The sequence below is a fragment of the Paraburkholderia bannensis NBRC 103871 genome, from assembly GCF_000685015.1.
GTDB lineage: Bacteria > Pseudomonadota > Gammaproteobacteria > Burkholderiales > Burkholderiaceae > Paraburkholderia > Paraburkholderia bannensis.
In genome coordinates this window covers 1-49,258 of the sequence record NZ_BAYA01000044.1, presented here as the reverse complement: position 1 = coordinate 49,258, position 49,258 = coordinate 1, and the positions used below count along the sequence as shown (strand labels likewise).

The 49,258-nt window shown below is 61.2% G+C and carries 40 protein-coding genes; 21 read left to right on the top strand and 19 right to left on the bottom strand.

All coding sequences use genetic code 11. The annotated features are described in order from the left end of the window. Nucleotides 1-916: LysR family transcriptional regulator (locus BBA01S_RS35955; protein ID WP_042298457.1), on the top strand; the 916-nt coding region annotated here is incomplete at its 5' end. A 40-nt stretch (nucleotides 917-956) separates the two neighbouring features. Here BBA01S_RS35955 and BBA01S_RS35950 read toward each other — a convergent pair. Beyond that, on the bottom strand, nucleotides 957-1,475 hold the full coding sequence (locus tag BBA01S_RS35950; protein WP_042298452.1) for a winged helix-turn-helix transcriptional regulator: 519 nt from the start codon (nucleotides 1,473-1,475) through the stop codon (nucleotides 957-959). Between the two features lie 275 nt (nucleotides 1,476-1,750). Between BBA01S_RS35950 and BBA01S_RS35945 the strand changes: the two genes are divergently transcribed. From BBA01S_RS35945 to BBA01S_RS35930, 4 genes are all read left to right on the top strand, one after another. Next, entirely contained in the window at nucleotides 1,751-3,001 is a 1,251-nt protein-coding gene (locus BBA01S_RS35945) for an efflux RND transporter periplasmic adaptor subunit (protein WP_027820651.1), read from the top strand. Next, nucleotides 2,998-6,186 carry an efflux RND transporter permease subunit gene (locus BBA01S_RS35940; protein WP_027820650.1) on the top strand — a complete coding sequence of 1,063 codons (3,189 nt, stop codon included), beginning with the start codon at nucleotides 2,998-3,000 and terminating at the stop codon, nucleotides 6,184-6,186. Before BBA01S_RS35945 ends, BBA01S_RS35940 begins: the two co-directional genes overlap by 4 nt. Beyond that, nucleotides 6,183-7,661, top strand: a complete 1,479-nt coding sequence (locus BBA01S_RS35935) for an efflux transporter outer membrane subunit (protein ID WP_042298451.1) — start codon at nucleotides 6,183-6,185, stop codon at nucleotides 7,659-7,661. Before BBA01S_RS35940 ends, BBA01S_RS35935 begins: the two co-directional genes overlap by 4 nt. A 126-nt stretch (nucleotides 7,662-7,787) precedes the next feature. Beyond that, the gene (locus BBA01S_RS35930) at nucleotides 7,788-8,963 is read left to right on the top strand and encodes an MFS transporter (RefSeq protein WP_027820648.1); all 1,176 of its coding nucleotides are present in this window, start codon (nucleotides 7,788-7,790) and stop codon (nucleotides 8,961-8,963) included. A gap of 112 nt (nucleotides 8,964-9,075) precedes the next feature. Here BBA01S_RS35930 and BBA01S_RS35925 read toward each other — a convergent pair whose 3' ends face one another. Continuing rightward, nucleotides 9,076-9,471, bottom strand: a complete 396-nt coding sequence (locus BBA01S_RS35925) for a hypothetical protein (RefSeq protein WP_027820647.1) — start codon at nucleotides 9,469-9,471, stop codon at nucleotides 9,076-9,078. Between the two features lie 196 nt (nucleotides 9,472-9,667). Further along, complete coding sequence (locus BBA01S_RS35920; protein ID WP_027820646.1) at nucleotides 9,668-10,627, bottom strand: DMT family transporter; 960 nt, start codon at nucleotides 10,625-10,627, stop codon at nucleotides 9,668-9,670. Nucleotides 10,628-10,994: 367 nt separating this feature from the next. Between BBA01S_RS35920 and BBA01S_RS35915 the strand changes: the two genes are divergently transcribed. Continuing rightward, nucleotides 10,995-11,939 carry a cupin domain-containing protein gene (locus tag BBA01S_RS35915; protein WP_027820645.1) on the top strand — a complete coding sequence of 315 codons (945 nt, stop codon included), beginning with the start codon at nucleotides 10,995-10,997 and terminating at the stop codon, nucleotides 11,937-11,939. An 8-nt stretch (nucleotides 11,940-11,947) separates the two neighbouring features. On the opposite strand, the gene BBA01S_RS35910 is transcribed toward BBA01S_RS35915, so the two are convergent. Both BBA01S_RS35910 and BBA01S_RS35905 read right to left on the bottom strand, forming a co-directional pair. Then, a complete protein-coding gene (locus BBA01S_RS35910; protein WP_027820644.1) occupies nucleotides 11,948-12,898 on the bottom strand; it encodes a LysR family transcriptional regulator in 951 nt (316 codons plus the stop codon). Between the two features lie 204 nt (nucleotides 12,899-13,102). Then, the gene (locus tag BBA01S_RS35905; protein WP_027820643.1) at nucleotides 13,103-13,816 is read right to left on the bottom strand and encodes a DUF1223 domain-containing protein; all 714 of its coding nucleotides are present in this window, start codon (nucleotides 13,814-13,816) and stop codon (nucleotides 13,103-13,105) included. A gap of 260 nt (nucleotides 13,817-14,076) precedes the next feature. On the opposite strand from BBA01S_RS35905, the gene BBA01S_RS35900 reads away from it, so the two are divergent. Continuing rightward, a complete protein-coding gene (locus tag BBA01S_RS35900; protein ID WP_027820642.1) occupies nucleotides 14,077-14,340 on the top strand; it encodes a pentapeptide MXKDX repeat protein in 264 nt (87 codons plus the stop codon). 197 nt (nucleotides 14,341-14,537) lie between these two features. Here the strand turns inward: BBA01S_RS35900 and BBA01S_RS35895 are convergent, their stop codons facing one another. From BBA01S_RS35895 to BBA01S_RS47265, 3 genes are all read right to left on the bottom strand, one after another. After that, the gene (locus BBA01S_RS35895; protein ID WP_156966203.1) at nucleotides 14,538-15,170 is read right to left on the bottom strand and encodes a hypothetical protein; all 633 of its coding nucleotides are present in this window, start codon (nucleotides 15,168-15,170) and stop codon (nucleotides 14,538-14,540) included. Between the two features lie 50 nt (nucleotides 15,171-15,220). Further along, nucleotides 15,221-15,913, bottom strand: coding sequence for a globin family protein (locus tag BBA01S_RS47270; protein WP_042298449.1), 693 nt, complete (start codon nucleotides 15,911-15,913; stop codon nucleotides 15,221-15,223). Nucleotides 15,914-16,037: 124 nt separating this feature from the next. Beyond that, nucleotides 16,038-16,292 (bottom strand): hypothetical protein, encoded by a 255-nt coding sequence (locus BBA01S_RS47265; RefSeq protein WP_156966202.1) that lies wholly within the window; start codon nucleotides 16,290-16,292, stop codon nucleotides 16,038-16,040. 318 nt (nucleotides 16,293-16,610) lie between these two features. Here BBA01S_RS47265 and BBA01S_RS35885 point away from each other — a divergent pair, with 318 nt between their 5' ends. Continuing rightward, nucleotides 16,611-17,027: a universal stress protein gene (locus BBA01S_RS35885; protein WP_027820640.1), complete on the top strand. Its 417-nt coding sequence runs from the start codon at nucleotides 16,611-16,613 to the stop codon at nucleotides 17,025-17,027. 64 nt (nucleotides 17,028-17,091) lie between these two features. Here the strand turns inward: BBA01S_RS35885 and BBA01S_RS35880 are convergent, their stop codons facing one another. The 4 genes from BBA01S_RS35880 to BBA01S_RS35865 form a co-directional block, all read right to left on the bottom strand. Further along, the gene (locus BBA01S_RS35880) at nucleotides 17,092-17,487 is read right to left on the bottom strand and encodes a hypothetical protein (protein WP_027820639.1); all 396 of its coding nucleotides are present in this window, start codon (nucleotides 17,485-17,487) and stop codon (nucleotides 17,092-17,094) included. Between the two features lie 20 nt (nucleotides 17,488-17,507). Further along, on the bottom strand, nucleotides 17,508-17,879 hold the full coding sequence (locus BBA01S_RS35875; protein WP_027820638.1) for a VOC family protein: 372 nt from the start codon (nucleotides 17,877-17,879) through the stop codon (nucleotides 17,508-17,510). Between the two features lie 161 nt (nucleotides 17,880-18,040). Next, entirely contained in the window at nucleotides 18,041-19,255 is a 1,215-nt protein-coding gene (locus tag BBA01S_RS44305) for an ATP-binding protein (protein ID WP_052392046.1), read from the bottom strand. Between the two features lie 156 nt (nucleotides 19,256-19,411). After that, the gene (locus BBA01S_RS35865; RefSeq protein ID WP_027820637.1) at nucleotides 19,412-20,320 is read right to left on the bottom strand and encodes a LysR family transcriptional regulator; all 909 of its coding nucleotides are present in this window, start codon (nucleotides 20,318-20,320) and stop codon (nucleotides 19,412-19,414) included. Nucleotides 20,321-20,669: 349 nt separating this feature from the next. Between BBA01S_RS35865 and BBA01S_RS35860 the strand changes: the two genes are divergently transcribed. Together BBA01S_RS35860 and BBA01S_RS35855 are read left to right on the top strand one after the other, a co-directional pair. After that, complete coding sequence (locus tag BBA01S_RS35860) at nucleotides 20,670-21,653, top strand: DUF1852 domain-containing protein (RefSeq protein WP_027820636.1); 984 nt, start codon at nucleotides 20,670-20,672, stop codon at nucleotides 21,651-21,653. A 27-nt stretch (nucleotides 21,654-21,680) separates the two neighbouring features. Then, complete coding sequence (locus tag BBA01S_RS35855) at nucleotides 21,681-22,709, top strand: methionine synthase (RefSeq protein WP_027820635.1); 1,029 nt, start codon at nucleotides 21,681-21,683, stop codon at nucleotides 22,707-22,709. 91 nt (nucleotides 22,710-22,800) lie between these two features. On the opposite strand, the gene BBA01S_RS46330 is transcribed toward BBA01S_RS35855, so the two are convergent. Both BBA01S_RS46330 and BBA01S_RS35845 read right to left on the bottom strand, forming a co-directional pair. Next, a complete protein-coding gene (locus tag BBA01S_RS46330) occupies nucleotides 22,801-23,349 on the bottom strand; it encodes a GNAT family N-acetyltransferase (protein WP_156966201.1) in 549 nt (182 codons plus the stop codon). Beyond that, the gene (locus tag BBA01S_RS35845) at nucleotides 23,349-23,900 is read right to left on the bottom strand and encodes a hypothetical protein (protein ID WP_042298447.1); all 552 of its coding nucleotides are present in this window, start codon (nucleotides 23,898-23,900) and stop codon (nucleotides 23,349-23,351) included. The genes BBA01S_RS46330 and BBA01S_RS35845 overlap by 1 nt, the downstream gene beginning before the upstream one ends. A gap of 530 nt (nucleotides 23,901-24,430) precedes the next feature. On the opposite strand from BBA01S_RS35845, the gene BBA01S_RS35840 reads away from it, so the two are divergent. The 3 genes from BBA01S_RS35840 to BBA01S_RS44295 are packed head-to-tail and all read left to right on the top strand — an operon-like array spanning nucleotide 24,431 to nucleotide 34,619. After that, entirely contained in the window at nucleotides 24,431-27,748 is a 3,318-nt protein-coding gene (locus tag BBA01S_RS35840; protein WP_156966200.1) for a hypothetical protein, read from the top strand. A 28-nt stretch (nucleotides 27,749-27,776) separates the two neighbouring features. Continuing rightward, complete coding sequence (locus BBA01S_RS45405) at nucleotides 27,777-32,594, top strand: GMC oxidoreductase (RefSeq protein ID WP_052392045.1); 4,818 nt, start codon at nucleotides 27,777-27,779, stop codon at nucleotides 32,592-32,594. 12 nt (nucleotides 32,595-32,606) lie between these two features. Continuing rightward, entirely contained in the window at nucleotides 32,607-34,619 is a 2,013-nt protein-coding gene (locus BBA01S_RS44295; RefSeq protein ID WP_052392044.1) for a hybrid sensor histidine kinase/response regulator, read from the top strand. On the opposite strand, the gene BBA01S_RS35825 is transcribed toward BBA01S_RS44295, so the two are convergent. Then, a complete protein-coding gene (locus tag BBA01S_RS35825; protein WP_027820631.1) occupies nucleotides 34,616-35,311 on the bottom strand; it encodes a response regulator transcription factor in 696 nt (231 codons plus the stop codon). The two genes, BBA01S_RS44295 and BBA01S_RS35825, sit on opposite strands and share 4 nt — an antisense overlap. Before the next feature lie 200 nt (nucleotides 35,312-35,511). On the opposite strand from BBA01S_RS35825, the gene BBA01S_RS47825 reads away from it, so the two are divergent. The 7 genes from BBA01S_RS47825 (at nucleotide 35,512) to BBA01S_RS35790 (ending at nucleotide 45,196) form a co-directional block, all read left to right on the top strand. After that, on the top strand, nucleotides 35,512-35,913 hold the full coding sequence (locus BBA01S_RS47825) for a hypothetical protein (protein WP_174479199.1): 402 nt from the start codon (nucleotides 35,512-35,514) through the stop codon (nucleotides 35,911-35,913). A gap of 653 nt (nucleotides 35,914-36,566) precedes the next feature. After that, the gene (locus BBA01S_RS35815; protein WP_042298446.1) at nucleotides 36,567-37,193 is read left to right on the top strand and encodes a TetR/AcrR family transcriptional regulator; all 627 of its coding nucleotides are present in this window, start codon (nucleotides 36,567-36,569) and stop codon (nucleotides 37,191-37,193) included. Between the two features lie 66 nt (nucleotides 37,194-37,259). Beyond that, the gene (locus BBA01S_RS35810) at nucleotides 37,260-39,443 is read left to right on the top strand and encodes a TonB-dependent siderophore receptor (protein ID WP_042298445.1); all 2,184 of its coding nucleotides are present in this window, start codon (nucleotides 37,260-37,262) and stop codon (nucleotides 39,441-39,443) included. Beyond that, the gene (locus tag BBA01S_RS35805; RefSeq protein ID WP_245641695.1) at nucleotides 39,440-41,320 is read left to right on the top strand and encodes an extracellular solute-binding protein; all 1,881 of its coding nucleotides are present in this window, start codon (nucleotides 39,440-39,442) and stop codon (nucleotides 41,318-41,320) included. Before BBA01S_RS35810 ends, BBA01S_RS35805 begins: the two co-directional genes overlap by 4 nt. 5 nt (nucleotides 41,321-41,325) lie before the next feature. Next, nucleotides 41,326-42,393, top strand: coding sequence for an ABC transporter permease subunit (locus tag BBA01S_RS35800; RefSeq protein ID WP_027820627.1), 1,068 nt, complete (start codon nucleotides 41,326-41,328; stop codon nucleotides 42,391-42,393). Nucleotides 42,394-42,407: 14 nt separating this feature from the next. Further along, nucleotides 42,408-43,601 (top strand): ABC transporter permease, encoded by a 1,194-nt coding sequence (locus tag BBA01S_RS44285; RefSeq protein WP_084162746.1) that lies wholly within the window; start codon nucleotides 42,408-42,410, stop codon nucleotides 43,599-43,601. Next, complete coding sequence (locus BBA01S_RS35790; RefSeq protein WP_027820626.1) at nucleotides 43,598-45,196, top strand: ABC transporter ATP-binding protein; 1,599 nt, start codon at nucleotides 43,598-43,600, stop codon at nucleotides 45,194-45,196. Before BBA01S_RS44285 ends, BBA01S_RS35790 begins: the two co-directional genes overlap by 4 nt. A 154-nt stretch (nucleotides 45,197-45,350) precedes the next feature. Here BBA01S_RS35790 and BBA01S_RS35785 read toward each other — a convergent pair whose 3' ends face one another. Continuing rightward, nucleotides 45,351-45,893: a DMT family transporter gene (locus BBA01S_RS35785; protein WP_245641694.1), complete on the bottom strand. Its 543-nt coding sequence runs from the start codon at nucleotides 45,891-45,893 to the stop codon at nucleotides 45,351-45,353. 38 nt (nucleotides 45,894-45,931) lie between these two features. Between BBA01S_RS35785 and punR the strand changes: the two genes are divergently transcribed. Continuing rightward, a complete protein-coding gene (punR, locus tag BBA01S_RS35780) occupies nucleotides 45,932-46,825 on the top strand; it encodes a DNA-binding transcriptional activator PunR (protein WP_245641693.1) in 894 nt (297 codons plus the stop codon). Nucleotides 46,826-46,963: 138 nt separating this feature from the next. Here the strand turns inward: punR and BBA01S_RS46325 are convergent, their stop codons facing one another. From BBA01S_RS46325 to BBA01S_RS35765, 3 genes are all read right to left on the bottom strand, one after another. Next, nucleotides 46,964-47,533, bottom strand: a complete 570-nt coding sequence (locus BBA01S_RS46325) for a GNAT family N-acetyltransferase (RefSeq protein ID WP_084162745.1) — start codon at nucleotides 47,531-47,533, stop codon at nucleotides 46,964-46,966. Nucleotides 47,534-47,643: 110 nt separating this feature from the next. Continuing rightward, a complete protein-coding gene (locus tag BBA01S_RS35770; protein ID WP_027820623.1) occupies nucleotides 47,644-47,976 on the bottom strand; it encodes a barstar family protein in 333 nt (110 codons plus the stop codon). A gap of 322 nt (nucleotides 47,977-48,298) precedes the next feature. Further along, a partial coding sequence (locus tag BBA01S_RS35765; protein ID WP_027820622.1) for a tetratricopeptide repeat protein occupies nucleotides 48,299-49,258 on the bottom strand: 960 nt, incomplete at its 5' end.

The following is a 49,258-nucleotide window of genomic DNA, read 5'->3' as shown; positions in this document are numbered from 1 at the left end:
CCTTCTAGAAGCCATGGAAATGCTGTTGAGCGCGGTGGACAGGGGAAGCCTGTCTGCGGCCGCTCGCGAAATGAAAATTCCGGTCAGCACACTCACTCGCAAGGTCGCCGATCTTGAGGAGATGCTGGGCACCCGCTTGCTGATACGCACCACGCGCAAGCTCACGTTGACCGATGCCGGTCTCTCGTACGTCGCCGCGGCGCGACGCATCCTCGATCTCGTGCGCGATCAGGAGCACGAGGCGACGGGCGAGTTTGCCACGGCAAAGGGCGAACTGGTCGTGACTGCCCCCGTACAGGGTGGCCGCCTGTATGTGCTGCCGGTCATCAATCAATTTCTCGCGCAATATCCGGACATCAATGTTCGGCTTCTGCTCTCCGACCGCAACATCGACCTGATCGATTCACACGCCGATCTCGCCGTGCGGGTCGGAGAACTCGCGGACAGCAACATGATCGCCACGCGTATCGGCTCATTGCGCTCGATCGTCTGCGCAAGCCCGGCGCTCATCGCTCAACACGCAGCCCCGCGCGAACCCGCCGATCTCCTGAAGTATCCGTGCGTCGTCTTCAATAGCCCGTATCTGTCGCCGTGGCGCTTCCGCCTTCCCGGCACCAACAAGGTGTCCCTGCTGGAAGTGAAGCCCCGGCTGGAGGTCACCTCACCCGACGCCGCGGTCAGCGCGGCGGTGGACGGCGCGGGCGTCACCTTCGTGTTCGAGCACGACGCCGACGAAGCGCTTCGAAACGGACAACTCGATATACTCCTGCCTAAATTCGAGGTCGAGCCTGTGCCCGTGCACCTGGTTCATGTGTCCAGAAACCTCATGGCCGTGAAACTGCGGCATTTCATCGACTTTGCGGCGCCCAGGTTGAGGGAGTCGATGGCCCGGTTCGGCAAGCAAAAGCGCGCCTGAACTAGCCTGCTTCTGCGGCCGCGCTCGCGGCTTTCTACGTTCATGACTCGTCGCCCGGGTCGCCGAGTACCCGGTCATTGCGCTCGTCGATGACCGCCTGCGTCTTCCGGGTCGCGCCGGGGCCAGGGGCGAACCGGACGTCTCTATACGTCAGCGCCTGCCCACTCGGCGCGCGTACCTCCACGGCTTCCACAGGGCTTCCGCTCGCATCCTCGACCAGCGTGATGTGCGGCTTTCCGTTTGGCGCAAGCCATTTGTCCCCCCATTGCATGAGCGCGACCAGCACCGGGTAAAGATCCGTCCCTTTGGCGGTCAACCGGTAACCAAAGGTGTTGGCGCGCTCCGCGAGCGGGAACCGTTCCAGGATGTCCAGCTCGATCAAGCGTTCGAGCCGTGCCGTGAGGACATTGCGGGCAATGCCCAGCCCGCTCTGAAATTCGTCGAAGCGCCTGCTGCCTTGCGTGCACTCGCGAACGATCAGAAGCGTCCACCACTCGCCGACCTCGTCGAGGGCGCGAGCGATCGAGCAGTCCATTGCGTCGAAGCGTTTTCTATACATGATGGAACGTATCCTGGCACAAGTTTCGTCACGCAACTTAACCAGATTCCGGGGAACAGCTTCCTGGTTTGGCCCCGTAGCGTGACGCAACGGTGTCTCCTATAGTTGCGTCACGAAACTTAGCTGGCGGCGACTTCGGGAGAGTGGGCCCGCATCGCCGCCACGCTCTGGATCATTCCGCTGTTTTCATGACCGGTAGCACAGATAGATCACCTGACGGGCGGACTGGGGCACATCTCTACGTCGCGCAGCCAGTTTAAACACTTAGGAATGCCATGAATAATGAAATTGACCAGGCCGAGGTGGCCGTCACGGCGCCACCGCGCGAGGCGAGACCCGTCGCCGTTCGATGGGTCGGCAAGGGCGTGGCCGCCGTTGTGGTCGTTGCCGTGGCGGCGACGGCGTTGCACCTGCACGGATCGGGCGCTGCGCCCGCAGTCGCGCCGCCGCCCCCGTCAGTGAGCATCAGTGCGCCCTTGCAGCGCGATATCGAGGGGCGGCTTGGATTCCTCGGCCAGTTCTCGGCGGTGAACCGGGTGGAGTTGCGTGCCCAGGTCGGCGGCACGCTCACGCGGATCAACTTCAAGGACGGCGACATCGTCCACCAAGGCGACCTGCTGTTCGAGATCGATCCGGAGCCCTACCAGATCAAGCTGAGCGAAGCGACGGCGGCAGTCGAAGCCGCGAATGCCCGGCTGGCGCTCGCCACGCGAGAGCTTGCCCGTGCGCAGGAACTGCAGCAGTCGGAGGCGGGAACGGTCGAGAACGTCGACCAGAAAGTCGCCGAGCAGCGCGCGGCTCAAGCGGCCCTCGACAACGCGAACGCACTCGTTCGCGACGCCCGGTTCGACCTGGATCGCTGCAGGATCACGGCGCCGTTTACCGGACGCATTGGCACGCACCTGGTGTCGACGGGCAACCTGGTGTCGGGCAGCCGTGCCGGCACCGGCCCGACGACGCTGCTCGCGACCATCGTTTCGCTGGATCCCATCTACCTGGATTTCGACATCAGCGAGAGCGACTACGCGGCTTTCCAGCGCTCACGCGAGCACCGCAGCGGGCCGCTTGCCGACACCGTGACGATTTCGCCGACCGGCGACAGCGGCTATTCACGTACCGGCACGCTTAACTTTATCGACAACACGCTCGACCGTGCGAGCGGCACGATCCATGCGCGCGCAACGATTCCCAACGGCGACCTAGCCTTGACACCGGGTGGCTTCGCGCGTCTGCGTCTCGCCACGACCGCGCCGCAACCGGCGCTGCTCGTTCCCGATGCCGCCGTGCTCCAGGATCAAACGGATCACATGGTGTACGTCGTGGGAGACGACAACGTGGCGACGGCCAGGAAAGTGGAGATTGGCGACTTGCGCGGCGGCCTGCGTGTGATTCGTGCGGGCCTTGCGCCGACCGACCGCATCGTGATTGACGGCATTCCGGCCGTGCGTCCCGGATCGAAGATTGCCCCGCATGCAGGAAAGATCCAGTTCTCGGCAGAGCAGGGCGACGACGGAGCGAAATCATGAAGCTGACTCACTTCTTTATCGAGCATCCGCGCTTTGCCGCCGTGCTCAACATATTCGCGGTGCTCATTGGCCTGGCGACGATGGTGAAACTGCCCGTGGCCCAGTATCCGAACATCGTTCCCACGACCATCCAGATCACGACGTCCTATCCAGGTGCGTCGGCCGATACGATTGCGCGCACGGTTGCCACGCCGCTCGAACAGTCCGTCAATGGCGTCGAGAACATGGACTACATTTCGAGCCAGTCGACCAGCAACGGTCAATTGACGATCACCGTGATCTTCAAGGTCGGCACGGATCCCAATACGGCGCTTTTGCTCACGCGCAGCCGCGTGGAAGACACACTCTCGCGCTTGCCCGTGGAAGTGCAGTTGCAGGGCGTCCAGGTGAAAAAGACCATCCAGGCACTGCTGCTGGGCGTGCATGTCTATTCGCCCGATGGTTCCCGCAGTCCCGAATACCTGTCGAACTACATGCTCAAGGTGCGCGACCAGATCGCGCGCCTGCCGGGCGTGTCGGACTTCCAGCTGTTCGGCGAGCGGCAGTACGCGATGCGAATCTGGATCGATCCGGACAAGGCCGCTTCGTACAACATCAGCGCCAGCGAAGTACTTGCAGCGCTTCGTGCACAGAATGCCGCCGTGTCCGCGGGCGTGCTCAATCAGCCGCCGGTGTCGAACCACGGCACGGGCGCGTATCAGATCAACATTGACGCGCTGGGCCGCCTCACGACCCCCGAGCAGTTTGGCGATGTCGTCGTGAAGTCCGATGCGCAGGGACGCGTCACGCGCATTCGCGATATCGGCCGTGTCGAACTCGGCTCGGTGGACTATGGCTCGAAGGCTTATGCCGACCGGTACGCAGCGACGCCGTGGTTCGTCATTGCCACGCCCGATGCGAACGTGGTGCAGGTCGAACATGACGTATGGGCCAAAATGGCCGAGCTGAAAAAGAGCTTCCCGTCCGGCGTCGACTACATCAAGATCTACGACCCGACCACCTTTGTTTCCCAGTCGATCCACGAGGTCGCTATAACCATCGCTATTGCCATTCTGCTGGTGGTCGGCGTGGTGTATCTGTTCCTGCAGAACTGGCGCGCCACGATCATCCCGGTGGTGGCGATTCCGGTTTCGCTGGTCGGCACGTTCACGATCCTGTCGCTGTTCGGTGCGTCGATCAATAACCTTTCGCTGTTCGGACTGGTGCTTGCTGTCGGGATCGTCGTGGACGACGCCATCGTGGTGGTCGAGAACGTCGAACGGAACATGGCGCTCGGCATGTCGCCGAAAGAAGCCGCGCATCGCACGATGAACGAGGTCTCGACTGCGATCATCGCCATCGCGCTCACGTTGTGTGCGGTGTTCGGGCCCACTGCGTTGATGTCGGGCATCTCGGGCCTGTTCTTCAAGCAGTTCGCGATTACGATTGCCGCCTCCACCGTGATCTCGTGTTTCGTCTCGCTGACGCTGAGCCCTGCATTGTGTGCGGTACTGCTCAAGCCGCATGAGATGGAAAAGACCCACGGCGGATCGACGGCGCTCGGTCGCCTTCATCATGCGGTGTTCGGCCGGTTCAATGCTTCGTTCGACTGGTTGTCTTCGCGCTACGGGAAGATGACGAGCCGCTTCGTTCGTGCCACCACGGTCATGCTGATCGTCTATGCGGGCCTGATTGGCGCGACGGCCTTGCAGATGTCGAGAATGCCTACCGGCTTCATTCCCGAGCAGGACATCGGCTATCAGGCTGTGATCGCGTTCCTGCCTCCGGGCGCGAGTCTCGAACGCACCGACAAGGTGATCCGCGAGATCAACGACATCGTGCTCGAAACGCCAGGACTCAAGGGCGTGACGCATACGTCGCCCGTATCGGGCTTCGACGTCACGACGGGCACGATTGCGCCCAACGTGGGGACGTTGTTCTACGGCCTGCCTTCGCTGTATGGCAAGCACGTTCCCGGTGTGAACGCGGCGTCGACGCTGGTTGCGTTGCGCAAGCGGGTCGCGGGTGTCAAGGACGCGGTGGTGGTGGTGGTCAATCCGCCGCCCGTGCAGGGGCTGGGCGCTGCGGGCGGCTTCAAGCTGATGCTGGAAGATCGTGGCGGATTGGGGCCGCAGGCACTCGCCGACGCAGCGAACGCGCTCGTGGCCGCGGCCAACAAGGACAAGGTGTTCGGTGGCGTATTCACGCTTTACAACGCGGGCGCGCCGTCCGTCTATGCGGACATCGACCGCCTCAAGGCAGAGAAAGTCGGCCTCACGCCAACTGACGTGTTTTCGACCATGGATCTCTACCTGGGCTCGCAGTACGTGAACGACTTCAACTTCATGGGCCGCACGTATCAGGTGCGGGTGCAGGGCGACGAAGCATTCCGTCGTACACCTGAGGATATTGGCAGGCTCAAGGTGCGCAACGCCACGGGAGACATGGTGCCGATCAGCAGCGTGGCGACCTTCAGGAACACCACCGAGCCGTATCGCGTGCCGCGCTACAACATGTATCCCGCCGCGGAAATCATGGGTGCAGCCGCTCCCGGATTCTCGTCGGGCGAGGCTATCGAACATATGGAACAGCTCGCCGGACAGGTTTTGCCGAACGGCATCACGTACGAATGGACGGATCTCGCTCACCAGCAAAAAGAGCAGACGATGTCGCCGCTCGTGATCTTTGCGGCTTCGGCGCTGTTCGTGTTCCTGGTGCTTGCTGCGCAGTATGAAAGCTGGAAGACGCCGCTCGCGATCGTGCTGATCGTGCCGATGTGCCTGCTTGCAGCCGCGATCGGACTGAACATGCGGGGCATGCCCATCGACATTCTGGCGCAGATCGGCTTCGTAGTGCTCGTTGGACTGGCCGCCAAGAACGCCATTCTTATCGTCGAGTTCGCGAGACAGCGGCAGGAAGAGGACGGTGTCGATGCAGAGGACGCCGCCACCCATGCGGCCCATGTGCGGCTGCGCCCGATCCTGATGACGTCGTTTGCCTTTATTGCGGGCGTGGCGCCGCTTGCGATCGCCAGCGGCGCGGGATCGGAAATGCGGCAGTCGCTCGGCACGACGGTGTTCTTCGGCATGCTCGGCGTGACGATCTTCGGGCTGGCCTTTACCCCAGCGTTTTACGCCTTCGTTCGCAAGCTCGGCGTGAAAGGTTCGGCTGCCTTGCGGCAACTTCGCAGTGGAGAAGTGAAATGAACGGCTTCGTATCCAGGACTTCGAAAGCGCTCGTGGGCAGCCTGATCGTCAGCGCGTTTCTTGCAGGCTGTGCCGTCGGGCCGAATTATGTTGCGCCCACAACGGACATGGCGCCGTTTCACAATGCGAAGGTCGTCGCCGACCGGCGAGCCACGTTGCCTGCGCCGAGCCTCGACAGCTGGTGGACGGGGTTCAACGATCCCGAACTGGTCAAGGTGGTGCAACGCGCGCTCGCACAAAACCTCGATATTCAGGCTTCGATCGCACGCGTTGCGCAGGCGCGCGCCGCGGCCCAGGCAGCGGGTGCCCAGTTGTTGCCGACGGTCGATGCCAATGCGTCGTACACGGCGCTGCACCAGAGCGTGCAGAGTCCGCTTGGCACTATCGCGAGCGCGTTTCCCAATTACAGCCGCGACCAGAAGGAGTACATCGCGGGGGCGTCGGCAAGCTGGGAAATCGATCTCGCCGGTGGCCTGCGGCGCGCGCACGCGGCAGCCACCGATGAAGAGCAGGCGGCCGAAGCCTCGCAGATGGGAACGCGCGTGACGGTTGCCGCGGACGCCGCCGATGCCTACCTGCAGATCCGGGGACTGCAGGCGCAGCTGGCCGTCACCCAGGACCAGGTGGATACCTACGCGCACCTGCTGGAACTCGTGAAAGCGCGCAAGCACGCTGGCGCCGCCGACGAACGCGAGGTGGCGCAGGCCGAAGCGTTGCTGCGCGGTGCCCGCGCCGCGGTGCCGACCTTGCGTGTGTCGCTTGAGGCGCAACTGAACCGGCTCGATGTGCTGATGGGTGCGCAGCCGGGCACCTACGCGGCCGAACTCGGTGCGAACGCGGGCGCGATTCCCGACGTGCCCGCCATCGGCAGCGCCGACCAGCCCGTCGATGTGCTGCGACGCCGCCCCGACATCATTGCTGCGGAACGCCACCTGGCAGCGTCCAACGAAGCCATTGGCGTGGCGATTGCCGACTACTACCCGAAGATTTCGCTCTCCGGTGCACTGGGATTCGACAGCATTTCGGCCAGCCACTTTCTCAGTGCGAAGTCGTTTCAGCCCATCGGAACAGGTGCGCTGCAATGGCGTCTGTTCGATTTCGGCAAGGTGGACGCCGAAGTCAAGAATGCGCGTGGGTCGTACGCTCAGGCGCTGGCGCAGTATCGCGAGGCCGCGCTCAAGGCGACCGAAGACGTCGAAGACGCCTTCATGACGCTCTCGCAAACGGAGCTGCGCGCGCAGGAAATCCAGCAGGAGGTCGAAGCATTGACGAAGGCGCGAGACCTGTCCGAGAAAGCGTATCGCGCGGGTTCGATCACGCTGACCGATGTGCTCGACGCCGACCGCCAACTGCTCGATGCACGCGACGATCTCGATGCAACGAAGGCGGACGCCGCGCGCGCCGCAGTAAGAACGTTCCGCTCGCTGGGCGGGGGATGGAATGCGCCACAGCAGCAGGTCGCCCAGAGCCAATAACGCGCCAATACCACTTAACCGGTTTATGGGGAACAGCTTCCTGCATGCGGCCCGTAGTGCGATGCAGGCGGCTTTTCTATAGTTTCGTCACGAGACCTCGCTCGTAGTTTTTCTGGAGGGGCCGACATGGATCGCCGTCTTCTAACACTCTCGCTCGGTATGTTCGCACTGGGTACCGATAGCTTTGTTTTTGCGGGCATCCTGCCTGAAAGCGCCCATTCGTTTGGCGTCAGCATCGGCGCTGCCGGGCAGTTGATCAGCGTATATGCGCTGAGCTATGCCTTGCTCGGCCCGACGATCGCGGCGCTTGCGGCGAACGTCCCACGCAAGCGCCTGCTGCTCAGCGGCATCGGCCTGTTCGTCATCGCGAATCTCGGCACCATCGTTGCGCCGAATCTCGGCATCGCCCTGGCCACGCGGGCTTTCGCTGGGCTGGGCGCCGCGATGTTCTCGCCGACTGCCAGCGGCACCGGCGCATCGCTCGTGCCGCCGGAGCGTCGGGGCTATGCACTGTCCATCATCGTGGCGGGGCTGACGACCGCTACTGCGCTGGGCTCGCCCATTGGCGCGGTGATTGGCGGGCTGGCAAGCTGGCACTGGACGCTTGTTCTCGTCGCTGCACTGGGTGCGGCCGCGTTCGCTGGCATCCTGGCGTTCCTGCCCGAAGTCCCATTGCCGCCGGCCATCTCGCTCAGCCAGCGCCTGTCTCCGCTCGCCGATTCCCGCGTCGGGCTCACGCTCGCGACGACGGTGCTTGCCCAGATCGGTACGTTCATCATCTTCAGCTACTTCTCCGTCGTGTTCGATCGCGCCACTGGCCACAGCGCCACGGTGCTGGGCGGGCTGCTGGTGCTTTGGGGCCTGGCGGGAACGTTCTCGAACCTGCTGACGGGGCGAATCCTCGACAAGATCGGCTCGCACAAGGTCGTCATGATCAAGCTGGCCATCGTCGCCATCGTCATCCTCACCATGCCGGTCACGGGCGCACATCTCTGGAGCGCAGCGATTGCGGTCACGATCTGGGGCGCGTGTGCATGGGGCGTGCTGGTGCCGCAGCAGTTCCGTCTCGCGAGCCTGAACCCGCCTATGACGGCTGTGCTGGTCGGCCTCAATACTTCCGCAACTTATGTGGGGGTGTCGATTGCCGGCGCACTCGGCGCCGCCGTGATTCCGGTCATCGGCAGCCACAACCTGGGCTATCTCTCCAGCATTCCCGTGGTGATGGCGATTCTCGTATCCGGGCTCGCGACGCGCCGCATCGCCTCATTTGCGAACCCCGAAAAGCGCGCCGTGGCGGCTTGAATTTCAGTCGCGATGCAAGTAACAGCGCCATGTCTAATGCAAACAGCGACGATCCCATGTCCTGTTCATAGAGGCAGCGGTGCTGGAGCCTGCGCGCTAGAGCAGGCGCGGGCTATTCGGGTGCTGCGTCGACGATCAGCTTGCTGGCGATCGACCGGATGCGCCGATCGACGAAGTAGCCGCCGCCCTCCGTGTAGCGCAGGAACAGGCGGTTGCAGGAGGTGCATTTCCAGACATCGCTGCGGTTGTAGGGGTAAAAGCGCGGGGCGATGGGGGCGTCGGGCGCCCAGTAACTCGAACCGGCAGGCAGGAATTCGCGGAACGTGGGTTCTGGATCCTCTGCGTCCACGAGGGTTCCGACCTGTACGAGCAGGGACTCGTCCAGTGAGAGCGGTTGGGATTGCCAGCCGTCCAGAGGTGACTTGCAGCAGGTGCAGGTGGCGAAACCTGCTTGCTCGGCGTCCTGTGCCAGTTGCAGAAGCGCGGCGGCGTCAAACGTTTGAGTCATGGATGAGTCGCGTTGGGGAGAGGCGTTCCTTGCGAAACGGACGTTCGGTGCAAGGATATTGACACCGGGGATCACGTTTGGGCAAGAAAATCGATCATTCACGCGCGCGATGCCGCTGTGACGTGCGCGACGGCGCATGTGCCTACACCCTGCGTATAAACGCTTGATATGACGTGTCGAAACCGGAGCGGTTGTTCTAGCTGGTGATCTTGTGAGGTTCGACGGCCGACGAGTGCAAAACCTTCAAGGCGATGACGACGCCACAGACAATGGCTCCGATGCCTGCCGCCTCGTTGGCGGTCGGCCATCGATGGCTCGCCACCAGACCGAACGACGTGGCAAAAACCGTTTCCGTGACAATGAGCTGGCCCGCGAGTCCGATCGGCAGTCGCTTTGACGCGATCGTCCATGCCCACGAACCGGCAATCGATCCCACCGCGGCAAGCACCAGAGAACTTGCGAGAATCAACCCGAAGGACGGCCATTGCAGGCCAAGGCTGATGAGGTTCAGCAGTGCCAGATGGGCTGCAACCGGGACGAACAGGGCGATTTCGACTGCGCCGCCGATCATCATCATCGCCGTCCATTTGCGCGGATCCATCATCGGACGCTTTTTCAACGCGTTCCGGTTTGACAATGCAAACGCCGTCCACAGCGATACCGCGCCAAACGAGATTGCAATTCCGGCGACAACGCCGAGCGACAGGCCGTTGAACGCCGCGACCAGCCCTGTCCAGTTCACCATCAGCAGTCCCAACAAGATGAAGCCGAGCGGGAGACTCAAGACTCTCCACGATGTAGCCTGCGCTCCCTGGTTGCCAGCGATGGCCAGCACGACGGGCACCGTTGCAACGATGGCAGGCGGGATAATCGGCCCGGCGAACCGCACAGCGGCCATGATGGTCACAAAATAGCCAACGTAGCCGACGAAGCCAAGCCACGCGGCGACCATCCAGTCGCGTGTGGTCGTGCGCGCGCCACGGTCTCTCACCGCAAAGAACAGAACCAGGCCCAGGACGCCGGAAATCAGAAAGCGCGTGACGGCCAGGTCGTAAATGGAATAGGGCCCAACGACATATGGCGCGACGAAATTCAATGACCAGGAGAACGCGGCAAAAACGGCGGCCATTACGCCAATCAGAAGTTGCGCTTGCATGCGGGTTCTCCGGGGTCACCTGTTACGAGGGTATCGAATGCAGGGCGTGCGGCTTTCCAGAAAGAGTCAGGCATCTATCCGTGAGCGACAAGAGGTTCAGCCCGGCGGAGGCAAAAGACATTCCATGAGCGGTCGCTGAAGCGACGGGAGGCACATGTCACCCGTGGCGGTCAGTCGGCGGCTTCGATTCAGCAAGCCCCGTTTCGAAACGGGTACACGATGTCCCTTTTGCGCAAAGGTGATTTCGATGTCCGGCACTTCTGGAGCCGTGGCGCCGCGTCTAGAGTCAGGTCAGCCTTTGAATGCGGATCCCCACTCCACGAACGGATTCGCACGAAGCCCTCTGAAAACCCTTAAGGAGCACACCATGCTGACCGTGACATCGCCCGAGCTTTCCAGCGAACTTAATGTCGTGACCGAAGACGCGCAATATTTCGAATACACCTCGTCCGCCAATCCGATTGGTGCGAAGCTTATTTCGCGCGTGCCGTTCCACAGCTTCCCGCCTTCGCTGTATGCGGACGGTGCGACGCGAGTCGTGCCGCTCGACCTGTCTGCAGAGCTGGGCTGCCCAGGCCCCGCGACCGGCCCCGGACTGAGCGCCAATTTCCTGCGCATCAATGCCGGCGATGCGTTGACACTCGATCCGAATGCGACTTCGCAGGTCTGCTACGTGATCAGCGGCGCGGGCAGCGTGGAGCAGGCTGGAACGCGCTTCCCTTTTGCCATGGGCGACTTCTTCACGCTCCCGGGCGGCCATGTTGCCACGCTGGCCGCCGATGCAACGGCCACGCTCTACTACGTCAACGACGCCCCTCTGCTTGCCTATCTTGGCACGACGGGGGTGCAGGCGCGATTTGCGCCCACACGCTATCCGGCCGCCAGCGCGCAGGCGGCATTGCGTGATGTCGCGGAACAAGCCAACGCGGGCCGTCGCAACCGTATCAGCGTGCTGATGGGCAACGCCAATTTTCCGCAGACGCGCACGGTCACGCATGTGTTGTGGGCGATGTTCGGGATCGTGCCGCCCAACTCCATGCAGAAGCCGCATCGGCATCAATCGATTGCACTCGACTTCATCGCAGGCGGCAAGCCAGGTGTCTATACGCTGGTCGGGACGGAACTGGACAGCGAAGGAAATATCGTGAATCCGACCCGCGTCGATTGGGAAGCGGGAATGGCCTTTGTCACTCCGCCTGGATACTGGCATGCGCATTTCAATGAAACGAACGAAAACGCCTACGTAATTCCTATCCAGGATGCGGGCTTGCAGACTTACCTGCGCACGCTGGACATCCGCTTCGCCCGTTAAGGCCGACGCTAGCGTGCGAGCCCCTCGTCCCAGTACGGTGGCTCGCCAAACGTGTCGGCATAGAAGTCCACAAAGGCGCGCACCTTCGACGAGACGATTTTCTTCGGCGGGTAGGCAGCCCAGACCGCAGGTTCGGCTCGTCCGGTGCGCGCCTCCCATTCCGGGAGTACATGCTTCAGGTGTCCTTCGCGCAGCGCCGTAGACGCAAGCCACGTTGGGATGAGCGCCACGCCGCAGCCGGCCACGGCGAGCGCGAGCACGGCTTGCGCGTCGTCGGCGCGCAAACGCCCCTGTAGTTGCACCAGCACGTGTTCCTGTTGTGGTGACGCTGGCGTACCAGTGGCGGCTCGCGTGAAAGACCATCTGTCGTCCGGCACCAGGGGCAGGCGAAGTGCATCGTGCGCGCCAAGGTCGTCAGGGACACGGGGCGTGCCGTGACGCTCGAAATACGCAGGACTGCCGCAGACGATACGACGATGCGGCGCAAGGCGCCTCGCCATCAATGAAGAATCGGGCAGCACGCCAGTGCGTATCGCCACATCAATGCCGGCGTCGATCATGTTGAGCGTTTGATCCGTCGAGACGATGTCGAGGTCGATGTCGGGGTAGCGGGCCATGAAGGCTGGCAGATGCGGCACGATATGCAGGCGACCGAAGGCGGGGGGCATTGTCACGCGCAGCGCGCCTTGCGGGGTGCGATTGAGCGACGATGTCACTTCGCGCGCGTCATCGAGTGCCTGCAACGCCAGCACAGCGTGTTCACGAAACAGCCGGCCGCCTTCCGTGAGGACGAGTCCGCGTGTCGAGCGGTTGAACAGGGCGATGCCCAGGTCGCTTTCCAGCTCGCTCACATAGCGCGATATCGTCGATGTCTTGACGGCGAGTTCATTGGCCGTCTTGCTGAAGCTCTTCAGCTCCGCTGCGCGAACAAAGGCTCGTACTGCAGCGAAATAGTCCATGAAATGTCTGCCGCGAATCAGGGGGGGGGTGCTTTTGCTCAGGCCGGTAGTGTACTGCCCTTTCGGCAGGAGAGCCTTTCGGGTTGTGGACGATGCGCGCAGTGATCAGTGCCGGCCGCTTTAGCGTTGATAGTGAAGTCGGGTGCAAGGCCGTGCGGAGGCAGGAGGGATTGTCGAGAGAAGGGGGCGCCATGACCCAATCCATCAACGCGCGGCCCCTGCAGGCACATCCGCCACACGCGCGGCGCCTACAATCGCGCCGTCGTCCGCTTCGAGCAGCACTGCCAGATGCTCACCCGTGACGCTGGCTGCGTTCAGCGTCTGCGCCGCTCCTGTCCACTCGCCGATCGGCGTGAACTCACGCACGATGTTCGACTCGGTGAGCGTGCGCCCGGCATTTTCTCCTCGTCCGACCGGGGTGACGCGTCGCGTGTCATAGCCCACCAGCACGACGCGCGCACGCCCATTGCCTGCTCCGATGGTCACCGAAACGCGTCCGCCTTCGCGCTTTGCGCTCACCGCCGCGGCTGACTCGACGTTGCGCGTCGCCTGATCAATCGCCGATCTGGCCGCTGAGCGATTGGAGCCCACGACGTCGACCTTGCCGTCTATGACCATCTCCGGCGTGTATTCAAAGTCGCGAAATTGTTGCGCGTACCGGGCCTGACGCGCATCCGCATTTTTGAACGAGAAGGGGTCGTTCCAGCCGAGTTGGTTCCAGTACGTGACATGGAACGCCAGCGGCAGAACGTCCTCGCGCGTGTCGCTCAGTTCAGACAGAAAGCGATCCGCGGGCGGGCATGATGAGCAGCCCTGCGACGTGAACAACTCGACGACAACGGGGCGCGGGGCGGCGGCGAACGCTTGCGACACGAGGACGGCTGCAGCGCAGAGCGCAATGAAAGAGCGGGCCAACATCGACTGACTCCGGAAAACGTCGGTATAGCTAATTCGCTCCTCGGGCTGAATGGGTTACACCCAGTGCCCCGCGTTACGCCGCATAAAAAATTTTCGACGCGCTGTAACCGCTGCGCTTTCCAGAGCGAACTTAGGTCTGTCCGATCGTCATGGTGATCGATTTGGAAACGGCGAAGGCAGATCTCGCTGCGACGCACAAAACCCTTGGGCGCACGCCCCGGTGGCACGGATACCAACTTTTTTTGCTAAGGAGATCAGAAATGAAGCGAATCATGACGGCAGTACTCGGAGCGGCACTGGCAATGGGCGCATCGGCAGCATTTGCGCAGGCAAGCGGTGCGATGTCAAATGACGCGATGTCGAACGGCGCGATGTCAAACGGCGCGATGGGCAAGGATGCCATGTCGCACGACACGATGAGCAAGAAGAGCATGTCGCACGATTCGATGAAAAAAAGCAGCAAGATGAAGAAGCACGATGCGATGGGTATGGCCCACTCTGCGTCGGGCTCGATGCCGCAGTAACCAGCGCACACAATGGGAGCGGGCGGGGCCGACAGGCCGCGCACGGTTTCCGCCCCCGTGCACCAACGGGTTGCAAGCGACGGAGCTGGCGAGGCGTCCGTCGCTTCCTTGCGCATGCCCACGAAAATCAGCTGCGAAGGATGGCCTGCACCGGCTGCCCGCAGGCTTGATCGGCGCGGCAGATTCCAGCATGTATTTTATTCTGCAGTCCTTGCCGACATATACTGCTCACGCACTGCCATCCCGCCATAGGGCATATGAGACGCTGTCACTATCGCAACGTAGTCTGAGTAAGCATAGTTCACCCTCGCGACTGCAACGGGTTTCTCCGCGAACGACGCCAGGGTTGTGTCGCCAGACGTCGAGGTTGGAAATCCGAGATCATGTCGGAGGTTCTCCACGGCGATCTTCCAGCTCTGCCGGGCCTCGGGTTCGGTCATGTCGCGGCGGTACAGATTGATGGCCATGAGTGTGTGCGCCGGACTAAAGCTAAACCATATTTCGCTCACGGGCGGGCCATGTGTGCCCAGCATCTGCGCGGGTACGCTACGGCATCGCAGGTAGAGCAGTCCGCGTGAAAGTTCGTCGCAATGCACGTTTTCACGGGCCATTCTTTCGGCGACCTGGGCCTCGGTACTCCGGTCGAGCAGCAATCCCAATGCCGGCCTGGCGGGCGCCGCCGTTAAACCTCTTTCACGCGAAATGGCGTTCTGCTGAATCGCGAGCACAACATGGGGATCGATGCTATTGACTGGGCATCCGATACCAAGCTTCGCGAGCACCTCCCGGCCCTGTGACGTGTGCATCCAGCCAATCGCCGCGACGCTCATGCACGTCGCTGCAGCGATTCCGGTAATGAGGCGCGGCGTCCGCGCAGCGCTTAGCTGGAACATGATGTTGCAACCGTCGGAGGCAGATAGAGCGGGCCGCCCGGTGTTGCATTGGTGATGGTGCTGCGCAGGTTGAACAACGTCGGCACTGCGCTGTACTGGAATAGCGTGCCCACCGGGATGCCGGCAGAATTCTTCGCGGTGAGCGCGTACGTTCCATTCGTCGTCGAAGTCAACGCAGCAAAATCTGCGGCGGGCAGCTTGCTTTGCAGCGTTGCGACCAGGTCCACCATGAACTGATCGAAGACGCAGCCAGGCACGCCAACATCGTTATGCGCGGTCGTCATGTCCTGACACATTTCCGGTTGGGCGTCGATATCCCCACTCACCTTGACTGGCCCGGGGTAGGTATAAGGGCCGCCGAGAAGCGATTCGAACTGCAGCGTGAGACAGGCCTCAAGCCGGGCGGGGGTGTCATGGGCCGCGCTGCTGTGAGTGGTGTTGCCCGTGACTGCCGCAAAATACGGGGCCTCGACCGGATCCGCAAGGAGACCGGTGGCTGCGGCGCTGACAATGCCCGCTACGGCCGCTGGCGCCGCCGAATCACCACCGAGCGCAGACCAGATTGCCTGGTTCTCCGGGTGCTGTACGACCCGCGTTGAAGCAATGTCATTCCCGCCTCCGCAGGCACTGAGTGAAGCCAGCGTTGCCGCAGCCAGCGCGATGCCAATAGTTCGATTCATGAATCGTCTCCTCAGGTCGCCATCGCGACGCCGCTTCCCGACTCGGGGCACTATCACACTAGCGGGATGGCAAACGCTTATACGTTTGGCGAGAGCATGCGGATGCAGTTGAGGGCGCGTGCACTCACTGACTGTTCCCGGCGGGCACCGTATGAATCATCGGAGGATTGGCCGGCGTAGCAGGCGCCTGGGTTTTTTCTGCGGGCTGTGCTTGCTGCGCCTGCGGCAGCGGGCTGGTCGGCCCGGATACCGGGTCACCGTGCCAGGTCATGCCTGCCGTTGCTGCACTATGTGCATTGCCCGCAGCGTATGCAGTAGGGGGCAGCGCGCCGCCTGCAATCGCCACGAAGGCTGCAAGGGTGGTCATCAGTGTTTTCATCGCCGGGCTCCTGGTGATGTCCTGCCAGGACGGCAGGGCAATACCCGGAACTACGTTCGAAACCGTTTGCCGGATGCATGCATTCGGGGCTATTGGCGCGACTGGATGACCGCGCCGGGTTTGCCGCTTGCCGGGGAGTCGTTGTCTGTTCAATAGGACGCCGTGGTATCGCGTCAGGCTTCTGATGAAACGTGGCCGCTCGCAGCACCATTCATCTTGATGGCATTTTTATGCAGGGCAGCCTGAGTTTTACTTCTTGCTGATCGTCGCCGTGCTTCAATTGGGGTGAAGACAACGGATGTGGGGCGGGAGGTCGTGGTGCTGAAATTGCTGATTCCTGTGCTGGGTGCGAAAGAGGCCACCGAGGCCGCGCGACATGGCGCATTTCTGTTCGCTGAGCAATGCGTGTCAGAGGTCGAGGTCATTGAAGTGCTAAGCGACGCCTCGCAGGGACGCGCCGTTGCATTTCATTCGCCAGCAACGCTGCGCAGGCGGGAGAAGGATGAGGCGCGCGATGCGCTGATGCAGACGCGGGCCATTCTTGACGATGCCGGCGTCCCGTACACCTGGAAGCGCGTGTTCGGGCCCACGGCGCGAACGATCGCGCAGCATGCCGCGCAGGCCCATGCCGACATCGTCCTGCTTGACGCGAGCCAGCTGGGATTTTTTCACCGTTGGATCGTTCTCGCGAGGCTATGGCAGCTGTCATCGACGCCGGTGACGATGCTTCACTGACCTTGACTTCAGGTCGATGACCGCAGCCACGACGCCACGCTGCGCGCGAATGTGACGAATCGATTCAATCGTCGGCACGCTTGACCATGCGCGCGACGTTGGGATCGAAGTGATCACGAAACCAGTCGATCATGCCTTTGATTGCGTCGGTGCTGGACGACTGCGCTCCTGCACCGACGAGCTCAGCGCAAGCGGCGGTTACGGCCATCATGATGCGGGCTGTTTCGGGGGTATACGGTAGATCCATCGCATCATCGTGCCGCTGACGGATAATCGCGTAGCGAAGGTTTTCGGGCATCGTCCAGCCGCTAACCAGAAAGTCCTGCAAGCTGACCGATATGCCATTGATCTCGACCGTCTGGTTTCGGTGTCCTTCCTGATATCCTGCTAGCTCCAACGCCTCGCAACTATCGATTGCCGTGTTGAGGGCGTCGCGGATCAACTTCCAGTTCGTGTGCATAAGCCTTCCAGTAAGTCTTTTTAATCGGGCTGGCAAAGCTGGAAGACATTGCCTTCCGGGTCGCATCCGTCGCACATCAAATAGGGGAAACCGTCATAGCGTTTCATCTCCCGCATGCGAACATTTGCGTCGATCAGCTTTGCGCGTAAATCGGGAAGTCCGGCAGGTACGTGGAACACGAGCTTCGCATTGGACTGACTGGCTGCGCCCGCATGGCCACGAAACGGTTCTCCGACACGATGGAGAGCAAGTTCAAGCGCTCCGGCTTTTAGCACAGCCCATTCGCCAGGGATGCGCTCGATCACATCGAGTCCAAAGTGACTCTGATAGAAGGCTTCAAGAAGCGCAACATCGCGGACGTAAAGGATCAAACGGGTAATTGATAGCTTCATCGCGCTTATGGATCGGTGCAATCAGGTTTGTTGTTATCCAATCATAGGCATTTTGCGAACCGAAAGCTTAAGCCCGACGACTCCGTAGGGTCATGCAACGATAGTGTCAACGCTCATCGAGATTGATCGCGGTTAGCGGACAGCGCGTGCTGTTGAATGTCTTACGCGGACGTCTCATTGATCGCCACCACCATGCGCACGCACAGACCACCCTCAGGGTGATCGCCGATCTTGAGCGTTGCGTTGCAGCGCTGGGCAAGGCGTCCGACGATCGACAGGCCGATGCCCCAATGTGCGCCCATGTCCCGGCTCGCAGCCGGCGAGGCGCGTAACGCCGACATCCGCGCGCGCTCCTGGAGCCGCTCCGCTCCGCCTGCACCGTGATCGCGCACGCTCAGTATCCAGTTGCGCGTCGTGCGTGCAGTGCCGATTTCGACCGGCGGCGCCCCATGTGCGAGCGCATTGCCAACCAGATTATCGATCAGCCGGACGAGGGCGGCGCGTGGCAGCTCGAAGGCTTCGCCAGCCTGTAGACGCAGCACTATGCGGCTATCGTCTGCGTTCACGCCGTAGAGGAAACGATCCTTGAGATACGCATCCACGCTCACGGGTGTTGTGTCATCTTCACGCTGGCCGGCCGCATTGCCGAATTGCCGCGCGACGTCCTGAAAAATGTCGATGTCCTCGATGAGCGTCACGCGCAGATTCCAGCCTGTGATGTTGGTCGCGATCGATCGCAGGCGTGCCGCACGCGCTTCGATGAGCTTGAGGAACGCTGTGAAGGTGCGCGACTCGTCTTCGGCGGCACCGTTGCGTCGGCACCAAAGATCGCCTAGCGTGCGCGCCAGGTCGTGCAATTCGCGCCGACGGCCTGGCGTAAATTCAGGCGCGTCGCCGATAGCCGCGCTCGATTTGCGCAGCATGGCGCTCATCTGCTGCAGATCGTCGCGCACCTCGCGCCGCCACCAGCTTCGCAACGCGAATAAAAGGCCTGCCAGCAGCGCGTACGCGGCGGCGAATGGCGCCAGCACGCGAGCGCCGATCCAGTGCGTGTCGCTATCGTGCGCAAACGAGGGGTTCCAGTGCGTTGCAACGTCCGGCGCCCAGATGGCGTCGCGCAGATGCGGCGCGACTGCGTCGCCCAGATCGGCGAAGCGTGGATGAATCGACAGGCGCGGCGCGATGCCGTGGGGACGCGTATCGTCCGCCGACAAGCCGATATCGTCATCGTCTTGCCACGCGGATAAGGCCGTTGACGCGGAGTCGAGTGAGAGCTTGCTGGAAAGGCCGGCCGAACCGGCTGAGTCGAAATATGGGAAGCTAATCTGCGCGAGCATCAACGATGCAATGGATAGCAGCACGATCCTTGCAAACAAGGCGGTCACCTTTCTATTATATTTCGATGTATTGCCTGCGCCCGCAGACGCACCCCTGAGACAGCCGAGTTCCCGGCTTTTACCGCTATTGTCCGCGAAGCAAACGTTTTTCTATCGGGGGAACAACGGGGGAAATTGGGCCGTTTTGTCGTTTGCTCATCGCCGTGGGCGCGCCGCCTGCCAGTTCGATTCCCGCGCGAATTCGACGAACGAAGCCAGATAGTCGATCGCGCTATCGGTTTCGCGTATGCCTAGAAAGATCTGCTTGGCGATGCCTTCCTTGCCAAGCTTCACGCCGACGAGCGGCATGCGGTCGGCGTATTCCTCAGCGAGCCACTTCGGCAGCGCGGCCACGCCACGGTTGCTGGCCACCATCTGCATCATGATGTCGGTGGTCTCGATCGTCTTGTGCTGGCGCGGCACGACGCCGGCCGGGCGCAGAAAATAGTTGTAGATGTCGAGCCGGTCGGTGTCCACGGGATAGGTGATGAGCGTTTCCTCGACAAGCTGCTCAGGCTTCACATAGCGCACCCTGGCAAGCCGGTGCTTTTCGGAGACTACGAGTACCTGCTCGTAATCGAACACCGGTTCGAAGCGCAAGCCCGGACGGTTCAGCGGATCGGGCGTGACAAGCACGTCGATGTCGTAACCGATCAACGCACCGATGCCGCCGAACTGGAAACGCTGCTTCACATCGACATCGACATCCGGCCAGCGCGTGAGATAGGGCGACACGACCTTGAGCAGCCATTGATAACAGGGCGCGCACTCCATGCCGATGCGCAGCGTGCCGCGCTCGCCGGCTGCATATTGCTTCATGCGCTCTTCGGCCAGTTCGAACTGGGGCAAAAGGCGTTCTGCGAGGGCAAGCAGATATTGACCCGCCTGGGTGAGGCGCAGGCTGCGGCCCTCCCGATCCCAGATCGCCGTGCCCAGTTGCTGCTCGATCTTCTTGACCGTGTGGCTCAACGCTGACTGTGTGAGAAAGAGCGACGCCGCAGCCGCGGTGAGCGAGCCCTGGCGGGCGACTTCACGCACGATGACTAGATGAACGCGTTCGAGCACGACGAAAGCCCTCTGGTAAGTCGATGAAAAAATCTAATGGATAGATGAAATAATGCCATTTTTCTTCATTGACGAAAAGCTCTATGATCGCAGTGACTCTGGATGGCTTCAGCAGTTCTCATTCAGGCAGCAACGAATAGAGGCGCCACGCACACTTGCGGTTCTGCGCACAACTGCGCTAGACACGCACTGAGCAAGCCAGGCGCGCTACATCATGAAATAAGACTGGTTTGGTATATCGACACGATAAAGCCTGCCGGGTAGAAATTCAGGAAGACGACTACTGAACCGGCGATAAAGCAGGAAGCGACTGCGGGCTTTATCACCGAAATTATGGCGCCATATCAAAATGAATAAAGACTTTACATTTGCGATAAAAAGCATTTGTTTCGATGAAGACTATTATCCTTCTGATAATACGCGCATCACGACCAATTTTGCTAACCTGGCGAGAGGAGCGAGCCGCCAGGAGAACTTGCGCAACACTTTCAAAATGATCGACAATCGTTTCAATGCCCTGGCGCATTGGGATAATCCTAGAGGCGATCGCTATAGCGTCAAGCACGAAATCATCACTGTCGAGATGAATGTTGACGGTGGCGGCAGCCACAATGCCTTGCCTTTGATTGAAATATTGAAAACGAATATTCTTGATCGGAAAACCAGTGAGCGCATCGAGGGCATTGTCGGAAATAATTTCTCGTCTTACGTGCGAGACTACGACTTCAGTGTCCTCTTGCTGGAGCACAACAAGAACCAGCCCGGATTCAGCACGCCAGATGATTTCGGGGCGTTGCATGGGAAGCTGTTCAAGTCTTTTGTAAATTCGAACGCTTACCGTGAAAACTTCGCCAAGCAGCCTGTTATCTGCCTGAGCGTGTCGAGCAGCAAGACCTATCATCGGACGGCGAACCAGCATCCTGTATTGGGTTTTGAATACCTGCAGGATGAATATTCACTCACTGACGAATATTTCAGGAAGATGGGGTTGAAGGTTCGCTACTTCATGCCGCCGAATAGCGTCGCACCGTTGGCCTTTTATTTTGCTGGCGACTTGATCGCTGATTACAGCAATCTTGAGCTAATCGGCACGATCAGCACGATGGATACATTCCAGAAGATATACCGGCCGGAAATCTACAACGCAAATTCTGCGGCGGGGGAATGTTATCAGCCCAGTTTGAAGCACGAGGATTTTTCGTTGACCCGGATTGTTTATGACCGGGAAGAGCGTAGTCGTCTGGCGATTGAGCAGGGAAAGTATGCCGAGGCAAATTTCATCAAACCCTACCAGGCGGTTCTTCAGCAGTGGTCTGCTAGTTACGCTCTCTGATTTATCAAAAACGCAAGGTCATATACCGTGAAAAAATTGTTGCCCACTTCGACTGCTGGTAGCCTCCCGAAACCCTCATGGCTTGCAGAACCCGAGAAACTTTGGTCTCCGTGGAAGTTGCAGGACGAGGAACTGGTTGAGGGCAAGCAGGATGCCTTGCGTTTGTCGCTGCAGGAACAGCAACATGCAGGTATCGACATCGTCAGCGATGGCGAACAGACGCGCCAGCATTTTGTGACCACGTTTATCGAGCACCTGGACGGCGTCGATTTCGAGACCCGCAAGACCGTCAGAATTCGTGACCGCTATGATGCAAGCGTACCGACGGTGGTGGGTGCTGTCGCTCGCAAAAAGCCGGTGTTTGTTGAAGACGCCAAATTCCTGCGTCAGCAAACGAATCAACCCATTAAATGGGCACTCCCCGGCCCGATGACGATGATCGATACGCTCTATGACGATCACTATAAAAGCCGCGAAAAACTGGCTTGGGAATTCGCCACGATCCTGAATCAGGAAGCCAGGGAACTGGAAGCGGCCGGGGTCGATATCATTCAGTTCGATGAACCCGCATTCAATGTGTTCTTCGACGAGGTGAACGAGTGGGGCGTTGCCACGCTGGAACGCGCCATTGAAGGCCTTAAGTGCGAAACGGCTGTCCATATTTGCTATGGCTATGGCATCAAGGCCAATACGGACTGGAAGAAGACGCTGGGTTCGGAGTGGCGGCAGTATGAAGAGGCTTTCCCCAGGCTGCAAAAGTCCAGTATCGGCATGGTCTCGCTGGAATGCCACAACTCTCACGTTCCGATGGAGCTCATCGAGCTGATTCGCGGCAAGAAGGTGATGGTGGGGGCCATTGACGTGGCTAGCGACACAATTGAGACGCCCGAGGAAGTCGCCAATACCCTGCGAAAGGCACTCCAGTTTGTCGATGCCGACAAGCTCTATCCTTGCACCAACTGCGGTATGGCGCCCTTGTCACGTGCCATAGCGAAAGGCAAGCTGGAAGCCTTGAGTGCAGGCGCAGCGATCGTACGCGGAGAACTTTCGGTCTAATTCCGGGGCGGAAATGGCCGTCGTGAGTTGCTCGCGACGGCCATGCTCGGAGAATTGATTGCGTGATTGGGTCGTTCTTGACCGACGGCTTTCACCGGTCATCGCGTTTCGGTTGGCGCGGTATTTGATAAATGACGGACATATATTTCGGAGTCTGGCGGCGTTCCGCTACGACACCACCGAGAGATTCGGCAATGCGCCGGCTGGCGTGGTTCTCTTCAGCAACAGGATAGGCAAAGCGATCGATACCGAGTTCGCGGCCTGCCCACGTTGCCACGAGACTGACCGCTTCACGGCCAAAGCCTTCGCGGTGGCGATCCTCTCGAATCCAGATTCCCAGTTCTGCACCAGGACGCTTGATGTGGTGGAGCCCTGCCAATCCAAGGAATTCTCCACATTCGCGTCGACGGACTGCGAATACAAAGTCCGTACCTTCGGCTATCGCAGGCAGCCATGCCTGCCAGACGAGATCAAAGCTTGCCCTGTCAGGAGGTGGCTCCCATGCCATCAGGCGAGTTAGCGAAGGCGTGATGCACGAATACGTCGCATCGGCGTCACGGGATGAAAACGGTTGGATCGACAGTCGACTCGATTCGATACGGATTTCGCTTGAGTGCAGCGCCAAGGTTGCCCCCTGCATTACGCTTGAAAAGCGATCGAAAGTCCCGGTACGCGCAGGCGCAGTGTCTCAACCAGCGTTGTTACGACAGCCGTGTCGATTGGCTCGGCGGTTTGAAACTCGATGACCGTACCGGTCATGTCCGTCTGTCCGAGCAATTCGGCCGGGCCCAACGGTTTCCCGTGGACATAACGCTGCGACCAGATCTCGCGATCCCTCATGCTGGTGAACTTGAATGTCTGGCAGGCGACGTTGGCGACTGAGGGGCCCGGTGAGCCCTGATCGCCCCAGACCAGTTCCCGAAGTACGCTGTCCAGTTGCGAACTGGAAGGCGTACATGGGTAGAAGCTGGTCAGTGCTCGCTCGGCGTGTGAGAGCGTGTCACCCAAGTCCGGAGTCAAGCGCATTCCCCGACCCGTATCGGCGAGCCTTCCGTTCGCCCCATCAATTTCAAGGGCAACCGTCAAGCTCGGGCTATAGCTGAATTCGACGACGGACAGGGCTAGCAAGTGTGCGCAGACCTCTGCCGGTGAAAGCCGTTTTGAAAGCCAAAAGAATTCATCACGATTCATGGTTTTCTCGCGCCTGCGAAGACATCGCCTATTGTCGCCGATTCTGCGGGTCGAGTCGATTCGTCGCGTTACTTTTTCTGGTCTTCGGGAAGAGGGGATGCGATGGCTTTCACGAATTCGATGACGTTGAAGTACGCATGCTGCGGGTTGCCACGGCTTCGTTGTCGAGACCGGGTTTGGCCCTTCTATTCTGTGATGTTGCCTTTCAATCGATCAATGTATTAACTCGTCAATGGTTTTATTAATGTCGTTGGTTTTTGTTATGTTTCTAGAAACATCAAGAGGATTGCAAACCGGTACAGGAAAATTGACATTCTTCGGCTGTCGCCTATATTGTCCTGACCGTTGAATGGCTTGTGTAAATGAAGCCAATACACGAACCTGTACGATCGCAAACTATCGAGCCGCGTTAAAGAACGTTTGAGAATGCCGCCAGGCGATGCTGGCTGCGCGCAATAGCACCTCGCATTGCGAGTGCTACGTGGTCGCCATTGCACTTTGGGTTTCGCACCTTCGGTGGAGGGGTGATCGTGCATTCACTGCTCATTCCAGGAAGCGAAAGGCCTGTGCCGGTGTGGCGCCATAGGTCTTCGCATTCACTGATCGCCAGCGTGTTGATGGTCGCGTTCTGCCTGTTGATGGGGAGAGCCGCCCATGCCGCGGATGCGTGCACGCCCGCGTCATCAACTGCCAGCGCGACGTGCGACAGCAATGAAACCGAGCTGGCGAATGCGATCAAACGCTATCCGGCGGCAGCAATCGCACCGACGCTCTCGAAGGACGTCCCGCCTCCCGGCGAGGTCGAAAAGAACGCGCCCCCCGATGAAGCGGCGGCCACGCAAACCGCAGGGGGTGTGCGCCTGTACCCCCGTAACGAACAGTGTTTTCCGACCGAGCCACGCAACATTTTCAGCGAGGTCGACAAGGTCACTGTGGGCGGCGATTCGATGCTGCGCCCCATGGACTGGTTCGACGGTCACACCGTTCCGAAGACCGCCCGTTCCGCCATCATGGGGCAGAATACCTGGATGCTGTGGGGCGAGGGCAATGAAGCGTTCTGGGGCTGGGTGCAGGAGAACGGCTACGGCATCGCCGACTTTCTCGTCTTGCTGGACTCGAAGAAACGGGCGCATCGTTTCAGGGACGGTGGCTTGATCAATCAGCCCGGCATGGTTGAGCGCGACACGCCATTGACCGGGCTGGGTCTCTACATCGACGGCCCGGACGGCGACAAGATCAAGATGCGCGCGCCAGGCAATGATGTCGATGCAGACGGAAAGCCCGTGGTGCGCCCGAACATGCCAAAGGGCGCGGCGCACGATCACACGACGTTCTTCGAAATTGGCGACCAGGCGCTCTATGACCAGGCCATCGCGCAACTCGGTGACGATGGCGTCGACCCGCTAATCTATGGTTACCCCTCCGGCGTTGTCGGCTTGCGGCTCTTTCCGAATCCGGATTTCTTTGGCAAGTCGGCGGCCGCGGCGAAAGCACGCGAACACTGGAACGAGCAGGTAGTCAGCGACCAGGGCAAAAGATACTATTCGACCGATCCTCGGGATGCTGAATTTCACGCCGATCCCTTACTTGTGCGGCCATTTCGCGTCAGCATGGCATGCGCGTTCTGTCATGTCGGCCCGCATCCACTCGCCCCGCCAAAGGATGCAGAGCATCCCGAGTGGGGCGATATGTCGAGCATGATCGGTAACCAGTACTGGCTGCCATCGAACGCTTTTACGAACCTGAAAACGCCGGATAGCTTTCTCTGGCAATTCGTGGCGAGCCAGCAACCCGGGACGATCGACACGTCGCTTGTGGCAACAGACCACATCAATAACCCCAACACGATCAACGCCATTTTTGAAGTGAATGCGCGCCTTGCCCGCGCCGCCGTCAATCCGCCGGAGGCGCAAAGCAGGAGCAACCTGATGATGCGCGGCATCGAGGACAAGCCGCTTTTCACGCTCGACCCGCGCCACACGCCGCGCGTCTTGCTCGATGGCGCGGACAGCATCGGCATTGAAGGCGCGCTATTGCGGGTTTATTTGAACATCGGCGCTTATTCGGAACAATGGCGCAGGGTGCAGAACACGATCATTGGCTTTGCGCCGCAGCGGCCATTCGATCTTTCGACGATCAAGGCGCGGTCGGTCTACTGGAACGCGACCGAGCACTTCCGGGTGGAGGAGCTGGAGAACTTCTTCACCTACGTCACGCAATCCGGCGCGACGGTTGCCCAGCCAATGAAGCTCGCCTCGACCGCCGAAGGTCTCGCGCGAATCAACGCCAACAAGGTCGATAGCGACAAGGGCCGCGAGGTGTTCATTCGCAATTGCGCGATTTGCCATTCGAGCAAGCAGCCTCCCAATTTGCCCATCACGTTTTCGCGCAACTGGCGTACTGCAAACGCGAGCGCCCAGGGCGGTATCACGCTGCCGATGGATTTCGCCGATTGGGATGCATTCAAGTTGAGCGGGCCCTGGCTAGCCTATGTGGATCGGCTTGAAAAATATATAGCGGCACAGCCGGATGGCGGGCAGGACTTTTTCGAAAAGAATAACTATCTTTCGACAGACGTACGCATACCGATCACCCTTGTCGGCAGCAATTCGCAGCGTGCGGTGGGCACCAACGCGATGCGTGGCCAGGTCTGGGGCAATTTCTCGTCGCAGACGTACAAGTCGCTGCCGGCGGTTGGACTGGTTCACTTCTTCAATCCCTTCAAGGATACGGGCGCCGTCGACAGGTGGGGCAACAACGACGAATATGCGCCGCCGGGCGGTGGGCCGGGTTACTACCGGCCAGCGTCGCTTGTCAGCGTATGGGCGACGGCGCCCTTGCTGCACAACAATTCGCTCGGTCTTTATAACCGTGATCCGTCGGTGGACGGACGGCTCAAGGCGTACGACGACGCAATCGACAAGCTGCTCGACAATAGCAAACGTGCTGTTATCGGCGTGCTGGCGCAGGGCGCCGCGCGGCAGGTGAATGTTTATCCCGCGGAAAAAGAGGCGTTCTGTCACGAGAATCCCACCGACCCAAGCATGGAATGCAGTGCGTTGCGCGGCGATTTCCGGCAATCGTTCGCGGCTGCAGGCGTGGCCGATCGACGTGGATTCAGGGACGTCGGTTTTATCTACAGGACGACGAAGGATTCGTATATCGACTTTGCGCCACGCTTTATCAAGCCGCTGATCACCGGCGTGCTGGGTGAGCGCTGGACGTCGTTCCTGTTCCTCTACGTCTGGCTGTTGCTCGCGCTGATTGCCGTGATCCTGATTTTCGTGGGGCAGCCGCGCCTCGCAGGCGGCTTGCTCGCTCTGCTCGTGGCGTTGCTGGCGACGCTGCTGCGCGTGTCGGGCGTGGACACGATCTACCCGTGGCTATGGCTCATTCCTCTCGTCTTGCTCGGCCTCGTGGTGGCGTTCTTCCGTTTTCCCAATGCGTTGCGTTGCGCGCGCGTGTTTTTCGCTGCAAGCGCGGTGGTGTTCGTCGTCATGGGCGGCGTGGGCAAGGCGTTCCTCGACGGCCGTCTTGCTGGGATCAATATCGGCCCTATCCCGCGCGGCACACCGGTCAATCTCCTCATGAACATCAATCCGGATGCGCCCACCGTGGATCTCATCAATGCGGTGACGGCGCTTACGCGCGGGGTATTGCTGGTGCGTCGCGACGACCCGAAGGACGGCAGTTTCAAGGCGCTCGACGAGTTCCAGCAGGAAGCCGGGCCGGCGCTGCTCAAGGCGAGCAAGTGCCCCGACTTCGTGCTGGATCGCGGCCACTGGTTCGGCGAGTCGCTGAGCGATAGTGAAAAGCGACAGTTGAAGGCCTTCCTCGAAACGCTCTGACCTGTCACCTTCGTCCACCGGAGCCGCGATGAATCCCGATGACCCGCTGTGGCAAGCCAGAGATCCGGACACGACGCCCTTCGACTACGTGATTGTGGGTTCGGGTGCGGGTGGAGGGCCGCTCGCCGCGCGGCTGGCGCTAAACGGGTGCCGCGTCCTGTTGATCGAGGCCGGCAACGATCCCGCCGTAGCGCAGCACGGCGCACAGGCGCAGCCGATGACGCGCGGTGCGCCCGACCTCGCGCAGCAGCCCATGCGCCAGGTCTACGCGGTGCCCGCGTTTCATGCACGGGCGACTGAAGACCCGGACATGAGCTGGGAATTCTCGGTGCGCCACTATACGAATACCGCGCGCCAACAGGAGGATTCGAAATACAACGGTGCGATGGATCCTTCGGTGACAGAAGGGGGGCAACAGGGCGGTATTTTTTATCCGCGCGCGGCAGCCATTGGCGGCTGCACGTCGCATCACGCCATGATCATCATTCGCCCGAATGACGCCGACTGGGATCATATTGCGCAATTCACTGGCGATGATTCCTGGCGGTCGCAGAACATGCAGGGCTATTTCGCCAAGATCGAGAATTGCCTTTACTACGCGGCCTATCGCAGCTTCGCGGGCAAGACGCTGGGACTGCTGTTCCGCTTTCTGGCGTGGTCGGCACGCGCGCTCGATCCGCGTGGCCAGCTCGATCCCGGCGGCCACGGGAGCGCAGGCTGGCAGAAAACAAGTTTCATCGACCCGTTCGTGATTGCCGCCATCGCGCGAGGCGACAAGACGTTCCTCAGCGTGATCAAGGACGTGCTGTTTGCGTCGCTGGCGAATCGCAACGCGGCGTCGATGTTCGTCCCGGCGCTGGCGCGCTTTCAGATCCTTCAGTTCCTCGACCCCAATGTCCGCTCGCCGGATATTCAGAGCCGCGCCCATGTTTCGCTGATTTCGATTGGCACCGACGGCAAGCGCCGCTGCGGTCTGCGCGACCATCTGCTCAATGTCAGGGACGAATTCCCGGATCGGCTCGTGATCCTGAACCCGGCGCATGTTATGCGGATTGTGTTCGAGAAGCGCGGCAGCGACGTGCCGCGAGCGATCGGCGTGGAGGTGCGCATCGGCCCCTGGCTTTACGCGGCGAGCCCGAAGTGCGCCGACAACAATGCTGCGTCCGACACCCAACAGGTATTCGCCCGCCGCGAGGTGATCGTCTGCGGCGGCGCGTTCAACACACCGCAATTGCTGATGCTCAGCGGCATTGGCGATGCGGCGAAGCTGGGCGCCATCGTCAAGGGGCCGTGCGGCCGCGACGGAGCGCCGGTTGCGCCTGTCGTCCACTTGCCGGGCGTCGGCCAGAATCTTCAGGATCGCTATGAAGTCAGCGTGATCAGCGAGGCGAACGCGCCGTTTTCGACGCTCGATGGCGCGAGTTTCGATCCCGGCGATGCTGCGGATCCCATGCTGCGCCAGTGGCTCGCCGACCAGAGCGGACTGTATTCGACCAACGGTGGCGCGCTCGCCATGATGATGTCGTCCACCAACGGCGCGCGCATGCGCAGCGACCCGGATCTGTTCGTGTTCGGCCTGCCGGCCGCGTTTCGCGGCTACTACTGGGATTATTCGAAGCAGTTGCTATGCCGGAGCATGACGTCGCATGAAAAGACCCGCAATTTATGGAGCTGGGTGATTCTCAAGGCTTACACCAATAACAACAACGGCACGATCACGCTGCGTAGCGCGAATCCGTTCGAGACGCCGGAAATCAACTTTCACTCGTTCGACGATACCCGCGAGGGCGCGCAGGACTGCGATGACGATGTGGATGCGCTGTGCTACGCGATCAAGCGCATGCGTGAAATCAATCGCCGCGTGGCTGCGTTGAGCGACGAGGTTCAGCCGGGTCTGGACAAGCCCGATTGTTCGCCAGCGATGCGTCAGTGGATCAAGGACGAAGCCTGGGGGCATCACGCGTGCGGCACTTGCCGGATTGGTCACGATCCCTGGCGCGCCGATCCGCATGAACTCCAGGATCGCTTCGCCGTGGTGGACAGCCATTTTCGCGTGCATGGGGTAGAGGGTCTGCGAATCGTCGACACGTCGGTTTTTCCGCAGATTCCCGGCTATTTCATCGTGACACCGACTTTCATGATCAGCGAAAAGGCCGCCGATGTACTGCTGGCCGACTCGCCGAGCTACCCGCGTGCAGTAGAGAGCGTGGAAGCGCGCGCGGTGCGTGAGCGCCGTCGCCTGGCGCGGCCCGAATGGCAGGAACCGGCCAACGCAGACCCGGCGCGCTTGCCGGACGATGCGGTTGGACTCGCGTTGTCCGGCGGGGGCGTGCGCAGCGCCACGTTCTGTCTTGGCGTTCTTCAGGCGCTCGCGAAAACGCGACGCCTGCGTGATATCGACTTCATGTCGTCGGTATCCGGCGGCGGCTATGTCGCTTCGTTTCTCGGCAAGCTCTATACGCAGATGCCCACCGAGGATCGCCAGGCGCCGGCCGAACGCGTCGAGCGTACGCTCACGAATCTGGCCTCGTCGACGATCCAGTGGCTGCGCTACAACGCGCAATATCTTGCAGGCGGCGGCCGTCACGATACGTTATTCGACGTTGCCGTCATTCTGCGTAACCTCGCGGCAGTACACGTCTGGATCGGTGCGCTGTTGTTTGGCGCGCTGGGCGCACTGCACTGGTTCGTGCTCGACTGTTCGGCGTTCAGCTTTCTCTCGCTGGTGTGCGAGCGCGCGCCGCCGCAATGGTATGGCCTGACACTGTCGGCCTGGTGGTGGCTGCCGCCGTGGCTCTTTGTGATCGGCGTGCTGCCGCCTTCCATCGGCTACTGGCTGACCATGCGGCGCCGCCCGAATGGCGACTGGCGCTCGTGGATGCCTTTCATCCTGTGGATCGTGATGCTCGGGTGCGCGATCTACGGGCTGACGCTGCCCGACATCGAAATCTGGAGCGCCCTGGCGCTAGGCGTGCTGCTGCTTGCCTGGTTCGAGCAGCAGGCGGCCGGCCTGTTCATCGCCAGCCCGGCGGCGCCCGGCACGGGTGGGCCGCCCATCAATCCCGGCACGGCGCAGCCCGAAGGCGGCACGATCGTCATTCGCAACCGACTGACCCGGCTGCTGGGCGCGGCGCTGTTCGGCTTCATCGTGACCGTGCTGTTCGTGGCGATCGATACGCTCGCCGGGGTGATCGACACACACACGCAGGATCTTCCGGTGCATGGATCGCGGGCGATCGGCTGGTTCATGGCGGGCGTCGCGCCGGTTCTGGCGCTGCTCAGGGCAATCGTGGCGAGCGTCTTGAAGCGTCAGGCGAGCACGGCCGCGGCGAGCGCGACGGATGCGGGCAAGACCCTTGCGGGAGGCCTCGTGCAGGAGATTGCGCTCGCGATCGTTGCGTTCGCCCTGGCAGCCGTGCTGTTTCTGTTTCTCGATCTGCTCGCTTATCTGGCGTTCAGGCTCGACTCGGTCACGGCGCGCTTTTGCGTGGTGGCGGCTTTGCTGATTTCGGCGGTGAAAGGCCGTGTGCTGCTTTTTCTCAATCTGTCTTCCCTGCAACAGAGCTACGCGCAGAAACTCGTGCGAACCTGGCTGGGCGCGTCCAACGATGCGCGCGTGAATCCGCCCGGCACCAGCAAGCCTGTGCCGGTCGGCGTGAGCGACCTGGGCGACGATGTCTTCTTCGACGAATATCATCCCGAAACCCACGGCGGCCCGCTGCATCTGGTGTGCGCGTGCCTGAATAATACGGTCGACCCGCTTTCCGGCAACCAGCTGCGCGACGACAAAGGCATGCCGATGAGTGTCGGGCCCGCTGGCATTAGCGTGGGCAGGCGCTTTCACGCGCTCTGGGGCGCGCGCGACACGAAAACGACGCCGGTGCGTGTCGCGCCCGTCAGCGCGGTGCGCGTGGAGCCCGATCCGAACGCTTTTCACGCGCTCGCAAGGTCGGACGGCGCGCAAGTCAATGTCGAACGCCTGAGCCTGGGGCAGTGGATGGCGATTTCCGGCGCGGCCGCATTGACTGGTCTTGGCCGCAACACAAAACTGGCGCAATCGCTGTTGCTTGGGCTGCTGAACGTGCGTATCGGTTACTGGTGGAACAGCGGGATTGCGGCGGGCGAGCGGCCTGGGCACTATCCCCGCGGCCTCTGGCGCTGGTTGAAGTCGTTGCCCTCGTCGATCTTCACCCTGCAGGCAAAGCTGCTCGACGAATGGCGGGCTTATTTCGAAGGCCCATCCGCGCGCATGTGGTATTTGAGCGATGGCGGCCACTTCGACAACACGGGCATCTATGAACTGATACGCCGCCGGCTGCCGTTCATCGTGGCCATCGACGCGGCCGCCGATCCCGACTACTCCTGCGAATCGCTAGCTCTCCTGACGAGGCAGGTGCGCTACGACTTCTGCGCGACGATCACCTGGCTTGACCCGGGCGCGGTGCGCGCGAGGCTTGCGCGCCGCCAGTTTGGTTGGCATGCATTCGAGCGTGGGGCGAATGAGCCGCGTGTGCCGGACTGGATCAGGACAGCGATCGATCCGGAAGCCATTGGCTCGTTTCCCGAACTGAAGCGCGACGGTTTGCGTGGCGCCGCGCTCGCCTGCATCACTTACTCAGACCAGCCGGAGCGCGCAAGCTGGATGCTGTACGTGAAGCCCAGCATCGGCATCGGCTTGCCCACTGACGTGCGCACCTACGCGGAAAACTACCGCGATTTCCCTCAGCAAACCACGGCAGACCAGTTCTTCACCGACAGCCAGTGGGAAGCCTATCGGGAGTTGGGTTATTGCGCGGGCATGCACGTATTCACACCCGGTCGGTGTATGCGAGGCCCGCAAGCATAGCGGCGAGATGCGATGAACCTGTTCGGCTTTCAATCGGCGACGGAATCCAGATTCCTTAAGCGCTCGTCGGCGCCCGGCGCGGTACGCGCATGGCTGGTCGACATTCTCTGCTGGCCGGCGCGTTTCGAAGACCCCCAGGTCGAAGAGGAATTTACGCAGGACTATGGCCGACGGTTTGCCGACTTCCGCCGAGCGGCCCTGGTGCTCGGCACGCTGATCTGGGTGTGCTTTGGGTTCTGGGAAATCAGGCTTGCGCAGACCAGCCCAGCTTTCAGGCCTTATTTTCCAGAGGTTTTCGCGTTCCGTTGGGCCGGTGCGCTCGGCGCGACCATCGGCATCGTGCTGGCCTTCAGGCTCGCCTTTCATCGGGACAAGGTGGCGCACTGGATCTTGCTGTGCGGCCTGGCGTTCATGTGTCTGTGCCTGCTGATGCAAACCGTTCTGGCGCCCCGCCCATTTAATTTCACGCATTTTTTTGTCGGCTTCTATTTGATTCTTTTCTATCAGTTCGGCTTTCTGCGCTTGCGAGCCAAGGCGACGCTGATACTGACGCTGTGCGTGATCGCCGCGATTGTCATGGCCCAACTGCTCACGCGGGCGGTCGAGCCGGAAAACTTCGCAGCCGGCATGTTCTACCTGCTCAATGTCGCCGTGCTGGGCCATAGCGTCAACGTCAATGCCGAGCGGCATGTGCGCGAGCGCTACATCGCCGTTCAGGCGCTTGCCCATAGCAACGGTGCATTGCAGGTCGCCAATGCGGCCCTCGCGCAAAAGCACGATGACCTTGAAGTTGCCCGACGCGACCAGCAGGTCAGGTCGGACGCATTGATTGCGTTGCGCGAGCAGCAGCGCGAAGCCGCCGAGCAGGCAAGCCGCGCGAAATCGCGCTTCCTGGCTGCCGCAGCGCATGACCTGCGGCAGCCCATGCACGCATTGAACCTCTTTCTTGCGGCAGCCGACGAAGCGCTGGCGGCGCGTGACATTGAAGCATCGAGCCGGTTGATCGGCGATGCACGCAAGGCGTCGGTACTGACTGCGCGTCTGTTCAACGGCGTACTCGACCTGTCGAAGCTGGAATCGGGGCACGTCAAGCCGGTCTACACGAGCGTCGACCTGAGCCGGGTAATCGACGAGACCGTCGAGCAACTTGGCGCATTTGCCGCAAGCCGCGGCGTTGCACTGCGATATGCAAGGGCGCTGCAGCGCCCCGCATGGGTACGCACCGACGCCGACTGGATGCCCCGCGTGCTGGGCAACCTCATCGCGAACGGGATCAAGTACGCGGATCCGTCGAAGGCGGGACGATCCACGGTCATCGTCGGATTGGTACGGATGCCGAACTATGTGCGTATCGATGTAATCGACAACGGCATTGGCATCGCGCCAGAACATTGGGATGCGATCTTCCAGCCTTTCGTGCAGATTGGCAACCCTGAACGCGACCGCGAGAAAGGGCTTGGTCTGGGGCTGTCGATCGTGAATGCGGTGGTGGCGCTGCTGGAGGGGCACCGTCTCGAACTGAAGTCGATCGAGGGGCGAGGCTCACGCTTTTCGGTTCGCATGCCGGTGGCCGATCAATTTGCCATTCAGGATCCGGCGACATCGCCTGTCGAAGCGCCGTCGCCGCCGTCAGCGTCGTCATTGCGAGGCCTCTATGTGCTGCTGGTCGAGGACGACAGCCTCGTACGCGCGTCGATGGAGGCGCTGTTTGCGCGCTGGGGCGTGCTGTTCGACGCGGTTCGCACCGTGGCCGCATTCGACGAGCTGTTGCAGACGGTCGAGCGCGTACCCGACCTCATCATCAGCGATTACCGCTTGCCGGAGGGCTCGACGGCACAGGACGTCGTCAACCTGCTCGGCGAGCACTTTTCGCGGCCCGTGCCATGCCTCGTGGTCACGGGCGAAGCCGGGGTCAGCATGCTGGGGACATTGCCGGAGCGCAGCGTGCTCAGCAAGCCGCTGTCCGCGGACATGCTGATTGCTCGCATGCTCGAACTCACCGGGGTGCCCGCCCGTGCGTGCTAATCCGCTGTGGTTTGCGCAACGGTAGGGATCTCAATGCCACGGCGCGCCATCTCCACGATCAGGAAAGTGCGCCGCGATACGTTGAAGCGACTCAGCAGGTCGCTGATGTACTCCTTCGCGGTGTTCTCCGCGATATTCATCTTGCGCGCGATGGCCTTGTTCGACATCCCCTGTAAAAGAAGACCCAGCGTTTGCGCGAGGCGCGGCGGCAGATTCAGCGACTCGATCGGAATGCCCTTGTGCGGGCCCGGCGACTGTGGGGTATGGCCGCCTTTGCCAAGCACGCTGTTGGGCAGGTAGACGCGTCCGTTCAGGATCGTTTGCAGCGCTTCGCGGAATACCGCGCCACCTTCCTCGCTGGCCTTCGAGATGAAGCCGCCCGCGCCATGCTTGATGCAGTCCAGCACCGTTTCGCGGTCGTCCTGTGCGGACAGCATCACCACATGCGCGGCACATTCGTGCTCTTGCAGCCAGCGCAACAAGTCAAGCCCCGTGTGATTGCCGCCGATCTGGTAGTCGAGAAAAACAAGGTCGTACGCCTTGTCTTGCAGTTGCTCGACGGCTGCGTCATACGAGCCGGCTTCATCGATATCCAGCGTCGGCTCTGACGTCAGGATCAGGCTCTTCATCGCGATACGCGTCAAGCCTTCGTCTTCAACGAGCAGTACGCGGCGGAAATACAGGTTGTCCATCGGCAGTTCTCCAGTCCGGGCTATCGTACCCGCATTTTTCCTGGCCGCTATCCCCCCAAAGCGGGGGACTCCTTTGGTGCCGCCTTCTGGAGGCATGGTTTCGCCGACATGGGCGGTTTTGCCGGGGCGCCAGAACGCGCAGGATGACCTCACCGCAGCTTCACAGCAGATCCGGGTCTGGCAGACGAGGAGATCTTGTGATGAAAGAGAAGTCCGTGCCCTACGCGCTGGATGAACGGCGCCTGGAGAATCTGTTTGCGCAGGAGCACGGCAGCCCGCTGTGGGGGAAAGCGGCGGGGAGCGAGAAAACCATTCGGGAGCGGACGGGGACAGAGACGGAATTGGGGCGGCGGCCGCTCAGCCCCTATACCGTCCACAACCTCGATACCGCAATTGCGCATCTGGAAATCGCGATGAGCGCTGACAAAGCGATGGCGATTTTCGGCCTGAGCTATTGGCACGGACGCGTGCTTGAAATTCGCTCGACGCCAGGCATCCTGCACAGCCAGGAGCGACGGCTACAGTGCTTGCTGGACTGGTTCACGTCCAGCGGGGAGGGCAACGGGCCGCCCTCTGGGCATGAGAGTCGTGGCGAAATCTGAATCGCGCGAGGACGCGGTGACTACCGCTGGGGCAATGCGTGACGGGGTCACGCTCTGCAAGCAAAGCATCACAAGTCCGTTCAGGGCGCGGAGGAGACCAACCGAACAGAAACGGCAGGGGAGGCAGCCCGTTGCCTGCTCACTGCACAGCCCGACCGGGAAGCCGCACGGCTTTCCTGTTGGGCCAGCAAAGAGAATGAAACGCCTTGCCGATGAGGTCGGGTGCAACCATGCGGGCCGGGGGGCGACGATGGAAGCGCCAGGACAATTGCGGGCCCGCCCCGGGTTGTTTGCGGGAGCGGGCTGCTTTTCAAGGGATATAGCGCAAGCCCTTGCCTTCTGATCAGCAATATTCCCGCAACAGTAGCCGACGCATTCGTCATATTGTCTGCATTGACGCGACCGCATCCGGATTCCCTCATTTGCCGCGCACACCCTGCATGGATTGCCGTCGACTTGCGCTATTTACCGTACGCACATACTGATTGCGGAGATAAGTATGTGAGGGAATTTTCTTGGACACGCCGACAGACGCTAAATAACATACCGATCGTACTGTTTTGTAGCGGCAACGCAGCAAAGCTCCCGAGAGCGGCCTTACTGAGGCACAGTCCGGTCGCACACGATGCGAGGCGGACGCGCCTGGCATCAACATGACGAACACGATCTCCGATGTGGCGAAACCCGCGCGACGAGCGCAGCATGCACGCAGTTCAGCCGCACGCCATGCGCTGATCGACGCGACGCTCGCGTGCCTGGCGGAAGTGGGCCTGGCCAGAACCTCCATCAGCGAAATCTGCCAGCGCGCGGGGCTTTCGCGCGGCGCGCTGCTCCATCATTTCCCGCACAAGAACGAGTTGCTGGTCGCGTCGTACGTGACATGGATCGACTCGAAGCTCAGCACCCTCGAACAGCGTATCGAAGCCGGCGCGAACGTGCGCGACGAAGTCAGCACATGGCGCGCTCAGGTGCGCGAGACCTTCCCCATGTCGCAGGAGTTTTACTGGGCGCTGCGTAACGACGCGGATTTGCGCGAGCGCTTCAACGCCGCGCTGTTGTCGCATTCGATCGGCGCGGACATGACGGGGTTGCCTGCGCAGACCCACATCGACGAATCGCCGCAGCCGGCGCTCACCCGCTATGTGATCGCGTGCTTCCTGCGCGGCCTGTGCCTGCAGGAACTCTTTGTTCACGACCCGTCGATTCCCGACCAGGCCTTCGAGCACTTCACCGCAATGCTAAGCGCGTATATCGAACATCCGCTCGTGCAGCAAGCCTGACATCGGACGCATCGTTTTTGCCTTTGCCACACATCGGTATCTATAAACAATATCGGACTACTAATAATGAGAATATGCTTTTTCCGTTTGCGTGTGCTTCCCGCACTGCTGATCGGCGCAGGGGTGCTGACGGCCGGCCACGCTTTTGCCGCCGACGATAGCGACGCGAATAGCGCCAGTAACGCCAATCCAGCGAATGCCGGTGCAAAGACGCAAAGCGCGAAACCAGGCGAAGTCGTGCATAGTCTCGCGACCTTCACGGTTCAGGGCACGCGCCAGCAAGCGCCGAAGGTGTCGAGCGGCGCCCTGGGCACGCGCTCGGATCTGGAAACGCCATTCTCGACGCACGTGGTCGCGCAGCAGGAACTGGAAGATCGTCAGGTCAAGGCGCTCGGCAAGGTGTTTGCCGAAGATGCGGCGGTCATGTCGCTCGGCGACACGTATTCGTTCAACGCCTATTCGATCAACGTTCGCGGCATTCCGCTCGACGATTACAACGGCTACAAGATCAATGGCCTGCCGTTCTATATGACGACCGTCGAGTTGCCGGTCGAGTCGTTCGAGTCGATCCAGCTTCTCAAGGGTGCTTCGGGCTTCATGTACGGCTTCGGTGCGCCGGGCGGCATCATCAATTTCGTGACGAAAAAGCCGACCGATACCTTTACCTTCAGTGCGGACGTGGGCTACAGCTCCGACGCCGTGTTCAGCGAACACATCGATACGGGCGGTCGCTTCGGGCCGCAAAGCATGTTCGGCTATCGCTTCAACATCACGCACGAGCAGGGCGATACCTACAACGGCTCCCACGTGCTGCGCAATTCGGAGTCGCTCTCGCTCGATGCGCGCCTGACCAAGTCGCTGACGTGGACGTTCGACGGGCTCTATCAATCGCGCAAGGTCGACGGTGGCATCCAGGACATCATGCTCAGCGATTTCACGGGGACGAGCGTGCCGCGTGCGCCGAGCGGCCGCACGAGTCTCTCCGCCTACGACGACACGTTTTTCAATTCGAACGTCTATTTCCTGAGCAGCGGACCGCACTGGCAAATCGATCCGGTCTGGAAGGCGAGTATCGACTATAGCCACAGCAAGGACGAACGCAACTATTCGGGCCAGTGGCTCGATCTGCTCACGCCGCAAGGCGATTTCGATACGTACTTGAACCGCTCGCGCGGGTCGTCGATCTACGACGTCGTGCAGGCCGCGCTGGAAGGCAAGTTCTCGACCGGGCCGGTCGATCATCAGGTCGTGCTGGGTGCATCGGAACAGTGGCTCACGAAAAAGACCGTGCCGTCTTCGCTCTACACCGATATTGGCTCGAACAATCTCTACGATCCGATTACGCAGCTCACCTGGAACGGCACCTACGACTATAGCCAGCAATACAACAACTTTAATTCGCAGCAGAAATCGCTGTTTGCAAGCGACACGCTGAGCTTCCTGAAATACTGGTCGATTCTCGCAGGCATTCGCTACACGAGCTATCACCAGACGTCGTGGACGAAACCGGGCACGGCAGGGACGACGTATACGCAGACGCCGGTCACGCCAACGCTGGCGCTCATGTTCCGTCCGCGCAGCGATCTGCTGTTCTACGCGAGCTATGTTGAAGCGCTCGAAGACGGCGGCACGGCAGCCGAGGGCTACGCAAACGCGAATCAGGTGCTCGACCCGCTCAAGAGCAAGCAATACGAAGTGGGCGTGAAGTACGACGGCCGTTCATATGGCGCGTCGGCGGCGCTGTTTCGCATCGAACGCGGCGCGGAATACGGCAACGCGCAGAATGTGTATGTCTCGAACGGCAAGGAGCGCATCGACGGCCTCGAACTCGACGGCCACGTCGATCTGCCAGCGGGCTTTCGCGTGAGCGCGAGTACCGCATGGGAAGCGGGGACATACAGCGAGACCGAGGCCGATCTGGTCGGTAACCGCATTGAAGGCATCCCGCGCTGGCAGGCGACCTTGCAGGTGAGCGACCGCATTCCCGGCGTGCCTGGCCTGAGCGCCAACGCCGAGGCGCATTATTACGGCAGCATGATGGCCGACGCTAACAATAAATATGTGCTGCCGAGCTTCACGCTATTTAATGCAGGGCTGAGCTATCGCACGATGATTGGCGGCCACGGCGTGACGCTGCGCGCCGAAGTCGACAACGTTTTCAATCGCCATTACTGGGGTTTCCTGCAATCGGATTACATCTTCATTGGCGCGCCGCGTACGCTCGCGCTCAATGCGAGGTTCGATCTGTGAGCGTCGGCGTCCCGGGCTTCGGCGCGCGCGTCATGCGCATGGCGCGATATGTGAGCGCTGCTGGCGTGGCCAGCGTCGCCATGCTCGCGCATGCCGCGCCAACTCCCGCGTGGCAAGAAACGCTTGCGCTGTTCGACGATGCGCGCCCCGATGCCTCGCTGCAGCGCTTCGCTTGGGCCGACAGCGCGCCGCCGCGCAACGGCACGCTGCGCCTGGCGAATTACAACGAGGTTTCGACTTACGATTCGCTCAATCCGTTTTTGCTGCGCGGCAATGCGGCGCCGGACGAAGTGAACCTCATGTTCGAGACGCTGATGCAGCGCAGTCTCGACGAAGTGGGCACGCAATACCCGCTGCTTGCCGATCGCGTCACGATTGCGGCCGACGGGCTTTCCGCTTCGTTTCATCTGAACCCGGCTGCGCGCTTCTCGAATGGCGCGCCAGTGACGGCGCAGGACGTGCGCTATTCGTTCGAGCAATTGACGGGCCCGGCGACTTCGCCGCTCTACAGCAGCCGCTATGCGCTGATCCGCAGCGTGGACGTGATCGATACGCAGACCGTGCGTTTCACATTTCGCGCGGCGCAGCGCCGGGCCGTGCTCGCAGCGGGCGATCTCTACGTGTTCTCGCGCGACTGGGCGCGCACACCGCAAGGCCGCGAACTGAGCTTCGACCAGCTCGCGACGGTTGCGCCTGTTTCCAGCGGGCCCTACCTGATCGGTGCGCGCGCAAGCAATCGCGAGATCGTGTATCGCCGCAATCCGCAGTATTGGGGCAAGGATCTGCCCGTGCGGCGTGGCATGTTCAATTTCGCCAAGGTGAGTTTTCGGCTCTATAGCGATTCGTCCGCGCCGTTGCAGGCGTTTCGCGCGGGCGATATCGACGCCATGTTCGAAGGCAGCGCCGAGCAATGGTCACGCAATTACAGCGGCCCCGGTTTCGCCAGCGGCACGCTGCGCAAAGCGGAGTTTCCGGAGCACGGCATCAGTGACGCGCAGGGGCTCATTTTCAATCTACGCCGCGCGAAGTTTCAGGACATTCGCGTGCGCGAGGCAATTGGCCTTGCGCTCGATTACGAATGGATCAACCGCAATATGTTTTTCGGTCAGTATGCGCGCAGCCGTAGTTTCTTCGATGACAGCGTGTTCGCCGCAAGCGGTACGCCCGACGCGGACGAACTGGCGCTGCTTGAACCGCTGCGTGCGAGCGTGCCGCGTGAGGCCTTCGGCACGCTGCCCGCGCAGCCGGACACATCGGGGCAGGACGGCCTGCGTCGCAACCTCGCTCGCGCCGAGGCGCTGCTCGCCAGCGCGGGCTGGCATTACCACGACGGCGTGCTGCGCAATGAGGCGGGCACGCCGCTCACGGTCGAACTGCTCGACGACGGCACGGGCATGCAGCGCATCCTGATGATCGTCGTGCGCAACCTGAAATTACTGGGCATCGACGCGCGCCTGCGCATCATGGATCAGACCGTCATCAACGAGCGCCTGAAGCATTTCGATTTCGACATGACGACGATGGGCTATCGTGCGGCCAGCATTCCTGGTGCAGAACTCGAACGACGCTTCGGCAGCCGCGCGGCGAAGACACCGGGTTCGGAGAATTACACGGGCATTGCGTCGCCTGCTGTCGATGCGCTCATCGACGATGTGCTGCGCGCGCATAGCGAGCGCGAGGTGATTGCCGCCGCGCGTGCGCTCGATCGCGTGCTGCTGTGCGAACGCATCATGGTGCCGGAGTGGCACATCACGCATGCGCGCGTGGCATGGAACCGGCGCATTGCGCCGCCTGCACGCGTGCCGCAGCAATATGGCTGGATCGACTGGGTGGTCGGCTGGTGGCATGCCGCGCCTGGCGCAATTGAACAGGAGTAGGCCAGATGTTCGCGTATATCGGGCGCAGGTTGTTGCTCATGATTCCCACGTTGTTAGGCGTGCTGACGGTGACGTTCATCATCATGCAGTTCGTTCCGGGCGGCCCGGTCGAGCAGGTGATGGCGCGCCTGCAGGGCACGTCGATGCATGGTGAAGGCGCCACTGGGGCGAGCGGCGGTGACAGTGCGGGTGGCTATCACGGCAATGAAGGCGTCGACCCTGCGCAGGTTGCGGCGATTCGCCACGAGTTTGGCTTCGACGTGCCGCCGCTCACGCGCTATGTGCGCATGCTGACGCATTACGCGCGTTTCGACCTGGGCCAGTCGTTCTTTCAGCATCGCTCGGTGTGGGCGCTGATCGTCAGCAAGCTGCCGGTGACGCTCACGCTCGGCACCTGCACACTGCTGCTCACGTACCTGATTGCCGTGCCGCTGGGCATTGCGAAGGCGCTGCGACGCGGCACGCCATTCGATCTCGCCACGAGCGCGGCGCTGCTCGCCGCCTACGCGATTCCTGGCTTCGTGCTGGGCGTGCTGCTGATGATGTTGCTCAGCGGCGATCTCTTTCTGCATGTCTTTCCGCTGGGCGGCTTCGGCGTGGAAAGCCACGACAGCCTGCCGCTCGCGCAACGCGTGCTGGATCGCCTCTGGCATCTGGTGCTGCCGGTGACAGCGTCGGTCACCACGAGTCTCGCGGTCGTCGCGTTCCTCACGCGCAACGCGTTCATCGACGAATTCTCGCGCCAGTACGTGCTGACCGCGCGCGCCAAGGGCGTATCGCGCGGTGCGGTGGTGTGGCGGCACGTGCTGCGCAACGCGCTGATTCCGCTCGCAACGGGCTTGCCCGCGGCGTTCGTTGCCGCCTATGTGAGCGGCAGCCTGCTGATCGAAACGCTGTTTTCGCTCGACGGCGTGGGGCGGCTCTCTTACGACGCGATCGTCGGTCGCGACTATCCCGTCGTGCTGGGCGCGCTGTTCGTCTTTACGGTCGTGAGCCTGTTCGCGAAGCTCGCGGGCGATCTGGCCTATGCGCTGATCGATCCGCGTATTCACTTTGGCAGTAATGGCCGCTAAAACCGGGGTTCCTCATGGAAGTCACCACGTCGTCTTGCGATGAAGCGGCACCGTTGTCCGAGCTTGTGTCCGATGTCGAATTCGCTCCGCCTGCGCCCGCCGTTGTTGCGCAGGAGCACACGCCGGAAGTCTCGCGTACGGCGGCATGGTGGCGGCGCTTGCGGCGTCAGCGCATCGGCTTCGCGAGTCTCGTCGCGTTTGCAGTGCTGTTCGTCGCGAGCCTGCTGGCCAGCACAATCGCGAACGACCGGCCGCTGGTCGTGCGCTATCACGGCCACTGGCTGTTCCCGGTGCTGCGTACCTATGCCGATCAGGACTTTGGCGGCGCGCTGCCCACCGAGGCCGATTATCTCGACCCGTTCATTCGCGGGCAGTTTTCGCGCGACGGCAATTTCGCGCTCTACGCGCCCATTCCGTATCGCTACGACACCGTCAATTATCACGACGCGCAGTCGTTTCCGGCGCCACCGTCCGCGCAAAACTGGCTCGGCACCGATGCATACGGACGCGACGTGCTCGCGCGCGTGCTTTACGGATTTCGCAGCTCGGTATGGTTCGCGCTTGCATTGACGCTTTCCAGCGCGCTGGTCGGCGTCGTGGCGGGTGCGTTGCAGGGCTATTACGCGGGGCTCGTGGATCTGCTTGGCCAGCGTTTTATCGAGGTCTGGAATGCGCTGCCCGATCTCTACCTGCTCATCATCCTGTCGTCGATCTTCGAGCCAAGTCTCGCGCTGCTGTTCGTGCTGCTCGCCGCATTCGGCTGGATCACGCTGTCCGATTACGTGCGCGGCGAATTCCTGCAAAAGCGCGGCCTGGAATACGTACGCGCGGCGCGCACGCTCGGCTTGTCCGATCGACAGATCATGTGGCGGCATATTCTGCCGAACAGCCTCACGCCAGTCATTACCTGGCTGCCTTTTCGTATGAGCGCGGCGATCGTCTCGCTCGCGAGCCTCGATTTTCTTGGGCTTGGCGTGCCGCCGCCCGCACCTAGCCTTGGCGAACTGCTGGCCGAAGGCAAGGATCATCTGGCGGCGTGGTGGATTTCGGCGACGGCGATTGCGGCGCTGGTGGTCACGCTGCTGCTGCTTACTTTTATTGGCGACGCCTTGCGCGAATCGCTCGCGACCGACCGGCATCGGAGCGCCGATGAAGCCGATGAAACCGATGCGCATGGTCATTCCAGCGCAGCAGGAGCCACCCGATGACAACGCGCACAGCCCCCGTACTCGAAGTCGAAGACCTGAACATCCGCATCGGCGCGCGCTCCATCGTTCGCGGCCTTGACCTGACGATCAAGCGCGGCGAGCGTGTCGCGCTCGTGGGCGAATCGGGATCGGGCAAAAGCCTGACCGCACTGGCGCTGCTTGGACTGGCCGACGCGGCGCAGGTGAGCGGCAGCGTGCGGCTCGCGGGCGAGCCACTGCTGGGCAGAAGCGAGGCGCAATGGCGCGCGACGCGCGGCCGCGACATCGCGATGGTGTTTCAGGAGCCGATGACCGCGCTCAATCCGCTCAAGACCGTTGGGCGGCAGATCGTAGAAAGTCTGCGTCTGCATGCAGGACTGCGCGGAGCGGCGGCACGCACGAGAGCGATTGCGCTGCTGCGTCGCACCGGCATCGTCGAGCCCGAGCGCAAGGTCGATGCGTTTGCGCACCAGCTATCGGGCGGGCAGCGGCAACGCGCGATGATCGCGATGGCGCTGGCCTGCAATCCGCGCCTGCTGATCGCAGACGAGCCGACCACGGCGCTCGACGTCACCGTCCGGCGGCAGATCGTCGATCTGCTGATCGAGCTTCAGGAAGCGGACGCTGACGGGCACGGCCTGGCCATTCTGCTCATCACGCACGACCTGCATTTAGTGCGACGCTTCGCGCATCGCGTGGCGGTCATGCAGCACGGCGAGATCGTGGAGGAGGGCGCGACCGATGCGCTGTTCGCGGCGCAGCGGCATGCGTATACGCGCAAGCTGTTTGATAGCGCGCCGCGCCGCGCGCTCGCCCCCGTGGCTGCCGATGCGCGCGATGTACTGCAAGTGAGCGCGCTGCGTGCCGGTTATCGCGCGCGTGCACGCGGCTGGCGTGGTCTTTTCCGCAGCGAGACGCCTGCCGTGCTGCAAGGCATCGACCTGCAACTGCGCGAAGGCGAGACGCTGGGTGTGCTCGGCGAATCCGGTTGCGGAAAGTCGACGCTGGCCGCATCGCTCGTTGGCCTCGTGACGCCGACGGCAGGCGCGATTCGCTACGCGGCGCTCAATGGCGCGGGCAAGACGGCGACGCGACTCGAACGCGCGGCTCATGTGCAGATGGTGTTCCAGGATCCGTTTGCATCGCTCGCGCCGCGTCTGCGAGTGGGCGAGATTATCGAGGAAGGGCTGGCACTCCACCATCCGCATATGCCGGTCACGACGCGGCGTGCACGCGTGGCGGCACTGCTCGCGGAAACCGGCTTGCCTGCTGACGCCGCCGCGCGCTATCCGGCGGCGTTCTCCGGCGGCCAGCGGCAGCGTGTTGCGATTGCGCGCGCACTGGCGGTCGATCCGCGCATTCTTGTACTCGATGAGCCGACCAGTGCGCTAGATGTCTCGATCCAGAAGCAGATTCTCGAATTGCTGACCGGTTTGCAGCGGCGGCATCGGCTGAGCTATGTGTTCATCAGCCACGATATCGACGTGCTGCGCGCCGTGTCCCATCGGCTTGTCGTGATGCACGGCGGGCGGATTGTCGAGAGCGGGGAAACTGAAGCTGTTTTGGCGCAGCCGAAGCATGCCTATACGCGGGCGCTGGTTCGGTCGGTGGTTTAGACGTAGCGCTTGCCCGAAGTGCCCGTTGAAAAGCCCGTCGGTTTTACACGGCCTCGACCCACAAGAGACAGCGGCTTTTCCTGAAAGCCGCCATTCAACCGTCCATTCAAATTGTTTGAATGCAGGAGTGAGGTCGCGAAGACTGGAGCGCGCTCTATTTTGACGTAAGCCAGACTCCGGCGATGATTGCGCCGATGCCTGCAACGCGTGTCATTTCAAGCGGCTGGGCAGTGGCGCCGAGCCAACCGAAGTGATCAAGCATGACTGACACGGCGAACTGCGTGGCGACGATGATCGTAAATGCCGTGGTCAAGCCGAGCCGCGACGCCGTATAACCGATCGATCCAGCGATGACGAGTCCGAGCGCACCGGCCGAAAGCGCATACCATGGTACCGCTGTCCATGCCTTGAGGCTGCCGCCCTGCAGCGCGAACAGCAGCACGATCGCAAGCATGGCCCCACTGATGTAGTTCACGAAAATCCCCCCGGTTGTGCCGATGCTCTTCGCCATGATGCCCATGAACTGACCTTGCAGCGCGACTGCGCAGCCGCCAAGCGCCGCAATGGCACCCAGGCCGATTACGTTGTTTGCCATAAGTCCTCGATTCGCGATATTGCGTTGGTGTTGAAATAGTGTCCGTAACAGTATCGACGTGCGCGAACCCGCCGTGAAACGGTATATTTTCACGGGTGCCATCAAAAACATTCACAGCGGGGAGAAATGACGTGCTGTCTATGGAGTCACTTCAACTCGTCGATCTGATCGCGCGAACCGGCAGTTTTACTGCCGCCGCAAAGGCGCTGCATCGCGTGCCTTCGGCGGTGAGCTATGCGGTGCGCGTTATTGAAGAGGAACTCGGCGTCGTGCTGTTCACGCGCCAGCACCGCCGCGTTGTGCCCACCGACGCCGGGCAGCATTTCGTGATCGAGGCACGTGGCATCCTCAACAAGATGGAAGAAGTCCGCCGCGAAACGCGGCGGGTGGCGAACGGCTGGCAGCCCAGCCTTTCTATCGCGCTCGACAACGTCGTTTCTGGCCAGCGCGTCAATGCGCTCATGGCCGACTTCTATCGGCACTTCGACAACGTGGAGTTGATCGTGCGAATCGAGGTGTTCAACGGCGTCTGGGAAGCGCTGGCGACGGGGCGTGCCGACATAGCGATTGGCGCGACAACGGCGGTGCCCGTCGGCGGCGAATTCGCCTTTCGCGACATGGGTTTGATCGATTGGGCCTTCCTCGTCAGTTCGCATCATCCGCTCGCGACTGCACAGGAGCCGCTCAGCCCCGACTTGCTCGCCACCTTCCCGTCGATCTGTTTGGAGGACACTTCGCGCGAGATCCCGAAGCGAGACACCTGGTTGCTGCCCAACCAGCGCCGCCTCGTGGTACCCGACTGGCAGCGCGCCATCAACTGCTTCGTGGAAGGGCTAGGGATCGGCTATATGCCGGTGCATCTCGCACGGCCTTTCATCGAATCGGGCCAACTGGTCGAGAAGACCATCTGCAATCCCAAGGCGCCGAGCCCGTGCTGTATCGCATGGCACGGTCAGAAGACGCCGCCCGTACTGCTTTGGGTGCTCGACTATCTCGGTGACGGCGAGAAACTGCATGCCGAATGGATCGCGTAATCCGGGCGCGCAGTAGTAATCGCGGATGGGCTGAGCCAACGTTCGGTCGCACTCATATGCCGATGATTGTTACCAGCCTGGTCGTGGTCGTTGAACGTTTCATACTGGTCGCATTCTGCCTGCTCGCGCGGAGCAAGATCATTGTCGGATTCTTGAATAAACCCGCGTATTACGCAGCGTCCCGTTAGGCTCTACTCGCGAATTGCGTAATACGCCTTCAAGCACCATGCCGACTCGCTCACACAATCGCCATGCATTCGGGTTCAGGTCGTCGGTGAAGGCTTCCACTCGATGGGCTGCGAATGCGGTAAAGGCGAGTTCGACTATCGCGGTGACGGCTTCGCTGATTAAGCCTTGTTTAGTCCAGGAGGATCGTCCCCACCAGCCGGCCTCAAATGTGCCGGCGCTCCAGCGCGGGTTGTGAAGCCCACCACATCCGACCAACTCGCCGGAATCACGCAGCAAGAAGAGAAAAGGAAAATCGCGGCGGGCGATGAAGTTGGACGCCCCAACCCGACAGAAGGCTTCCGAGGCATCAACGGAGGGCTCGTTCATTGCCCAGGGCAAAGACGCCGGAAACTCGCGCAGCGTCTCCAGTGATTCAATAATCGCCTCAAAGACTTGCTGACCATCGCCCTGTCGAGGAGCGCGAATGACTAGCCGTTCGGTGTAAATCGGATCGGGTAGATTTATCAGGAGAGGCTGCATGGAGACGGTTCCAGGCTGAAACAGAAACGGAGGCTGTTCAGTGCGAATTGTCGGCGATCCAGACTGCAATGTCGACCGGTTAAGTCCGCCGCCGACCGCTGCCTGTTGCGTCAGTCGTGGTAAGCCAGCGCGACCAGAGTACTGCTGTACTCGTGTGTACGACGCCAGTTCACGAAAGCGCACGCGTCTTGCAAACCCACGAATTGATCAGCACAGCGCTTTCTGAAACTGTCAGCAGCGCCGAGCTGTATCGTCAATGTGCCCCCGGGTCTAACATGGATCCGCGTCATCCCGGCTTCGGGCTCATCGAGGTACCCCAAACAGTCAATCAGAGCATCCAGGTTATTGCCGTAAAACGAGGGGAAGCCAAGGATTCGCGAGAAGACCCGATGAAACGAGGGCCAGTCGGTAATTTCGTTCGTGTCTACGAACACGGTCGTCATTGCGGTCGTTCAATTTGTGCAGTTCGCTGTCTGTTCAGTACGGGCGTCTGCCAATTGTCGGCAATCTGCGACTGGCTGTCGAACGTCGCGTATTGGCCGGCCACAGCCTGATACGTTTCGCATGAGTCACAGACGCATCGGCGTAGGGCGACTGGCTGAGTGCGACCCGAAGCAGCCGGCCGCCGCCTGAAGTTGAATGGCCCCAATTCAGCCCAAAGCTGACGACTCGGTCCGGGAGCAGTGCGAAAGCAGCGGTGGTCATCTGGTGCCCGATCGACTGAAAAATTTGCACTGGTCGCTATGCCCTATAGGACCAAGTCGTTCATTCGTCGCGGGATATGCGCTTCCTTAAACTCGCCACCTCCCCTCGAAATTTCCATAACAAGCTGTCATTCTTCGGGGCGGCCTCTTCTGCTGCATCCAGCTTCGCGCGAGCGAGTGCGCGGTTAGGAGGCACGTCATTAGCGTACGCGTATGCTTGCTGAAGTAAGCAAAGGTGCTTGTGCTTTCCCAGCGACGCGGCGCGGTCCAATGAGGTTTGAGCATCTGAAACGGCCCCTCGCTTCGATTCTATTGCCCCACGCGTAAACCAAGCATCAGGATCGTCCGGTATTAAAGCGGTAGCCTTCTTTGCCCAGTCTAGAGCCTCGTCTTGTCGACTTTGCCTTCTAGTGGAAAGAAAGAAAGCAAATCGGTCATACAGCCAGCCATTATCCATGTCTGCGTTCACCGCAAGATCGTAAAACATCTCGCAATCATCATCGCGTTCCTCGCGAAATGCCATGTAGGCCGCACGAGCGTATGGGTGTCTGTAGGCTCGTGCAACGCGGTCCTTGACCATCGCGGATTTGCTACGGAGGAATTCGTTGTATCTGCTTCTAATTCGCTCGACAGTCGCCCCGCTAGGGAAAACGTTCCCAGAGATTGAAATGGTGCGTCCATCGCAAAACTTCAAAAATTCCGGGGTTAGCAGAATTTGTGTATTTCCGTTGAAGGTGGTTATTTGCGCAATACCACGACTTTCCTCAAGGGCCTCGTATGCCTCTAGTACGGATATTCCGACTTGGATGCAACATAGCTTCAACAAAGTATCGTCGTGTATGTCGGTTACCTTTGTCATCAGCAAAAGCAGGTGCTGCATTGGCTGCGACATGCGGTTCCAGGCATCTGAATATAGAAATTCGCCTAAGTCTTGCGTCTGCATTCGCATCACACGATCGAAAGCTTGCTGCAATCCGATCCCGTGTTCCCCGAGCGCCTGAACAAAGACCTCTAGCACTAG

Excerpts from the sequence above, each read along its gene's own strand:
- BBA01S_RS35950 (WP_042298452.1), bottom strand. The coding sequence starts at position 1,475 with ATGTATAGAAAACGCTTCGACGCAATGGACTGCTCGATCGCTCGCGCC.
- BBA01S_RS35945 (WP_027820651.1), top strand. The coding sequence starts at position 1,751 with ATGAATAATGAAATTGACCAGGCCGAGGTGGCCGTCACGGCGCCACCG.
- BBA01S_RS35940 (WP_027820650.1), top strand. The coding sequence starts at position 2,998 with ATGAAGCTGACTCACTTCTTTATCGAGCATCCGCGCTTTGCCGCCGTG.
- BBA01S_RS35935 (WP_042298451.1), top strand. The coding sequence starts at position 6,183 with ATGAACGGCTTCGTATCCAGGACTTCGAAAGCGCTCGTGGGCAGCCTG.
- BBA01S_RS35930 (WP_027820648.1), top strand. The coding sequence starts at position 7,788 with ATGGATCGCCGTCTTCTAACACTCTCGCTCGGTATGTTCGCACTGGGT.
- BBA01S_RS35925 (WP_027820647.1), bottom strand. The coding sequence starts at position 9,471 with ATGACTCAAACGTTTGACGCCGCCGCGCTTCTGCAACTGGCACAGGAC.
- BBA01S_RS35920 (WP_027820646.1), bottom strand. The coding sequence starts at position 10,627 with ATGCAAGCGCAACTTCTGATTGGCGTAATGGCCGCCGTTTTTGCCGCG.
- BBA01S_RS35915 (WP_027820645.1), top strand. The coding sequence starts at position 10,995 with ATGCTGACCGTGACATCGCCCGAGCTTTCCAGCGAACTTAATGTCGTG.
- BBA01S_RS35910 (WP_027820644.1), bottom strand. The coding sequence starts at position 12,898 with ATGGACTATTTCGCTGCAGTACGAGCCTTTGTTCGCGCAGCGGAGCTG.
- BBA01S_RS35905 (WP_027820643.1), bottom strand. The coding sequence starts at position 13,816 with ATGTTGGCCCGCTCTTTCATTGCGCTCTGCGCTGCAGCCGTCCTCGTG.
- BBA01S_RS35900 (WP_027820642.1), top strand. The coding sequence starts at position 14,077 with ATGAAGCGAATCATGACGGCAGTACTCGGAGCGGCACTGGCAATGGGC.
- BBA01S_RS35895 (WP_156966203.1), bottom strand. The coding sequence starts at position 15,170 with ATGAGCGTCGCGGCGATTGGCTGGATGCACACGTCACAGGGCCGGGAG.
- BBA01S_RS47270 (WP_042298449.1), bottom strand. The coding sequence starts at position 15,913 with ATGAATCGAACTATTGGCATCGCGCTGGCTGCGGCAACGCTGGCTTCA.
- BBA01S_RS47265 (WP_156966202.1), bottom strand. The coding sequence starts at position 16,292 with ATGAAAACACTGATGACCACCCTTGCAGCCTTCGTGGCGATTGCAGGC.
- BBA01S_RS35880 (WP_027820639.1), bottom strand. The coding sequence starts at position 17,487 with ATGCACACGAACTGGAAGTTGATCCGCGACGCCCTCAACACGGCAATC.
- BBA01S_RS35875 (WP_027820638.1), bottom strand. The coding sequence starts at position 17,879 with ATGAAGCTATCAATTACCCGTTTGATCCTTTACGTCCGCGATGTTGCG.
- BBA01S_RS35860 (WP_027820636.1), top strand. The coding sequence starts at position 20,670 with ATGAATAAAGACTTTACATTTGCGATAAAAAGCATTTGTTTCGATGAA.
- BBA01S_RS46330 (WP_156966201.1), bottom strand. The coding sequence starts at position 23,349 with ATGCAGGGGGCAACCTTGGCGCTGCACTCAAGCGAAATCCGTATCGAA.
- BBA01S_RS35845 (WP_042298447.1), bottom strand. The coding sequence starts at position 23,900 with ATGAATCGTGATGAATTCTTTTGGCTTTCAAAACGGCTTTCACCGGCA.
- BBA01S_RS45405 (WP_052392045.1), top strand. The coding sequence starts at position 27,777 with ATGAATCCCGATGACCCGCTGTGGCAAGCCAGAGATCCGGACACGACG.
- BBA01S_RS44295 (WP_052392044.1), top strand. The coding sequence starts at position 32,607 with ATGAACCTGTTCGGCTTTCAATCGGCGACGGAATCCAGATTCCTTAAG.
- BBA01S_RS35825 (WP_027820631.1), bottom strand. The coding sequence starts at position 35,311 with ATGGACAACCTGTATTTCCGCCGCGTACTGCTCGTTGAAGACGAAGGC.
- BBA01S_RS47825 (WP_174479199.1), top strand. The coding sequence starts at position 35,512 with ATGAAAGAGAAGTCCGTGCCCTACGCGCTGGATGAACGGCGCCTGGAG.
- BBA01S_RS35815 (WP_042298446.1), top strand. The coding sequence starts at position 36,567 with ATGACGAACACGATCTCCGATGTGGCGAAACCCGCGCGACGAGCGCAG.
- BBA01S_RS35810 (WP_042298445.1), top strand. The coding sequence starts at position 37,260 with ATGAGAATATGCTTTTTCCGTTTGCGTGTGCTTCCCGCACTGCTGATC.
- BBA01S_RS35800 (WP_027820627.1), top strand. The coding sequence starts at position 41,326 with ATGTTCGCGTATATCGGGCGCAGGTTGTTGCTCATGATTCCCACGTTG.
- BBA01S_RS44285 (WP_084162746.1), top strand. The coding sequence starts at position 42,408 with ATGGAAGTCACCACGTCGTCTTGCGATGAAGCGGCACCGTTGTCCGAG.
- BBA01S_RS35790 (WP_027820626.1), top strand. The coding sequence starts at position 43,598 with ATGACAACGCGCACAGCCCCCGTACTCGAAGTCGAAGACCTGAACATC.
- BBA01S_RS35785 (WP_245641694.1), bottom strand. The coding sequence starts at position 45,893 with ATGGCACCCGTGAAAATATACCGTTTCACGGCGGGTTCGCGCACGTCG.
- punR (WP_245641693.1), top strand. The coding sequence starts at position 45,932 with ATGGAGTCACTTCAACTCGTCGATCTGATCGCGCGAACCGGCAGTTTT.
- BBA01S_RS46325 (WP_084162745.1), bottom strand. The coding sequence starts at position 47,533 with ATGCAGCCTCTCCTGATAAATCTACCCGATCCGATTTACACCGAACGG.
- BBA01S_RS35770 (WP_027820623.1), bottom strand. The coding sequence starts at position 47,976 with ATGACGACCGTGTTCGTAGACACGAACGAAATTACCGACTGGCCCTCG.